We start from the raw sequence: 57,671 nt of genomic DNA on the forward strand, positions 1-57,671 counted from the left end.
TTTTAGAAGAAACCTTTAGATCACTTTTAAAACCAAATGTTTTCTTTGCTGGTCAAATGACAGGTGTTGAAGGGTATGTTGAATCAGCAGCAAGTGGTTTGGTTGCTGGTATTAATGCCGCTAAATTATTCAAGAATGAAGAAGCGGTTATTTTCCCTCAAACGACGGCTATTGGCAGTTTACCATACTATGTTACACATGCCGAGAGTAAACACTTCCAACCAATGAATGTTAATTTTGGGATTATTAAAGAACTAGATGGTCCTAGAATTAGAGATAAAAAAGAACGTTATGAAAAAATAGCTGAGAGAGCTCTCACAGATTTAGAAGCTTTTCTTACAGTATAAAACAAGGTCAATTGACCTTGTTTTTTTGTGCAAACACATTATTTGACAAGTAAAAAACAGAGTATTATTATATAAAATCATTAAGAAAATTTTTTTATAGAAAGAGGCATAGTTATGACAATGACAAATGGTTATGAACAATCAGACCGAGAAGAAAAACTTGCTATTTTAAATTTACCAAGTTTGGAAGAAAAAGCAAAAGAAATTATTCCAACTGGTGGCTTTGGTTATATTACTGAGGGTTCCGAATATGAGTGGACTTTAAAAGAAAATACAAAGGCATTTGATCATGTTCAAATTATTCCTCGTGTACTTACTTCTGTTGAAAATCCTTCAACAGAGACTCAATTACTTGATATTAATCTGTCAATGCCAATTATTGCAGCACCAGTTGCAGCACAAGGATTAGCTCATGCAAGAGGGGAATTAGCAACTGCGCAAGGCATGGCTAAAGCAGGTACAATCATGAGCCAAAGTACTTATGGAAATGCTACAATTGAAGAAATTGCTAAAGAAGGTAATGGCGCTCCTCAATTCTTCCAACTTTATATGAGTAAAGATTGGGAAATCAACAAAACATGGTTAGACGAAGCAGTTAATTCAGGTGTTAAAGCTATTGTAATGACTGTAGATTCAATGCTTGGTGGCTACCGTGAGGCTGATATTATTAACAATTTCCAATTCCCGATTCCTATGGGCAATCTTGAAAAACTTTCAGCTGGAGATAGTAAAGGTAAAGGAATCGCAGAAATTTATGCTGCAGCAGCACAAGTTATTTTACCTTCAGATGTGAAAAAAGTTGCAGAATACACAGGTTTACCAGTCTTCGTGAAAGGAATTCAAAGCCCAGAAGATGCAGAAATTGCGATTGAAGCTGGAGCAGCAGGTATTTGGGTGTCTAACCATGGTGGACGCCAATTAAATGGTGGACCAGCTTCATTTGACGTCTTAAAAGCTATCTCAGACAAAGTTAATAAACGTGTTCCAATCGTTTTTGATAGTGGTGTGCGTCGTGGTTCTCATGTCTTTAAAGCCTTGGCAAATGGTGCTGATATTGTTGCCATCGGACGTCCGATCTTATATGGATTGGCACTTGGTGGTGCTCAAGGGGCTCAAAGTGTTGTTGAACACTTAAATCATGAATTAAAAATTGTCATGCAACTTGCAGGCACACAAACTGTGGAAGATATTAAAAAAGCAAAACTTATTCGTCAAAACCCAATCAATGATTCTTTATCAGAGAATTAAAAACATTAAATAAATAACTAGAAAAACTAGGCACATAATGCCTAGTTTTTTGGTTTCTTGAGAATTGGATTTTTGAGTAAGCTCCTTTTCTTACAAAATTGTAAGGTTAATTGTTAAAAATGTAAGTTCATTGTTTTATTTGTGTATTATAATAATAGTACAAATAAAAAACTTATGATATATTATTATTAACCATCAGTTGTAATATATCCTATCAAATCAATAAAGGAGTCGCTTATGTTTTTAGAAATTAATCATTTAGAAAAGGTTTATCGTACACGCTTTTCTAAGGAAGAAACCAAGGCATTACAAGATGTTGATTTTAAAGTAGAAGAAGGTGAATTTATCGCCATTATGGGTGAAAGTGGTTCTGGGAAAACAACACTTTTGAACATTCTTGCAACACTTGATAAACCAACAAAAGGTAGTGTTATTATGGATAATAAAGATATTACTACAATAAAACCTAATCAATTGGCAGATTTTCGCTTACAGCACTTAGGGTTTGTTTTCCAAGAGTTTCATCTTTTAGACACACTCACCGTTAAAGACAATATCTTTTTACCCTTGGTCTTGAGTCGTGTTCATCATAGTGAAATGGAAAAACGCCTTTCTGTTATTGCTCCAAAGTTAAAAATTAACGGTCTTTTAAATAAACGTCCTTTTGAAATTTCTGGGGGGCAAAAACAAAGAGTTGCTATTGCGAGAAGTTTAATCACACAACCCAGACTAATCTTAGCTGATGAACCAACTGCAGCTCTAGATTATAAGAATTCTGAAGATCTACTAAATCTTTTTGAAGCCATCAATAATGATGGTCAAACGATTTTAATGGTTACTCATTCAGCCAATGCAGCTAGCCATGCCAAACGTGTCTTGTTTATCAAAGATGGTCGTATTTTTCATCAAATGTATCGTGCTAACAAACCGACTTCAGAATTTGCTAAGGAAATTTCACTCTCTATGGCTGCCTTATTAGGAGGTGAGTAGAATGTTTTATCTCAAATTAGCGGTTCAAAATATTAGAAAATCATTAAACAATTTTCTGCCTTTTATTCTTGCAAGTTTAGTCTTGTACATTTTAGTTTGTTCGAATTTTCTAATCATGTTGAGTCCAATGTCTGATACAATGAGATATGGCACAATGACTTTGTCGCTAGCGGCTATTGTTTTAACCATCTTTTCGGTCATTATGTCCGTTTATAGTTTTAACTTTTTGATGAAGCAACGTAGTCGAGAATTTGGTTTATATCATATACTAGGAATGAAAAAATCACAAATCAGCTTAATTGCTAGCATAGAATTAATCATTATTTATATCAGCTTGATTCTTTTGGGTAGTCTGTTAAGCATCGTTTTTGCTAATTTTCTCCACTTAGTCTTCATTAATTTAATCCACGTTGAATTAACCACTTTTAAAATAACTGTTTTACCATTTATTTTTACTAATCTTATCTTCTTAGGCATCTTTTTAATCCTTGAAGTGTTCAATTTATGGTTTATTAAGAAAACCTCACCGCTTGCTTTATTTACAAGTAGAGAAAAAGGAGAAAAAGAGCCAAAAGGAAATATTGTTTTGGCAATGTTAAGTATTGTTCTTTTAGGCATTGGCTATTATTTATCCCTAAGTTCATCAAAAATTGCCGCAATAGCTGTACTTCAGCGTTTCTTCATTGCTGTAATTTTGGTTATTATTGGCACTTATCTTTTCTATATCAGTTTCACGACTTGGTATCTTAAGAAAAAAAGAAATCAGAAAAGTTATTTTTACAAGCCTGAACATTTCATCACTGTGTCACAAATGATTTTCAGAATGAAACAAAATGCTATCGGATTAGCTAACATTACATTACTAGCTATTATGGCTTTTGTCACTATTGCAACAACTTTTTCTTTATACAGTGCAACACAAAAATTAACTGATGAAAGTTTTCCTAAAAATACAAGCTTGACGTTTTTTGGAGAAACAAAAGATGAAGCACGTTCATTATTCGAAGAATTAGTTGTCAAAAAACTAGACAGAGAAATAGAAGGGCCTAAGTTTTTCTCTAGTTTAATGGGATTCAACGTCTCTACTGGCAAAAACTTAACAATCAATGAGGAAGCTATTAAAAATCCTGACGCTTCAAGCTTAGCTTTTATTTATCTTGTAACACAAGATGATTTTCGTAGTTTAGGCAATGATTTACCCCAACTAAAAGATGATGAAACAGCCTTTTTCGTCCAAAAAGGGAACAGTCAATTTGAAACAATTACTTTTTTTGACTATCACTTTAAAAATATTAAAAACTTTAAGACTGTTAACTTTCCTCCAACTGTAAATACTTATAATTCAGGCATTCTAGTGGTAAGTAACGATGATATTTTTAATGATATTTCATCAAGATATCAAGAAGTATCAAATAAAGGTATTAATAATCCTTCTAATTACACGGTATATACAGATTTATCTGAACAAGAGGTAAAGATTGTAAAGGATATTAATGATGGCGATTATGTATATGATCTCAAAAATAATCTTACTATGGTTTTAAGTACTAAGAAAGATTCTCTCGAGGAAGCTTATATTACAACAGGTGGATTTCTCTTTACTGGCTTTTTACTCGGCTTTAGTTTCTTACTAGGTGCAGCACTTATCATTTATTACAAGCAATACACAGAAGGAAATGAAGATAAAAAATCCTATCAAATTTTACAAGAAGTGGGAATGAGTCAAAAAGCTGTTAAAAAAACAATTAACTCTCAAACCATCTTTGTCTTCTTTATGCCACTTATTATGGCAATCGTTCACTTTGTTGTCGCCCTAGTGATGTTAAAACAAATGCTAAACCTGTTTGGTGTGACTAGCGATCATTTGATCAACGGGGTCTCTTTTATTACCATATCAATCATTGTTATCATCTACTTCCTTATTTATAAGTTAACAAGTCGTACCTATTATAAAATTATTAAAAGATAGAAAAAGTAGCGTGTATGCGCTACTTTTTTGGTAAAATAAGATAAGTAGTTCTAGAAAGGAAGTGGTTATCATCCATTCCCTAAACATACAAATCAATGAAATCATTACTTATATAAAAGAACATTACAATACCATCAACTCTATTGATGAATTATCAAATCACTTCGGTTACAGTTGTTTTTACTTTTCACGTGTCTTCAAAAAAGAAACTGGTTTCTCGATAAAACAATTTATTTCTTCCTTAAAAATGGAAGCAAGCATTAATAACCTTGTTATAAAAAATAATAGTGTCTTAGCTTCACATTTGAAGGCAGGTTTTCTCAGTGCCACAACTTTTTCAAAAAATTTTGAAAAGCAAACAGGCGTGACACCCAAACAGTATCAAAAAAGTTTAAAACGTTTATATTCTTTTATGAAAGATTACGAGCAAATAGAAAAAATAAGTCATAGTCACTACGAAAACCCAGTAAAACAAGAGATAAACAGTAAGTGTGTTGTGACACTCGACTACCCTAGTTCTTACGAAAAGGGGGTAAGTTTTATTGGCCTTTTTAAACACCCTATTCCAAATCATCGACCAATTGTCGGGAAAGCAGTTGTAGGAAGTAAAATCTGTATTTTAGATAATATTCCTCCTGGAAACTATTATCTACTGGCTTGTTCTATCGAAAAAAACGGACGACTGTCTGACTATTTTGTTTTAAACAAGGCATTACGTTGTAAAATTGATAATGGGATTACATTTCCCAAACAACATATGGCTATTTTTAATCTTACTTTTAGAAAAGCTCTTCCAGAAGATCCTCCCATCAACATTAATCTTCCTAAATTGCTATTTGATGACTTAAAATAGCAAAATAGAAGAAGTTTTAGCCTCCATTATTTTGTAAACTAGTAAGTGTCATAAACTAGTCATTCAATAATAGGAGGTTATTATGAAACTAAATGTACAATTAAAATTTTCTGGTAATGCAGAAGAAGCATTCCTTTTTTACAAAGATATTTTTAAAACAGATTTATCACCAATTTATCGCTATAAAGACATGGCAGCAATGGGAATGGATAATATTCCTCAAAACATTGGAAATTATGTTGCAAACATCATGCTTTCAATTGGAGAAAGTAAAATAATAGGATATGATGCTATGGAACAAGATTTTAAAAGAAGTGTTAATCAAGATACTCTCATTCATATTACTCCTGATTCCAAAGAAGAAGCTAAAAGAATTTTTGATGCTCTTTCTGATAATGGAAAAGTAATCAATCCTATCAATCAAACGCCTTTTGGTTATTATGGTTCTTTGATCGACAAATATGGAGTCGGTTGGGAAGTATTGATAGAAATTGTATAGAAACAAAAAAGTAGCGTCTAATCGCTACTTTTTTGGTAAAATAGAGATATGAATAAGAAACATAAACTCTATATTGTTGAAGATGATGAAACTATAGTTGAATTGCTTTCTCATCATTTAAGCAAGACTTATCAAGTTTTTTCCTGTCAAAATTTTAGAGCTATTTTGCAAGAAGTAAAAGAATATCAGCCTGATTTGATTTTGATGGATATTTCGTTGCCTTATTTTAATGGCTTTTACTGGACAACTGAGATAAGAAAGACCCTAACAACACCAATTATCTTTATTTCCAGTGCCGATGATGATATGAGTGCTGTCATGGCCATGAACATGGGAGCAGATGACTTTATTTCAAAGCCATTTTCTTTAAGTATTCTAGAGGCTAAACTAACCGCACTTTTAAGACGTGCTTTTCAATTTAGTCAACAAGATTTCAGTTATAATGATTTTCATCTCACAACAGATGGTGACTTTTACAAAGATAGTCAACATGTGCAACTCTCAAGAACAGAAACAAAAATCATGATGACACTACTTAAGACTCCTAAAGAAGTCGTGACAAAAGAAGTTCTTTTAGAAAAACTTTGGGAAAATGAGGAGTTTATCGATCACAATACACTAAGTGTTAACATGACGAGAATGCGTAAAAAAGCAGCACAAATCGGTTTTGACCATATCCACACAGTAAGAGGAGTAGGGTATTTAATCCAATGATAAAAGATTTTCTTAAAGAATATTTTGCGTGGTACGCTCTTTATTTTCTACTAGTTATCACTTTTTTAATCACTTTTTTCCTTTATCATTTGCCGTTTAGCTACTTTATAACATCGCTACTATTTACCGGCACAATTACTATTCTTGTGAGTATTTGGCAATTTTACCTCTACTATCAAAAGCGGCAAGAACTAGCAGCAAACCTCCTCTTGGGAAAAGATAGTCTGCTTAATAGTCCTTTAGAAAAGGCTTTTTTGGCACATTATCATAATCTAGAAAAAGAACAATTGCAGGAATTATCGTACTACCTAGAGCGTGAAAAGAATCTTCAAAATCTTGTTAAAATGTGGTCACATCAAATGAAGGTTCCTCTATCGGCTATCTCTCTAATGACTCAGACTAACCAACTCAATCCCCAAGATATTGATAGACAACTGTTGAGCCTTGATAATTATGTTGATACCCTTATTACCTATTTAAAGTTTCACCATCATAAAACCGATTTTAGGTTTGAGAGAATTCATTTAAAAGAAGTAGTGGTTGAGATTGTTAAAAAATACCGTCTTTTATTCTTGCATAAAGGTATTGACATTGAGATTAGTGGTGATTGGGTGCTTAAAAGTGATCACAAATGGTTAAGTTTTGCTATTACTCAGTTAATTGACAATGCGCTTAAATACACTAAAAAAGGAGGTAAAATCACTATTAGGATGGCAAATTCCCTTGTTGTTGAAGATACCGGTATTGGTATTTTAAAAGAGGATATCCCAAGACTCTTTGAAGAAGGCTTTACCGGTTACAATGGCAGAGAATATCAAAAAGCAACTGGGTTGGGGCTTTATATGACTAAAAGAATCCTTGATGATTTGGGGCTTACTATTTCAATAACTAGCGACCTTGATCAAGGAACGACTGTTGTTATCAAAAATTAAGTTAGAGACTGATGTTTTACATAAATTTATTTATGTAAATAGTTAGGAGGCAATATGAAGAAAAATAAAAGAGGACTTATTTTATTTGGCGTCGTCGTGCTGTTTGCATTGTTCGTTTGGTTTGTTTGGGGACAATCACTTTCAAAAGATAAGCCAACGACTTCATCAGATAATAAAGTAGAAGTAACCAAAAAAGATAGCGAATCTACCAATAAAAAAGAAGAAAAGACGACAACAACTGAAACTAAAGAACAAAAAGAAAACAACGAGAAGCACCTATGGACAGTCGAAAAAGCACAAGCATTACAAACCTTTATCAGTGAGTGGCAGGTAGAAATGAACCAGTTTTATACCAGCTATACGCCTGATCATCCTTTAAATTATTATGGCTATTTAACGCCAACAACAAGTCCTGATGAGAGTGATACCATGACACCTGCTTTAAATGACTCTCCTATAAAAGTAGAATGGTCTGATACTGGTGATAATCCTGATGTTTATAATCTAGTTGCTGTTTACAGTGATTATGAAGCCAATACCCTTGATGTAAAGCATTTATACTATTTTGTCATTAAAGATGGTCAAGCAATGGTCTTACATACAAGTCAAAATCAAGGCAACGAGAATAATTGGCTATACTTTACGGAAACAGAAAACCTTGACTTGAAAAATGGTTTTAAGACAATTGTTGGTCAATAATTTAATTTTTTAATCTGATTCGCTTAGTTATTAAAGAAAAAAGCCTATTTATTAATTGCAAAACTAATAAATAGGCTTTTACTATTAACTTTTGATTTGATGCGCTTTTTATAACTTGTCTAATGCATTTTTTTGCTCATCATTAACAATATGAGTGTAGAGGTCAGTGACTTGAGTATTGGCATGGCCTAATTGGTGACTCACAAGAACTTGCGATTTTGTAGCGTCGTAGAGTCTTGTTGCCAAGGTATGTCTCAGTTTATGGGGAGTGACTCTTATTTTAAAATCTTCAGAGTACTTGGCAACCATTTTTTCAATACTTGATGCATCAATGCGATTGGGTACCCCTCGATAGAGACTCAAGAAGAAGGCTGTATCATTTTTTTCTGCTTGGTAACGTTGTTTTCGAATGCTGAGATAAGTTTCTAGGTATGGTTTAGCAAAATTCGCAACATTAACAGAGTCACGTTTGCCTCCTTTTCTTGTGACTTCAATAATCATCATCTTAAGATTAACATCTTTTAGATCAAGATTAACAGCTTCTGATAGACGAACACCTGAGGCAAGAAGTAGTGCCAAAATTGCCAAATCTCTTTCTTTATTTTTATTGAAAGAAGAAAGTGCACGATTAGAAAGCTGATTGGGGTACTCTTTTTCAACATAATCAAGAAAACCCATAGTTTCATCACCTAGAAATAGTTTTCCTTTAATGTTTTCAGCTCTAGCTGCCAGTGTCTCTTTTTTCTTTTTAGTTGAGACTTTTTTCATCACATTACGGTAAAAATAAGGCTCTCCTTGCTCATTTTCGACTTCCTCTGTCAAATACTTGTATAAACTAGACAAAGCAGAGAGCGTTCGATTGATGGTAGTCTGAGAGACACCATTTTGCGTTGTATTAGCATTAAGAAGAGGTCTTTCTCTGAGATAGCGGATAAAAGCCTCCATATCTTTCTTTGTTAGTGTTTCAAGTGTTTTTAGAGGAATATCAGCTATTTTAGAAGCCTTTGAGATATCAGTGTCAAGTAACCATTCAAAAAATCTACGATATTCCTTAAGGTATTCATAAAGTGTTGTAAAACTATATGGCACAGATAATTTTGATTGGTAATAATCTAAAACATACCAGGGCATGATTTTTTTTAGGGAATCAATTTTTTCAAGTAGTAGTTCACGTCTCATAAAGTCGGTTTCTTTCTAAGTTTTCTTTAGTCATAGTATAACACAATACCATATATGTTTCAAGAAAATTATAGTTTTTCGGAAAGATGATATAGGAGCAACTATCTCTATAAACAGATTATTATGATTATATAATGAATTAAGCTATAATAAAACAACAATTCAATTTAGAACTGAAGGTTTTCTTATGCTTCAAACGATAATTGCCAGTGCGATTCTTTATTGTGCAACAGCAACTGATTTAATCATTATTCTTTTAATTTTCTTTGGACGTGCAAAAACAAAAAAACAATACCGTGATATTTATTTAGGACAATACCTAGGATCATTTATTTTAATCATTGTCAGTCTCATTTTTGCTTATATTTTAGGATTTGTTCCTCAAAAATGGTTACTCGGGTTTCTAGGAGTTATTCCCATTTACTTCGGTGTTAAAACACTTGTTTCAAACGACTGTGCTGGTGAAGATAATGCCAAACAGCAATTAAAGGAAAAAGGTCTTAGTAAACTATTAAGTGTCGTTGCTTTAGTTGTTTTAGGTAGCTGTGGTGCTGATAATATTGGTTTATTTGTTCCTTATTTTGTCTCATTAAATTTTCAAGCACTGATTATTACTCTTTTAGTTTTTGTCTGTTTAATGTTTTTTCTCGCATTTATTGCACACAAACTGTCTGACATACCTGGTGTCGGAGAATTAATCGAAAAATATGGTGTTTGGATAATGGGTGTTGTCTATATAAGTTTAGGCGTTTTTATTATTTTTGAAAGTCAAACTATACAAACACTTTTTAATGCTATTATAGGTTAGCTTTAAAACACAAAATACCAGAGATTGATTATCTCCGGTATTTTTAATTAATCAATATTTTCGTTAACATATGCTTGAATCACTTCGCTAATGTATTTTGCAGTGCCTTCGCCAAATTGATCGATATTATTTCTAAATTCATCATCTTGAACATAGTTTAGACCAATTTTTCCAAAAATCTCTAATGAACAATCAAACCCATACTGATTAATAAGATGATAAAGTTCTTCGGCCAGTTTTTTATTTTCAAGTGAAGAAATTTCTTCACCTTTTTTCATTTGGCTTGAAAATTGCGTGAACACGTAATTAAAAGCGTCCGTCATTATCTTTTCGTTACCCTTTTGTCTTTGTTTACTGACTTCAACAACTTTTTCACCATATTTTTCTTTGCCCTGCTTTTCATATTCTTGATGGTCTTGATAAGTAAATCCTTTGAATTGTTCTTTGGCTGTCATTTGTAATTTTCCCTCCTCAGCTAAAATTGTTTTTTCTAATGTTTCAATAAGTGTTAGCAGTTTGAATTTTTCTTGATTCATTAACTCTAATTGATTCTTTAGTTTATTAAGTCGTTGGGAATCATCCTTTGTTAGCAAATCCTTGATTTGTTTTAAAGAAAAACCAAGGTACTTGTAAAACAAAATCGTTTGAAGAGTGGCCAAATCTTCTCTAGTATAGTACTGATAACCAATATCATTTTTTTGTGGTGATAACAGACCAATTTTATCATAGTGATGTAAGGTGCGCACTGATACACCACTTATTTCACTGACTTTTTTAACTAAATAGGTCATTTGGAAATCCTCCTAACACATTTAGTATAAACTATTACCTAAGGTCAGTGTCAACACTTTTTTTAAAAAATTAAAAAAGAACTGATTTCTCAGTTCTTATATATCAAAAGGGCTCATTTAGTTTGCTTCTTTTTCTTTGTTAGCAAAGTATTCTCTTACTTTTGGTGCTACTTCTTCTCCGAAAATTCTAATGGCTTTTAAGACATCTTCGTGTGGCATAGAACCAACTGGTAAGTGAAGCATGAAGCGATCAAGTTTTAAGTCTTCAATCATACGGATTAATTTATTTGCAACTGTTTCAGCATCACCGACAAACATAGCACCATTAGGTCCAATTTGTTGAAGGTAAGCGTCATAAGTCAATTCAGTCCAATGAGGTCTATCTTTACTAATGTTATCAACTAATTGTTTGGTTGGGTAGAAGTATTCTTTTTCTGCTTTTTCTTTATCATCTGATAACCAACCCCATGAGTGAGCTGCTACAGTCATTTTACTTAAATCATGACCATGTGCACGACCAATTTCACGATAAAGTCTAATCAATTGACCAAATCCACGTGGATTACCACCAATAATCGCATAAACAATTGGAAGACCCATTTCAGCAATACGTTGTGTTGAGTGGAAATTACCACCTGTTGCTACTTGAATTGGTAATTTATCTTGAACAGATCTAGGATAAACAGGTCTATTATTAACTGTTTGTGTGTGTTTACCCTTCCAATTCAAATTAGTATTTTCTCTAATTTGAAGAAGCATATCTAGTTTTTCGTTGAATAATTCTTCATAGTCATTTAAGTCATAACCAAATAATGGGAAGGATTCAATAAATGACCCACGACCAGCCATAATTTCTGCTCTTCCATTTGAGAGAGCATCAATAGTAGCATATTGTTGATATACTCTGACAGGATCAATAGAAGAAAGAATTGTTACCGCGCTTGACAAGCGAATATTTTTAGTTTTTGATGCTGCTGCAGCAAGTAAAATTTCTGGCGCTGATACTGAAAAATCTTCACGGTGATGCTCACCAATCGCATAGATGTCTAAGCCGACCTCGTCTGCAAGAACCATTTCTTCAACCATGTTACGAATACGTTCATCATGTGAAATAGCTTTCCCAGTTTTTTCAAGCGGTGTTGTTTCTCCAAAAGAAGAAATACCTAATTCAATCATGTTATTACCTCACTTATTTAGATTTCGAAATATTTTATGTTGTTATTTTACCACTTCTAAATAAATTGGTAAAGTATTTTGACTTATTAGCTAAAATAAAAAATCACTTCATTTAAAAGTGATTTTATTTTTTTAATAATTTGTCTATCACAGCTATTTTTCTCATTGTTGCAGTGATACCTAAATTTTTCTCCAAGAAGTTAGTGTTTAGCTTCTTTTTAGGAGCTCCTTTAGGAAGATAGAGATAAAAACAGTCAGATCCAACAACTAATTCTTCTTGACCAAAGTCAGTGCCTTCTATTTTTGCTTGTGCTTCTTCTTCCCAACTATCATTAGTAAAAACTAAGTGAACACGGGTACTATCGTAGCTATCATTAAAAGGATTATTTGAAATGGCATTTTGGCAGTCTTCTACCGTTTTAATAATGACAGATAAATCGGCACCAATTTTTGCTTTGATGGTTTGCTGAATTAAAGCGGCAGTTTCTTTCTGTGATCGACTTGTTTGAAAAATCAGATTGCCACTTTGGATGTGGGAGCGAACCTTTTGAAAACCGATCTCTTCAAGAATTGTTACCAAGTAGGACATTTTAGGTATCTTATTTTTTCCTGTTGGCATGACACCTCTAAGAAGTGCGATTAGTTCCATCAAAATTTCCTTTCAAATCACTTATACTGTCTCTTTTTAGGCATCTATCACATTATCATTATTTTGTTCGCGCCATTTTTGGTATTTTTTTAAATCAGACTGTGCCATTTTCCATCCTTTTGAAAGAATGAAAGCATCATCTAAGAAGCCAAGAAACGGAATAGTATCTGGTACAATATCAAAGGGTGTTAAAAAGTAAATGAGGGCACTGACAATGAGTACAATCACTCCAGTTGGAACATCGGTATATTTCTTTTTAGCGTAACTATTCACTAGTGATGCCATCACTGGTATTGTTGCTAAAGTATCCCCTGCAACTGGTACTTTATGTAGTTTTTTTTCAATGTCGCTTAAGAATTTTTCGATTTTATCATCGTCACTTAATATCTTTTTAGCTTCATCATATCTTTTTTCAATTTCAGCTACAGCTCTACTATTTTTTAAATTGGTAAAATCCATTTGATTCTCACTTTCTTTTTTACATTTAATGTCAAATTATTTTTTATAGAATCATCTTTTTGTAATGATTTTAATTATTATATCATTATTTTCATAACTAGTCTTAAAACAAGAGCTAAAACACTCAATTTTTCACCAGCCATAAATGATTAAATAAGAAATGATAACTGCAATAATACTAAATAATGATCCTATCAAATAATATTCTGCAAATGCTTGGCTTTTAGAGATTTTATCGTAGCGGGCAATCGATTTTGCGGTAAAGATTAAGCCAATAGCTGGAATTTGTCCCATAAGGAGAAATAAAGCTGTTGCTAAACGCTCAAGATTACCAATAACAGCTCCTGCTCCTTTAATACTCTTATCTTCTGTTTCTTTGACCTGGTATTTTTGGAAAACTATTTTAAAGACAATATTGATTGGCTTTGTTATTAAAGCTAAGAATAAAGCTAGTTGTAGCCATTGATAGTAGTGATAAAGATACTGAGGCGCGTGATTTGTCCTAAAGAAAAAGTAAAGTAAAACAATGCAGGCTAAATGACAGAATTGATCAACTAAAAAGGCAACAACAGTAGCATTTTTTCTTTTAATTAGTTTATCCAGTGAACATTTAACATAATCAATCACCACATGGCTAACCCAAATCATCGCATAATAGCCAAAGAAGTTTGGTGCTAAAATAATTAAAATAATCATTGGTAAGAATACGCCTAAATAGTGTTTATAGAGATAACGACCTTTAAACACTTTTTTATCAGCCATTTCTTGACTTTGGAAATGAAAATCAGCTAGTACATGTGCTAATAACATCAATGTCAGTACCGGTTGCTGAGATAAATAATCAGAAATTATGGTCATCCTAGTCTCCTTCTCCTTCTTCTTTAATAGCGCTTAGAATAGAAGTCATAGCTTGACGTTTGAGTCGTAAATATATCTTGAGTCCACTGGCTTTAAGCCTTTTATTAAAAGCACTTGGTGTTAAAGATAATAAGTGGGCGATTTTTTTATGCTCAAATTTTTCATCATAAATGCCTTGTTCTAAAAGAGAAAACATAATTTTTTCTTGTGTTTTTGTCCATTTAGATTTAATGAATTCTGCAGCAGAAACTAAACTGTTGACACTTCTTTTTAATGCATCATTTTCTAAATCAACAGCAATAGTATTTGTACCATAGTCATTATTATCATGAATGTAATCAATTGCTTTTCTTGCATGCCAATAAGCCGGACCATCAGATCCGATACTTTGCTTTTCATTAATATCTGTCAATATTTCTCCTACCCCAATGCCAAAACGAAGATGATAAGGTTGAAATTGTGCAGAAATGACTTCAATTATCTCAAAGACATCCTGATTCGGTAATAATAAAGCTTGAAATTCATCACCTGTTGTTATAGTAAATGGTGATTTTAAAACTTTCTCATATTTTTTATTGATATCCGCTATTAATGTCATAAGCCTTTTTTGAGCTTGAGAACGTTCTTTGATTGATTTTGAAGAGATAATATCTCCTATAATTGCAATATAAATCATTCTTATCTCCTTTATAATGTCCATTATAACAGACATTTTAAAAAATGTCCATTGTGACGGAAATCATTAAAAATGTCCATTATAACAGACATTTTCAGAAATTTCCGTTTTAAGACAAAAAAGTTTACATAAATTTAATTATGTAAACTTAATGATTTATTTTCTTTTTCTTTTTGCTTTTTTAAGTTTCTTGGCCATTTTTTTCATGGAGTGTTTCATAGCCATTTCACCAATTTTACCTTTAAAGCCACCTCCAAGTAGTTGGCTCATATCCATATCACCACCACCTAAAGCAGACATATCAGGCATTCCTGGCATCCCACCTTGACTTAAGGCACTCATATCCATGTTTTTAGGCATTTTGCTAGGGTCAATTCCCATTTGTTTCATCATCTTATTCATATCACCAGACATGGCACCTTGCATCATGGCTTTAGCTTGGTTGAAATCTTTAATAAACTTATTGACTTCGATAAAGGAATTACCAGAACCCCCTGCTATACGACGTCTGCGACTTGGAGATAACAAATCAGGATTTTCACGTTCTTCAGGCGTCATAGAAGAAACAATGGCACGTTTTCTAGCAATCTCTCTTTCATCTATTTTGAGGTTAGCTAGCGCTGGATTTCCAGCCATTCCAGGAATCATTTTAAGGATGTCTTCCATTGGACCCATATTTTGGACTTGGTCTAATTGTTCGATGAAATCATTAAAATCAAAGGTGTTTTCACGCATTTTTTCAGCGAGTTGCATTGATTTTTGTTCATCATACTCCTGACTAGCTTTTTCAATCAGGGTTAATAGGTCACCCATACCAAGAATACGGCTAGCCATACGATCTGGATGGAATGTCTCAATATCTGTAATCTTTTCACCGGTCCCGGTAAATTTAATCGGTTGACCAGTAATATGACGAACAGAAAGTGCCGCACCACCTCTTGTATCACCATCAATCTTGGTTAAAACAACACCAGTAATATCAAGTTGTTCATTAAATTCACGAGCAACATTTGCTGCTTCTTGACCAATCATGCTATCAACGACAAGCAAAATCTCGTTTGGATTAGCAAGCGCCTTGATATCACGAAGCTCTTTCATCAGAATCTCATCAATTTGAAGTCGGCCAGCTGTATCAATCAAGACATAGTCATTATGATTTTCACGAGCCTTGTTAAGCCCTTGAGTGACAATCTCAACCGCAGAATGCTCAACGCCCATATCAAAAACAGGGACACCGATTTGTTCACCAAGAGTTTTTAACTGATCAATTGCTGCAGGACGATAAATATCGGCTGCAATCATCAAAGGTCTTGCTTTTTCTTCTTTGATTAATTTATTGGCTAACTTACCAGCAAAGGTTGTTTTACCAGCCCCTTGAAGACCAACCATCATGATAATGGTAGGAATTTTAGGCGCTTTTTCAATGTGAGATGTTTCTGATCCCAAAACAGTTGTCAATTCATCATTAACAATTTTAACCATTTGTTGCGAAGGGTTTAAGGTATCAATAACCTCATGCCCAATAGCACGTGTCCGAACACGTTTAATAAACTCCTTAACAACAGGTAAGGCAACGTCGGCTTCAAGAAGGGCTAATCTAATTTCTTTAGTGACCTCTTGAACATCCTTTTCAGATAATTTCTTCTTACCCCTTAGATTCTTAAAAACACCCTGTAAGCGTTCTGTTAAACTCTCAAATGCCATTATTTTATCTCCTATTTTCTTACTTAATCGTTATTATCAATACTAGTTAAAAAAGTTAATTTTTCAATCAGATAAGAATCATCTGAGTATCTTGTCATTAAATCATCTAGAATTTCACTACGAACAATATAATCAGAATACATGTGAAGTTTTCGTTCATAGTCTTCAAGGATTTTTTCTGTTCTCTTAATATTGTCATAAACAGCTTGGCGACTAACTTGGTATTCATCAGCAATCTCAGCTAAACTATAATCATCAGCATAGTAAAGCTCAATATAATTCATCTGCTTATCCGTTAAAAGTGCTGCGTAAAATTCAAATAAAGCATTCATACGATTTGTTTTTTCAATTTCCATAAGGATATTATAGCAAAATTCTATCTTTTTTAATAGTCACGAAAAGAGCTTTTATGGAATATCTAAAAGACAAGAAAAACAAGAGTTTAAAAACTCTTGTTTTAGTTAGTTTATTTAGCCCATTTTTCAATAGTAGCTTTGTTTTCACTAACCCATTTTTGAGCAGCTTCTTTTTCACTAGCACCATTTTGAATATCAAGCATAACGGCTTCCATGTCCTCAGAAGTCCACTCAAAGTTATCAATAATTTGATAAGCTTCAGGATGATCTTCTTTTAGGCCAAGACGAGCCATTGTTTTAATACTTTCTGAGCCACCAAAGACACCTTCTGGGTCTTCAAGATATTTCAAATCATACTTGGCAAACATCCAGTGAGGAGACCAACCAGTAACAATAATTTCTTCTTTTGCTGAAATAGCTTTATCAAGAGCTGTTACCATGGCACCTGTTGAAGAAGATGAGACTTGCCAACCTGACAGATTAGAATAAGTTTCTAAAGCAGAATCAGCACCTGCCATAATTCCGGCCCCTGGTTCAATACCTGTAATGGTTTTTTTAGCTTCGTCTGAGAGTTCAGAAATACTATTAGCTGAAACATAACTTGGAACAACTAAGCCTAGTTTAACGCCCTCTAAGTTAGGTCCTAAATCTTCAAGACTATCCTTATAGGTATCATAAAGTTCAGCATGGGTAACTGGCAACCAAGCACTAACAGAAGCATCTGTTGTTCCTTCTGCTACCGATTTCCAAACAACTGAGTTATCTAGTGGTGTTAATTCAACATTATAGCCATATTCTCTTAGGACTTCGGCTAAAACATTGGTGGATGCAATTTCTGAATCCCATTGAACATAAGATAAACGAATCGTTTCTTTAGTCGTTTTATTAGTTGACATCACATTCTTAGCTATACCAACACCAATAACTGCTACAATAGCAATAACGGCAATGACTTTTTTAATCATAGGTGAAGCAGGTTTATAGGATGATTTGTAGTTTGCTAACTGACTAATTCTATCAATTAATATCGCTAAAATAACTAGGGCTAAACCATTAACAAATCCTGAACCAATATCAGCTTTTTGAAGGGCAGATAAGACACCACGACCAAGTCCTGGAGACCCGATCATTGATCCAGTAACAACCATTGATAAGGCAAGCATAATTGTTTGGCTAATCCCTGCAACAATTGTATCTTTCGCAATTGGCAATTCAACCTTGAATAATTTTTGACGTGGTGTACTACCAAATGAGTCTGCTGCTTCTGATAATTCAGCTGAGACTTCACGAATACCTAGATTGGTAAAACGTACAGTTGGTGGTAATGCAAAAATAACTGAGGCAAATACACCAGGAACCATACCAATACCAAAGAAGGCAACAGCAGGAATGAGATAAACAAAGGCTGGCATTGTTTGCATAAAGTCAAGTATCGGACTAATGATTTGACGGAAACGATCACTCTTTGCCATCCAAATACCGAGGGGAATCCCTAGTATAACTGAGATCACACTGGCAACCAATACTAAAGTAAAGGTATTGATTAAATCTCCCCATAAGCCTTGATTATAAATAAAAAGTAAACCAAGTAAGGTAAATAAGGCTAGACCAAAACTTTTCTTAGATTTTTTTCTAGAAAGAAAGTAGGCTAGAGCCGTTATTAGAGCGATTAAAACAAATGGATTAATAAATGTAAGGTAGGAAGTAATGTAATCCATAGCACTACTACCACCCGATTGGATAACATCAAACAAACCTGAGAATGTTTTTGTTGTCCATGTGGTTAAATTTTCTACCATCTCTGCGACGGGTAATTTAGTTTGTAAAAAAAACACAATTTTCTCCTTATTCTTCGGTATCTTTTGCTAATGATTCAATGACAGAACCCTTGATGACAACACCAAGCAAGTGATCGTTATCACCAACAACAGCTATGGGACTAGAAGAATCATAAATCAACGGTAAGATATCTGTTACCAGAGTATCCTCAGTTACTTTTCTAACATCAGTATCCAAAACCTCTTTTAAAGTAAGGTGCTTGCGATTAGCTTCAAGAGCTGCATCTGCTGTAATAACACCTTGTAATTGACGTTTTCTATTGATTGCCATCAACATACTAACTTGTTCTGTTTTCATTCTGTTTAAGGCCATTTTTGGACCATCACTATCAATATTAGCAATAACAGGTTTGATCATAATATTTTGAGCTGTCAAGACTTTTGAACGGTCAACATCTTCAACGAAGTCGCGCACAAAATCATTAGCTGGATTAGTTAGAATTTCTTCACCAGTACCAATTTGCATAATTTGGCCATCTTTCATAAGAGCAATTCTATCACCGATACGTAATGCCTCATTAAGATCATGTGTGATAAAGATAATCGTTTTTTGAACTTTTGCTTGGAGTTCTAGTAGTTCATCTTGCATATCTTTTCTAATCAACGGGTCTAAGGCAGAGAAGGCCTCATCCATGAGTAAAATCTCAGGATCGTTTGCAAGAGCACGTGCTAAACCGACACGTTGTTGCATCCCACCAGATAATTGATCAGGGTATTGATCTTTATATGGCAGTAAACCTGAATTGTCAAGAGCTTTCTCAGCTCTAACGATTCTTTCATCTTTTGGAACACCTCTTAACTCTAGACCAAACTCAGTATTTTCTAATATTGTTTTGTGAGGTAAAAGTGCAAAACTTTGGAAGACCATGTTTAGAGTATTACGGCGTACTTCTCTTAGTTCTTCCTTGTTCATTTTTGAGATATCAGAACCATTGATATAGATATCACCACTTGAAGGTTCTATAAGTCTGTTTAAAAGACGGATTAGGGTAGATTTACCACTTCCAGATAATCCCATGATGACAAAAATTTCACCTTCTTCAACTGAAAAGTTGGCATCATAAACACCAACCGTTGCTCCGGTTTTTTTAAAGATCTCATTTTTTGTCTTATTATCTTTAATCATGCTTAAAGCTAATTTTTGTTTTTTACCAAATATTTTTGTTAAGTTTTTAACTTCTAATTTGATCATTTATTGCCTCTTTCATTCTTTCTTTTCTAACTGACCATTCTATTTTATATCAATGTGGTCACTTTTGTCAAATAGAAAGCACCTATGAAAAATAGGTGCAAATAAGAATGACATCTAAAAGTGTCAAGTATTAATAAAATGTTGCATCCGTAAAAACGACATCTCATCACCGACAAAAAAGACAGAATCATCCTTATTTAACAAGGTATAAGGATCAGGCGATAAAATCAATTGACCTTGTTTTTTTATAGCAATGACTGTTGCTCCTGTATGTTGCCAAATATTTAGTTCTTGTAAAGATTTTCCGTGATTAGAAAAATCACCTACTGTTAGCTCATAAGGCTCAAAAGGAAACTCTTTTTTTAGAAGACTTGATTGTTCGAGAAGATTTTGAACGAGATTAGAAAGTCTGTCCATTTCCTTTTTTTGCTTCTTAAGGTTATTTTGGATATCATGTCCAAGTGATTTTAAAGAGTTGCTAATATTGAACTGCTTCATATAGGCAATCGCATTTTCTTTTGAAATAACAAAAGCACCGCTACCTTGTCTAACTTCTAAGATGTCTAAATCAACTAAAACATTGATGGCTTTTCTAGCTGTCTCAGGAGAGACATTAAAAGTACTTGCAATCGTTGAACGTGATTTTATTTTTTCACCAACACTAAATTTACCGTCTGCTATTCTTTGAGCAATTCCAATAGCTACTTTTTGGTAGCGAGAGTTAATCAATTCATTTTCTGTCATCTATTTTTCCTTATATGGTTTCAATTTTAATTATTTTCCAGATAAAACTCAAAACGATCTCCCACGTATTGACTTCTAACATATTCAAAAGGTGTGCCATCTGTAAAATAAGAAACCTGAGTGAGTCCTAAAATAGCATGTCCCTTATTAACGTCAAGAAATTTTGACACTTTTTCATTAGCCACTTTAGCATAAATCGTTTGTTCGCTCTTTCCAATCTGGTAGCCATTTTCAGTTAGTGTCTTAAAAAAATGCTCTGTAATTTCCGTACGGTTGAATGATGAAATTAAACGCTCAGGAATGCTAGCCACTTCAAAAACCAAGGGAAGCTTGTCTGCATAACGCACACGCTCCATTCTGATCACAGTTTCATCTGCTTTTAACTTAAGATAGCGTCTTTCAGTGTCACTAGCTAATTTTTTTTGAAAGGAAATCAACTGGCTGGATGGTGTTTTACCTTGAGAGGTGACAATTTCAGTAAAACTGGTTGTTCCTCGCATTTTTTCTTGCACTCTTTTGCTGGCAACATAGGTCCCACTACCAACTCTTCTTTCAAGAACACCTTCTTCAACTAAAAGAGAGATAGCCTGTCGAAGCGTCATACGACTGACACCAAAATCATCTGCCAAATCGCGTTCACTAGGCAAACGATCTCCGATTTTCCAGATGCCTTCTTCAATGTCTTTTTTGATATGATCATGAATTTTAATATATGCAGGTATCATAACAACTCCTCTTTTAAATAGTAAAATGTGTCAGTCATTGAAATCATTAATAATCTCTACTACACTTCCCAACAAGTAGCAATCAAACATCTACTATAATACTTTTATCAATAAGAAGCATTAAACAATTAATCGTTCAACATAAAATCAAGCACAATGGGATTATGGTCAGAATACTCAAAATCTTGTTGATAGGTTTCAACCTGATTAACTGACACGTTTGGGGTGGCAATAAACCCATCAATAATGTAGTAGGCCATATCTTTACTTGATGCATCATAAATCTTATGAAGTGAGCGACAAGATGGTGTTAGACTCTCATCTCTAAGAAGTTGGTAGCCTTCTGGTAGAATACTGTCATCTAAGACACCAGGTTTCCAAATGTCATCAGATAGTTCAAATGGAAGCTCTTCTAATGGAAACAGGGATTGATTGAAATCACCACCAGCAATCACATAGTTACCTTTTTCGTACTCTTCTTTCATTAGGTTAATCAGTTCACGTGTTTGTGTTTCACGCCCACCAGTGTCATCATAAGCTTCAAGATGAAGATTGACAAGGACTAATTCTTTGTCTGATCCTTCAATAGGTAAGCGAGTGGTCAATAGACATCTCTTTAAATTTGCTAGACGAACTGGCCATTTAAAGGGAACAGTCAAGGAAACACGATTGGCTTCTCCTACGTCATAACGACTATTGGTTAAAAGACCAGAATCCATTTTCCCAAGAGGTGGAAATGGTACTGGAACAAAAGCTACTTTGTAATTCTCTGCAAAAAGACTTTTTCCATCAAAAACGTTTTGATTAAGGTAATCTTGTTCATTAATACCATAACTACGTCTAGAGTCGATATCAACCTCTTGTAAAAGTGTAAAATCTGCATCAATTGTTTGAAGAATTTCTGAAATTCCTTCTAGATTTTTTTCCACCAAACCTTTATCTTTAGGAAAGACTTGTTTTCCACCATCCATGAAGAAATCTGATTCTTTACCCATACCAGCAAAACCCATATTGAAAGAAACAATACTTAATTCTTTATTTTTAGGAACTGTTTTTTCTACCGTCTTTTCAAGGGGGATTCTAGTAACTTCGTCGGGCTTAAATTCGGTCACTGTTAAAAATAAAATTAAACCGACAAAAGCAGAAATTGCTAGAGTAATGATGAATCCTAGGATTTTAAAGATGGTTTTAATCACATTTCTTTCTTTTTTCATTCTTGTCCTCCTCTTACTAGCTTTTATTATATCATAAAGAAAAGACCAATTTCATACTTATAAGTGAAATTTTTTTCAAAATTTTAATGTGTCAATTGCAATGAAAAAAATAAAGAGACAGCGAATCCTCACTGTCTTTTTTATGGTTTCCAATTCAATTAAATCTATCAAAAGATTTAAATCATGCAAGCTTCACATAATTCAGCATATGACTCACCAAGATTGTCAATTAACTCATCTTGATCGTAGAGCTCACTTCCTTCTAAGGTATCTTGTCTCACACGAACATAATAAATGGAAGCACATTTTTCCTTAAAGGCGTGAATATAGGCTCTATTCAAGTCACGTGTTGTCGCTTTATCAGTCATAAAGAGGGTTAAGGAAATGGCTTGATCAACATGTTTTTGTGCTGCAGCTACAATATTGATGATTGGTTCTGGTCCAACTTCATAAGCCCCTTGTTGATAATAAACATAGTTGTCATTATCAATCTTATAAGACGACACATAAACACGACCAATTTTACCTTCTTTTCTCACTTCTACTGGTGAAACGACAGGCTGTAAACTTGGTGTACAAGATGAAAGATAACTAATAGAACCTGTTGGTGCCACTGCCATCAAGTGAGCATTAGCAATACCAGTTTCTTTAATGTCAGCAACCAATTGTTGCCATTCTTTTTGGGTCGGCAAATGGAAATGATAACTATCAAAAAGGGCTTTTATTTTCTCACTTTGAGGCACGATTTCTTCACTAATGTATTTTTCAAAGTATGACCCATCAGCAAAAGAAGAGTCTTTAAAGCCATCAAAAGCACCGTGTGTTTGGGCAAGTTTTTGAGATGCTTTAAACGCATAGAAAGCCATAGCATAGAAGAACAAATCAGTAAATTCTACTGCTTCTTTTGAATCATAGTAGATGTGGTTAGTTGCTAGGAAACCATGAAGGTTCATGGCACCTAAACCAACGGCATGATTATTTTGATTGCCTTTTTTAATAGATGGCGCACTGTCTAAATCTGAAGAACGAGACACGCTATCAAGTGAGCGAATACTGTGTTCGATTAAAGATTCAAAGTGCTCTGCATCATCCATTGCTTTAGCAATATTGATAGAACCTAGATTACAACAGATATCCTCACCAATTTTAGTGAAACTCAAATCCTCACTAAATTCACTCATTGTACTAACTTGCGCGATTTCTGAGCAGAGGTTAGACATGACAATTCTCCCTTTTTTCTTGTGTGGATTTCTCTCATTGACAGTATCTTCAAACAAGATATAAGGATAGCCAGACTCAAAATGAAGTTCAGCAATCATTTGGAAAAGCTTACGGGCACTGATATAGGTTTTTGTAATGTCATCATTAGCCACCAAAGCATCGTATTCCTCAGTGATTGAAATGTCTGACATCGGCTTACCATAGACACGCTCAACATCATAAGGTGAAAAGAGCGCCATTTCTTTATTGTCTTTAGCTAGCTGGAAGGTGATGTCTGGAATAACAAGACCTAACGATAGTGATTTGATACGAATTTTTTCATCAGCATTTTCACGTTTGGTGTCTAAAAATTTTAAAACTTCTGGATGGTGTGCACTAAGATACACAGCCCCTGCTCCTTGTCTTTGCCCTAGTTGGTTGGCATAAGAAAAAGAATCTTCTAATAATTTCATCACAGGCACAATACCCGTAGATTGATTTTTAATACCTTTTATTGGAGCTCCAAATTCACGAAGATTAGTTAAACAAAGAGCAACTCCACCGCCACGCTTTGATAGTTGTAGACTGGTACTAATACCTCTTGAAATAGACTCCATGTTGTCTTCTACTCTTAGTAAGTAGCAAGAAATAAATTCACCACGTCTTTTTTTACCAGCATTCAAAAATGTTGGTGTCGCAGGTTGAAATTTATTGCTAATAATATCATCAAGTAATGAAAGAGCAAATGTTTCATCACCATTAGCTAAGAAAAGAGCATTCATAGCAACACGATCTTCAAAGTTTTCTAAAAAGTATTTAGCATCATCTGTTTTTAAGGCGTAAGCATTGTAAAACTTTAAAGCACCCATAAAATTTAAAAAAGTAAATTCTTTTTCGTAGGCTTTTTCAAATAATTGTAGAACAAATTCACGACGATATAGATTTAAAACAGCTTCATCATAATAATCATTAGCTATTAAGTAATCAATTTTTTCTGATAATGAGTTAAATGCCATAGTGTTTGGCTTGATGTATTCTTCTAAATAACTAGAAACAGCTTCCTTGTCTGCTGAAAAAAGATAATTGCCATTCTTATCTTTAAATCGTGTCATAGCATTTAAAGAAAGATATTTTTCCGAGTTTTTCATTGTTTTCCTCTCACTCATATGAATCTAAGATGTTTTGCACTTTTAAAACATCGCTTTGTGTCCCTAGTAACTCAAATTGATGTAAGAGTGGGACTTGTAGTTTTTGTGAAATAATTGGGCCTGCTATCGCAAACGTATCGCCAAAATTAGTATTTCCTGAAGAAATAACTGCTTGACAATGTTTTCTATTTTGTGGTGAATTTAAAAAATGAATGACCTGTTTTGGCACAGCTCCCCTTACTTCATTACCACCACCAGCATAGGTTGGTACAATCAAGATATAATCCTCAGAAACAGACAAATCAGTCTTTTTAACTGGGATGCGTAAATTCTTGCAGTTAAGCTTTTCAACGAAACGATGCGTATTATTGGATTTCGAAGAAAAATAAACAACTAACATGTTAAACTCCTTTAAAATTCCCAATCCTCATCAAGTGTTTCTTCGCTAACACCCATCACATAAGATGAGCCATTCCCTGAGAAGAAATCATGATTTTCATCAGCTCTTGCCGATAGTTGAGCAAACACTTCTGGTGAAATGCTAGTTTCTTCATCAGTAAAAGGCGAATCATAACCAAGATTTTGTAAAAACTTACCAGCATTGTAAACACTAAAACGAATGGCTTCTTCAGCGATATCAAATCCTTCATAGAGTTCATACAAGTAGGCTTTTTCAAGGTCGATTAACTGATAAAGCAAGTCAAAAACAAATTGTTTCATTTCTTCTTGCTTTTCTTTAGGTAATTTAGCCACTTTTTGTTGGTACTTATAACCACTATAATAGTTATGAATGACCTTATCACGTAAAATCAGACGGATAATATCAGACGTGTTAGGCAATTTTCCTCTAGCTGATAGATAAAACGGTAGATAAAAACCACCATAGAGTAAAAATCCTGGCATCATAGCAGCAGCTACTTTGGATTTTAGTGGGTCAGACCCAGTATAAAATGGAATAAGAATTCTTGCTCGAGCCTGTAGACTCTCAGTAGCAACAACCCATTCATGTGCTTCTTCTATTTGCTCACTCGTACATAAGGTTGAGAAAATAGTGCCGTAAGATCTTGCATGAATAGCTACCATAAAAGCAAAATTGGTATAAATCGCCTGTTCATGATCTGTTTGAGAATGTTGAATTTGAGCAATATCCCCTACTGTCGCTTGAATGGTGTCTAAAAGCGTCAAACCCGTAAAGGTTCTAGTGATTAGTTGTTGCCAGTCTTCTGAAAGACCATTCCATGAGTTTAAGTCGTTTGAAACGGGAATCTTTTCTGGTAACCAAAAATTTTGTGTGACTCTGTTCCAAACTTCAAGATCTTTATCATCTTGCAACTTGTTCCAATTGATAGAGCGCATTGGCATCTCTTGACGATTTATTGCCCAGTCGATTGGTGACTGTGATTCGGTAAAGTAGTTTTTACCCATACGATTTCTCCTGTTTTAACTATTTTGAGTTTTTGGGTACACAAAAAGCCCTTCAAATGAGTGCTCATTTGAAAAAATTTTGCAACTATTTTTGGTTCTAGCAAACTCGGACTAAATCCAACTGTTTTGTGAAGCTTTAACACTTCTTTTCACGAGTAATACAAGGTGGGCATAAAAACGCTCTCATGCCTCACTTTCTTTAAATGTATACTACCAAAAAAAAATAGAACTGACAAGCTATTTTTGCAATTTTTATAACCTTTGTAAAAGATTGATGTATAATTAAACGTATTTAAAGACTGTATTCTTATAATTATCTTTATCGATTTTTTCCAGAAAAAAATCTAATATTATTAAAAAGCTTTAAAAATCAAGAGAAATAACAATTTGAAAGGTTTGATCATTTAATTATTATTTTTAATAAAAATTTTTTTGCTAAAAACACAATATATAGACAAAAAATAATGAAACACCCCCACATTTTGTGAAAGTGTTGCAAATTTTAGCAGATTATCAAAGTCAATTTTTTAAAAAAGAGTATAGAATTTTGAAAAAAGACTTTTATTAGTATATGACTTTTTAAAACGATTGTTGGCTAAGCCAATCGATCATCATTTTTTCACGTTGATCACTATCATCCGTTGGAAGCTCATCAAGACGAATTTGATTAGTTATTTGACCATCTGCCAAAAAGATGACACGACTGGCTTGTGCAGCTACTTTGGGATCATGTGTGACAAGGACTAAGGTTGTTCCTTCTTGATTAATATCCTTAAGTATAGTCATCACTTCATTTGATGTTGCAGAATTAAGAGCTCCAGTAGGTTCATCCCCAAAAATAATTTTGGGGTGATTGATCAAAGCACGACAGATGGCTGCACGTTGTAATTGCCCACCAGATACCATGGTGATATCATGCTCAGCCACCTTTAAAATGCCTGTCTTTGCCATCAACTCTTCAGCATGAGCCACTACTTCTTTTCTCGGCAAGAGATTGGCCTTAAAACCTGGTAAGATGATATTGTCACGAATCGATAAGTTTTTTAGAAGGTGAGACTTTTGAAAAATAAAGCCCATTTTTTCCAATCGTAGTTGACTCAATGCCTTATCATCCAATTTGGTTAATTTCTTATTTTCAAATAATAGTTCACCACTTGTTGGCACATCCATTCCACTAATTTGATACAAAAGAGTCGACTTCCCAGAGCCTGATTGACCCATGATAACAAGAAATTCACCTTCTTCAACAGTCATCGTGATATCCTTTAAAACAAGTGTGTCAGAAAACTGTTTTCTGAGATTTTTAACCTCTAATAAACTAGCCATAAGCTTCTCCTATTCATTGATGAATGACAAAATGTGTTCTTTTTTTATTGTCCTAGTTCTTATCCAAACGACAATGCCAACAACAAAAAGTAGTAAAATCGGAAAGATTACATAGTAAATCCCAAAATGACCGATAAATGTTATCTTGGTTATCCCAACATTTAAAAGTGAAAAGAAAGCACTGACTATTTTCTCACCAAAAATCATAGCCAATAAAACACCAAAAAAACTCCCAAGAAATGTGACGATAATCATCTGATATAGGTATTGTTTTCGAATGGCAAAGCTTGTAAATCCAAGAGCCTTTAAGATGGCTATTTGAGACTTATCATGCGCTAAACGTAAGGACACAAACAAGATGAGTAAAAAACTCATAATCAATAAACCAATAAGAGTAAGCAGAACTGTTGCCACTTTTATTTGTTGGGTCACTGCTCCAAGAGTTTGATTAAGAAAGACCGAAACATCTTCAACATCAAGGTCACTTGGTAAGGCTTGACGCCACTCATTGACTTTAACTTCAGTTCTTTTTTCATCTTTTAGCCAAATAAGCCATTGATAACGTGAAGAGGTTAAATGGGAAAAATCCGAAATGGTTTTAGCCGTTAACCCACCATTAGTAATATCTTGATAGATACCAGAAATAAGATAACTAACGTCTTCATTGTTGACACGCAGTAAAATAGCATCTCCCACTCCTTTACCCAGTTCATTTGCATTTAACTGAGAAAGAGCTATTTCCTTATCAGTTTGTGGTGCTTGTCCTACAAGGTACTTGAGACCTTTGCCTGCACTTGGCCCACTATCGATTTTCAAGGTCTTCCAGTCGTTTTGGCTCGTTTTGGCTTCAAGGCGTACTTCTTTCAATATTTCAAAACGATAAAGGTCGATATCATTAGCCAAAAAATCTTTAATTTGTTGCGCATCATTCTCAGAAGCTTCATTAACTGTCATTGTCATCATAATATCTGAAACAGGAGCTCCAAGATAAGACATGAAATTCTTGTCAGTCATTGTGGTGACCAGTTGACTAGGTAGCAACATCATCAGGATTAAAAGAAAACTTGTTATCGCAATCAATTTAAAATGAGACAGGGCATCAAAAACAGTTTTAAATGCTAAGAGAAAATCAAGAGAAAGGTTTGGTAGTTTAGACAAGTTATCTCGACTTTTTTTACTCTTCTTAAAGCCTTTTTCCTCAACGAGTGCCTCAACTATGGTTAGTTTCTTAATAGCTTTCAAAAGCATTTTACAGTATGTCGTACTAATCAGATAGATAATGAGAAAAATAAAGACAGGAGTAAGATAAATCAAGGTATTCGTACCAGAACTGGTAAAGCGTTGATTAATCGACTGTAAAAATGTTGGTACGATTAAAAGACTAAGTACATAACCAAGACTCAAGCCGATAAGGATAATGACTCGGTACTTATGGTAATAAAAATACCTGATATCCTTGAAGGGAAAACCAATCGCTTTCATGATGCCAATATCATTAATACTTTCTTCTAAACTAGCCATGAGCGTGTATCTAATCGCTAACAAGGCTAGAAAAATCAGAGAAAAACTAACCAGCACAGTCATCGCAACAAGAATAATATCTTCCAGAGCACTAATCAGGAAAATTTGACTGTAGGTGATGGCTGGGCCATTACTTGGAAGGCCTGCATTTTCATAAGCGGTTTGATAAGCATTTGCTAGTGCTTGATTCTCCATATAAGCTTCAATAATGTACTCGATATTTTTTGTTTTTACAAACAAGTCATCAAAATCTTTATCATTAAGAAGAATCCTGGTTGACGAAACAAGCGAGGAATTCATTTGAGCATCGTGGACATAAGTGGCAACTTTAAACGACTTTTTAATCCCATCACAGGTCACTGTCACCGTATCACCCATTTTTATCGCATAGTGGTCTAAAAGAATGATTGGAATGCCTATCTCACCAGGCTTCAACTGGATAATCTGACGCTTGTCATCCAAAAGAAAATCAAAATCGCTATTTTGCTTCACTAAACCGATATCAATTCTTGACTCAGCAAGAGAAAAAGAATTATTTCCTTTGATAGTAAGATCTGAGCCATCAAGATTAATCATGGCAACTGTTTGTCCTTTGGAAAATCCTTCAAATTGAGCATTAAAGCGATTGATGACTTCTTGGTCTAAGTCACCCTTGTGCATTTGCAGAAAGTGTGGTGGCTTTGCCACATCATACATTGCTGTCATAGACGTCATCAAGTGCGTCACAATCATCGTTGACAGCATTAAAAGAACACTGGAAAAAGTGATAAATAACACCAAAGATAAATAACCAAGGGGATTTCTTTTGATATCATTTTTAATCATCTTTGTCTTCATAACTTTTCTCCACTTCTTGCTTCAAAGAAAAACTTTCTCTGATTTCAATCATTTATAGGCTTGTAGGCATTGACTGTTGAGGCATTTTTTCTAAACTTGTAATGGCTTTACCGCGACTTAAAAAAAGAGCAACTAGTAGCATTAAGACACCCATAACGATAATCATAAGTCCAAGACCACGTCCTTTACCAGTACCAATCACTTGCCCGAGTGAAGAGGCTAAAAGACCATTTTTTGCCATGAGTGGTTCAAATAATTTGTCTGCTAAAATGCCTGAAATCAAATAAGCAATGACATAGCCAATCTGGGTTAAAAAGCTAATCAACCCACAAATCCTCCCTTGCACTTCATTTGGCATCTGTATTCTGATGAGAAAGTCGGCACAGGTGTTGACAATAGGTAGTGTTGCAAAGAAAAGGAGTGTGACAGACAAGATGAAAATGATTGACGTTGATAAACCAATCAAACTCATAAAAAGACCACAAAACACCAAAGAAAGTATTAAGAGTCTAAAATAATGTTTTTTAACGCCGATGACACTAATAACAATACTTGATAGCAACATACCAAAAGCACTCAGTGTTTGGATTAAACCAGCGGTTTTAATACTATCAATAGCAAGTAACATGGGGGTTAGTGCGATTTGAATGAAACCGATGAAAAAACACATTAAAGCCATGAGTAAGACGAGTTGTCTAACGCCCTTATCTTTTAAAAGATAGGCTAGTCCTTCTTTTAATTCCTGCTTGAAAGACAGTTGCTCTTGTCTTGGTTTTGCGTTTGCAATCTGTTTTCTCACCATGCTAACGATACTAACAGTCACAACAATGGTTAGGATATCAAGGATTAAAATCAACTTGATGTCAAAGCTAGTCAGTAACAATCCTGCTAGAGCTGGCGAAATAAGGTATTTAACATTTCTTGCAATTTGCACAAGACCACTGGCCCTACTGTACTCCTCTTTTGTGAGTAAATCTGTAACCGTTGCTCCATAAGCAGGATCAAGTAAGGAAACAAAGACAGCATTGATGGTGACTCCGATAATGATGGGCCATAAGCCTGTATTTCCCACTTGCATGTTTATCAGAATAAAGAGCAAACCAAAGGCAGAAAACAAATCGCCACAAATCATAAGTAACCTTCTATCGTAACGGTCTGCCAAAACACCACCCAGTGGATTAAGAAGAATGGTGGGAAAATATGCTAAAAGCGTGACAAGAGACACAGAAGCCACACTACCAGTTAATTGATAAACGTAGACAGATAAGGCAAAGGCTGTCATACCACTACCAATGTTTGATATGAGTTGCCCTATCCAGATTTTCATAAAATGTTTCATGGCAAGCTCCTTGACAATTAACGAGAGATTTTATCAGCCAAAGAAAAACTCCCAGCAGGTAGGTCAAACATTTTTTCACCCAAACATAAGAGTGCCTGAGTCATTTCTTGCTTTTCAGTAGGGGTCATCATAATCACATCACCATCAAAAAGTGACAATGCTGACGTGAGAAAAATTTGGATGTATTGTTTGGGAAAATCAGCTTGAAAAATTCCTTGTTCAATCCCTTCACTGACAATCGTTTCAAGAATTGGTGTTAGTTTTTCAATAGCCTGCACCAGAGATTTTTGATAGAAAATACCGTGTTGCGAGTGGTGAACTGTCTCTTTCAAGCGACTATCCACTTCTTCTTCAACATTCATCACTAAAAAGACTTTGAGGAATTTATCAATAGCTGACAAGGACGCATCGCTAGCCACTTGTCTTGCTCGAGCAACAGCCATATCCGTAATCTCCTCGATAATCGCATCAAGCACCTCTTCTTTAGAGTTGAAATAATAATAAAATGTTCCTTTGGCGATACCAACACGATTTAAAATGGCATTAACACTGGTTTTTTCATACCCATTTTGAGCAAACAAGACCTGAGCTTCCCGAAGAATGTCATGCCGTTTAACAAAATAATCCTTACTAGAGTCCATAAGATAACCTTCTTTTCACATAAAGTTGTCGACCATCGGTCTACAATTACAGTATAATCCTCTTAAACACATTTGTCAAGAATTTTAGACCATCGGTCTACTATATTTTATAAGGGATTAGAGGACAAAAAAACCTCACTATCTGTGAGGTTTGACGATTATAGTTGACCACCAACACCTTTATATTTCTCAACAAAGGCTGATAGTTTTTGAAAGACTGATTGTTTTTTGATTTCCCAATAGTTCATTCAAATTTCTTTTTTAGTTTTTCAAGGAGAACATTAATATTTTTATTATTTCTAATAGCTACAAAAGTTTCGTCATTATAAAACAAATTAAAAACGGATTGTACAATCATTTTATCACTTCTATTTGATTTCTTACCTACGGTAATATTTTGATCAATCCACTCTTCAATACGATTAAAATAAGCATCTCCTTTTAATGCAAAGTCTTTTTCTTTCATCAAGATTAATTCATTTAAAGCGTCTTCTGCATATTTTGAGCCATTTTTAATGTCATGAGTTTCTAAATATTTTTTTGCAGCTAAGAGATAAAAATTAATAACAAGTCCTTTATTTAATTCCTTAATGTTAAATGTATCTATTAATTGTTCCATTCTCTGTGATGTTTCCTTCCAATTTGATAGATTCATTGTCATTTGCTGCATTAATAGATTATAGAGATTAAAAAGTTCTTTATATAAAAAGATTTGTGACTTCTCTTGTGCCAATTCTAAATCTTGTTTTTGAATATAAGCACTTACAACCAATGTTTCGGTTTCAATTAACCGTTCTGTCTCAGGTAGCAGTTCTAATACTTCATCAAACTTTCCTACTTGCAATAAACAAACAGACGCCATACTTGTTGCCAAGTTTTTTAGAGTAAGGTCTTTAGTTTCTACTCTCACTCTTTCAAATAAGTTTATAATATAGTCCATATGTTCTTTTAAAGTATTCTTATCTTCTAAAAACTCAATATGGTTGACTAAGAATAAACCAATTGAATAGATTAACGGAAAACAAGAATAGTATTTTTTAACAAGCTCTTTACTAGTTTCCAAAACAGCTTCAAAAGATTCAGAAGCTACTTTATCCATTAAATCATAGATAATTTTTCTAATTTGACTCTCAGATAAATTCGCCTCATATCCTATTAGTTCATCAATTGTTATATTAAAGTAGGAAGCAATTTTAGGTAATAATAAAATATCAGGGTGACTTTGTCCTGTCTCCCATTTAGAAACAGCAGCCTTTGTTACCATTAAAAATGAAGCTAAATCATCTTGTGTTATATTTTTTTCTTTTCTTTTTTTCAAAATGATATCTGCTATAGCAATTTTTGTCATAGTAAAATCCTCCTAAACTATTTGTCTTTTTTTAATTGCTATTAAAGAAGAAATAATCACGACAAAAGTTAAAATAATCGTAATTACAATTGGAAAGTGAAAAACAGTTGTGTTTGTATTTTTTAACACATCTAAAGAATTAGTGACCAAATAAATCGGGAAATACTTGTTCCAATCAGTTTTGATAGAAAGTATTAGCTGAACAAGCGTCACCACCCCAACAAATGATAGTGTACCAACAGTTGACCCTGTCGTAATGCCACCTAAAAGTTCTATAGAAAGTAGTAACACGCCAAACAAAAAAGGAAGACTTAAGGCAAATAAAAGTAATTCAATGCTAATGGTGTTTTCAAAAAAATACCCGGTATAAAGCCATGTTATAGTAAAAGCGATTAGACAGGAAGTCATCCAAATGATAAGACTCACAAAAAACTTGGCCATAACCACAGCATTTTTTGATAATCCTTTTGAAAATAAATTTACCAAAGTGCCTTTTTCTAGTTCGATACTCATTTGATTACTAAATACTAAAATAAGTGTCAACATTCCCATTTGACCAATGTTTTTAAAAAACTGCGCCCATGAATCAAGTTCTGTTGGCTCAGGCATTTGAATAATGACGCCATTAGTTGAAACTGACTCTAAAATTATTGGCGTCAATTTTGCTATTAAAGAACTTAATAAACCAAATAAGGCAAAAATAATAAGCATTAAAAACAACTTTTTATTCCTACTGTATTCTAATAATTCTTTTTTAATAAAGATTAAGCACATTTTCATTCTCTGGTTACCTCCAAAAAAATATCTTCAAGGCTTGCTTCCATCACTCTCATTTCTTCAGGGAAGATGCTTAAGTTATAGAATTCTCTCATAATGGCTTTACGTTGATTCTCATCTGTTCCTTCAATAACAATAGTATTATTTTCTTCAACGATACTTTCTTTTATTATTTTATCAGAATGTAAAAATTTCTGTTTATCTCCTAAATTAAAAAATTTGATTTCAATATTAGATTGTCTCTTTATTTCTTTTAATTTGGAAATTTCTCCACTTAAAACATTTTTTCCTTTGTTTAAGATTATCACATGATCACAAATCGCTTCAACATCAGACAAAATATGTGTCGAAAAAATGACGGTAGTTTGACCTCTAATTTTTTTGATAATCTCTAGAATTTCTTTTCTACCAGAAGGATCTAATGCTGATGTCGGTTCATCACAAATCAAAATTTTAGGCTGGTTTAATAAAGCTTGGGCAATTCCTAGACGTTGCTTCATTCCTCTAGAAAATCCCCTGATTTTTTTATTATACTTCTCTAATCCTACCAATTGGAGAAGATAATGACTTCTCTCTCTAATTTCACTTTTAGATAATCCTGTAATTTCACCACATAGTTGTAAATATTCCTTTGGCGTCATGTAGCCATAAAATTCAGGAACATCTGGTAGGTAACCAATGTACTTATTAGTAGAGGTTTCGCCATAGTGCACCTCTTCATTAAAAATCTTTATGCTACCACTATCAATTTTTAAGAAACCCAAAATCATATTCATCGTTGTGGTTTTACCAGCACCATTTCTTCCTAAAAGTCCTAAGATCGAATTTTTTGGAACATTAAAAGTTAAGCCATTAAGTACTTGGTTTTTTCCAAATGTTTTTGACAATGATTTTATTTCTAAAGCGTTTTTCATTTTTCTTCTCTTCCTGTCACAAAATAAAGAATAGGGCCAAGAATTTGAATGATAATAACGATCACTATCCAAAAAGCTTTATTTCCAAATTTAAACTTTTCTTGTTTTAGTACACTTTTTAAAGCAAAAATCATTAAAATAACTTCCAAGAAGATGATAGGTAGCAAAGCTGGTAAATAGTCTTTTAAAGAATTCATGATTATCCCTCCTAATATTATCTTTATAAGTATAATAACAGTTAACATAGTCAATAATCAAGCGACTTATTGTTGACTTTTTTCGTTGAAAGTCAACTACAAGGAAACATAATGATTTCATTATCAATGTAACCAAATCAAAATAGCATTTTAGTTAATCTCGATATTTAAAAATTAATTTTACATAATTAATAAAAAAGGAAACATACAAATCTTAGAATACAAACATTGCTAAGATTTATATTTCTTCATCAATTCTAATTTACTTGTCAATAATTTTTATGGTTCATTCCTTTTGTTTTCTATTACATTTTTTTGAAAGGAATTCGCTATATTTCCATTTGCATACTTTTTGAATCTAAATTTTTTAGAAGCTAGGTCATCTAAAATCAATTGTTTAAATCATCTAACGTAAAATAAAAGCAGAGTAGATGATATCAAATCAATCTACTCTATTAATTTAGTACTACTCTAGTCTTATCTAAATTTCTTTGTCAAAAATGCTTTCTATTATTTTTTTAATGATAAATTCTAAATTTATATAAGCATATAGGCTGCGCAAATCCCTGAAAAAATATTTGACAAAGAATGAATTATCCAGCTTGGGATAATTGAACCGTGAGCAATTTTCTCATTGACATAACCCATAGAATATGCAATTAATCCTGTAAAAATGACAATAAGTAAAGACTTAATTATTCCAACGAGAGGAATAAACATAACACCATGAAGTAATGCAAACAAAATTGCTTGGACACAATTTCCGTATGTGAATCCAAACTTATTTGATATTCTCTTTAATATAAAACCTCTAAAGATCAGTTCTTCTGGAAACGCAGTATTAAAAACCGCATAAACTAAAATTGCTGGAAGTGCCGATAATCCTAAACCTTTGAATACAGAAGTTGCCATTTTAATATTCTTTAGACTTAATAAAATTATCGCTCCTAATATCATAAATAAAATAGATAAAGTTATTATGGCAAGAATGATTCTTTTCTTGTTTCCAGTTATTTTCTTTAATCCTATCCAATGAGTAAATTTTTCTTGCTTTTTTCCAGAAAAATACCACCAAATAAAAGGTATTAGAGAAAATAATGTAATCTGAACTATACTAGCTAAAATTTTATCTAATAATAATGTCATTGTCCCTTACACCTCCCGATTTCTAATTTTATTTGATTAATATACTATTCTTAAATTTTTTAATTGTAAGATAGCCTCCTTTCATTCAAATAATAACTAATCAATTGCACTCATTTATATGATACCTACACCATTTTTTGTCTTTTCATACTCGATGGTTTTGTTACCAAATCAATTTCATTTTCTAATCAAATACCCATCAAAATAAGCTTTGATAATCTGATTTAATTCTTTCTTGGTCCCACGATATTCCAAGTCCAGAGACTTACAAATTTCTGCCAGTTCCTTACGATACCAATAATATTTTTCAAATTCGTCAAAAGATTTAATGCTTTTAAAATCAGGTCTATTTTCAATCACCAACAACTCTCCCCACTATTACTTATCATCCATAGAATCAATGACAGCATGATTTAACTGTGAAGGATGCGGTGCTTGCACCTGAGAACCGGCTAAAAAATCAGCAAAATGTCGTTTATCTTCTCGAAGAATCCCCATGGCAAACATATCCAACATAAGACCGATGCTTAGAATTTGTAAGACAAGGCTAATGGTATCAAAATCATGGTAAATGCCGTGAATGGTAGCTATATGCCCCAACTGCCAAGGTAAAAATTTAATCACATTTCTGATGAGAGCGAAGCGAAACTGCTTCTTCTTGAAATGAATTCTTAACCCTGTTTTCTTCTTACCAATACTACCACCACGCCAATCAAGGTAAGAAAATAGCAAAACAATTGGAACAACAGACGTCATTGTAGCTATTAGTTGTGACGTAACCTCTGAAAAAAGAGGTATGCCACCAAAGAACAGTTGATAAAATAAGGTCGCTATTAGAAATAACAAAGCGAGGTAGCCAACAATCACTAGCCAGTCAATAAATAATTCTTTTAACCTTGTTTTGAGTGGGATGTCATTATTTTTTATCATTTTAACTCCTTCTTAACCGTCTAATCACTGTTTTACAAGAGTGATAATCATTCACATAAGTGATGAAAAACACTAAAAAATTTTATTTCTCTTATGATTATTCTCAGCTTTATTATACCATACCTAAAAGTTTCGTTATGTAGAATTGGTAACCAAAAAGACTCTAGATTATACTAGAGTCCTTTTGGTTTCGATAGGAAGGTTAATTTCAACTTGTATAATCCTGTAATTGCTAGAATTATTGCATTAACGTACAAAACAAGCCACAAGTCTCTTGCAAATGACCATATTACCCATGAAGGTGTTTCTAAAAAAATAGGAATTCCAAATAAAACTAATGGGATAACAATATGTCTAACGGTATCGATAAAAGATAAAAACCATGTTTTTTGCTTTGTTTTCCATTTTGAAATTGTAATCAAAGAATAGAAAGAAATCATGCTTAATAATAAACAAAACAAATCAATTAATCCGTGAAAAACTAAGTAAGTATTTTCTTTAAAATCATCTCGAGTTTCTCCCAACAAGGGATTTATAATATTCTGAATCAAGTTATTTGTTACTAAATAATCATTCGTGTTAACTAATACTACAACTGCTTTATCTTCTTCTGGCAAAATAAACATACTAGAAGTATAGTTTTCGACTAAACCAGCATGCCAAATCATTTTCTCCTGAAACATTTTTTCTGAATACTGCCAACCCATTGCGTAAAAATAATCACCTTGATTGACTGAAACACCATCATAAAACATGCTTTCAATACTCGATTGGCTAATGATATCATTACCACCTTGCAAATACATCTGTAGATACTTACCCAAATCAGAAGCACTTGCTGATAAGTAACCAGCGGGCACATTGGTCCAAGTTCCTTTTGAAATCTCTTTAGGGTATTCTGCATGACTTTCAATAGGAATACCAAAATAATTTCTATAGCCTTTTATCAAGCCATTTTCATAGCTTTTTTCTAAACTAGCAGCTGAATTTTTCATGCCAAGTGGTAAAAAGATATTCTCATTAATATAGTCTTCATAAGTCATTCCACTAACATTTTCAATGATTAGACCTAATAAACCATAATTAGTATTTGCATAGACATGTTGACCATAGAAATTTGTTGATTTCAGTTCACCAAATCTCTGAAATTGAGTAATGCCACTCGTATGATTCAGTAAATCTCTGACAGTAATATTTTTAGAATTTTTGTCTTCAATAAACCATTCTGAGCAATCAATGTATTCAGAAATTGGACTATCTAAGTTGATTTTCCCAGCTTCAACAAGTTGCATAATCGCAAGAGCTGTGAAAGATTTACTCATAGATCCTATAATAAAGGGAGTCTCTATTGTTACATTATTTCCATATGTCTTTGAAAATAAAACCTGCTCTTTATCCACTACAACAATTGCCATAGCGGGAATATGATAATTTTTAACATCTTGACGGATTTGTAAATCTATCTTTTCATAGTCAATACTATCTGAATTAGCATAGGTGGTAGATTGAGTTAAGCCAAGAAAAATAATACTTAAAAATACGATAAAATATTTTATACGTACTAACATCCTAACTCACCTCCACTTTTGATTATAAGTTTTAGTCTTTTTTATTTTCACTACAATTGTACTTCATTTAGCTAATGAACTTAATGTAATACATGAGTTTAAAGTAGCAATCAAAATCTAGCATCACTTGACATTACGTGAACCATGTTTAATAACCCATTGACATTCTTTACTGATATCGCCCTTCTCCCAATCGTTAACGATATAATAAAACTTTTCTTCATCTTCCTTATATAAGTCATTGAGATTGTTAGCAACACTTTTTTGAATGTATTTGTCTTTATCATCTTTTAAATTCGTTAGGATTTTAAAATACTGGTCAAAGTTATCTAAAGCAGTATATAGCTTCTTTGCCCATGGCAGTCTGATGCGAAGACATTCACTGGAAAGTCTCCTAACCCTTTCGTTTTCATCAACACTCCACTCTTCCAACACTGTCATCGTTTCTTTCGTATATTTTTTTATTAGTGGTCTCATGCAATACTCTGACGTAAATCTTTTTGTCAGTTCTTTACTGAAGGTTAGACTAGCCTCTAAGTAATCATCACCATATCGTTCGACATATTTTCCAATAGGCCAAAGCCACCAGCCTTCAGAAAAGGCACCAGCATTTCCTTTTAATTCATCTCCCAGCATTTCATAAAAAATCAAAAGTGTCTCTTCATAGCCTAAATTGATAGACTCATAGAGGGCTTTCGCTATTAAGTCCTGTCTTTGATTAAATTCCAGTTGTTCAATGGTATTACTTGTGAGTTCAAGAAATTTTTCACTATTAAAATCGTTACTTATTGCTGCTATCTTATTTGACATCATTTTTAAGTAATCAATATCATAATAGTCTTTCACTTTTTTAGCCATTTTTTATTCCATATTCTTAAGATTTTTAATAATATTAATGATAACAAACCATAAATAAGCAATAAAGCCATTAAGTAAAACACCAAAAGTGTTGAATTCAGGTCTTAGATTACCATAAACTGATAATAAAGAAAAAACTAAAAAGACGATTGGAAGAACAGAGCTTGGTATCTCATTTTGAGCAAACTGTTTTTTTAATTTTCCAGTGTACCATAACGTAATAATCTGACCAATAATAGTAAATAAAAGGACTATAAATCCAAAAACAGCAAGAAAAATTCCTCCTGTAACAGCAATTTCAGGATTAACTTCTCCAGCATTCTCCAAACCTAAACCGGCAAGTAAACTACCACCAAGAATAACAGGAATGGCAATAATTAGAGTAATGATAATGGCTATGATAGCAAATATTCTTAATAGTTTAGCAACGACAAAACCTTTTTCTGAAAGTCCTTTTTTGTCGTTAGGGTCTACATTTTTAAACAACAAATTAAAATTATTCATAATAGTTTATCCTTTCTATAAACAATGATAAGATTAAAAATTTATAAATAAATTGTAATCAATGTACAATCTTAGATTCTATTAATATCCTCTCTAATTTCAGTTATTTCATTATCTATATTAGTTAGTTCAGAATTGATAGAATTAATTTCATTATAAATTTTGTGACAAAAGCTTTCTTTTATTTTTCTTATTATTTTAATTAAGTTAACTTCTTTTTTCTTTTCCTTTTCTATTGAATAAATTAGAGAAAGAATAAAAGGTATCGAACCAATAATATATAAATATTTTTCAATTTTATCCCAAGTAAAACAAACAATAATACTAAAGATTATAAAATAAATTATTAAAGATAATTTGATTAAGCTTTTAAAAAATTTACATTTTTTTTCCATCTTTTCATTAAGGATTATCTTTTGATTTACTAATTGTTTTTTTCGTGCTTCTTTTTCTTGTAGTAATTGACGCTTTGATTGTAAAAGTTTTTCTTTTATTTTCGAATTCTCTTCTTTTAATTTGTTTTCAACTTGAATTTTAACATTTATTTCATTCTGTAATTGTTTATTTTTCTCAACTTCTTTTTCGGTTTTTATTTTTTGATAATTAAACTCTTCTATAAATGAATCAAGACTATCTTCTTTTATTGTATTAAGTATATCTTGAGAATTACTTGCCTTTATTTCCTCGGCATTTAATACTTTTTCTCTAAGATTTGAAATTCTGGCTGCCGCTTGCTCTTTGGTTATATCACCTTTTTCAAAATGATATCTTAACTCTTCATATTTTTCTCCAACACTTTTATTTAAAACATTTGATAAAACTATTTGTGCTTTGCTAATTACATTAAAAGATTTTGGCAAGATCTCTTTCCCAAATCCTTTATTGAGTTTAAACCAAAATTTATTAGTCAAGAAGCTTAAATCAGTAGCAAGAGGAACATTGCCATTCTCTTTAAGCAAATCATCCCAAGCTACTTTAATTGTAATTGAATTTCCAGTTAGTAAAATATATTTTATATTTTCAAAATTTTCTTCCCTTAAATTTCCTCTAAGAATTGAAATATAGTTTAAGAACTGTAAGTAAGGATAAGGATCTTTTCCAATTTCTTTTTCAACTTTTTCAATTAATTCATCATTAATAACATTGTACTCGTAATTGTTTTTATCAAAATAGTTTTGATAAGAATCTTCTGTTATCCCAAATTTTTCTAGAAACATAAAAAAATCTGATCTTTTTGAAATTACATCACTAGCTGAATGACAACCATTTATAATTGAAACCATTGCAGTATTGTTTTGATCAGGTCTAGTATTTTCACTTATAAATTTTTCTGCTTTATAGAAAAATTTTTCAATTTCTTCTTTAACTTCCGTAAAATACTTTAACTTAATTATTCTCTTTTTAGCTTTCGTGTTTATTTCCTTTACTAAAGAATAAAAATCCATAGCTAAATTTTTAAATAGCTCACCATTATAACCAGCTAAATGAAATAATATTTCTGTGTCAACATATATAGTTAATTCATTTTTCCAAGAACCAATTTCGTTTACATTATTATTAAATTTTATTCCAGTGTAAATTATTACACCTTCTCTTATTAAATTAAGATGGCTTCTAAATTCATAATTATTTTCATTTTCTAATATAAAAGCAGATATATATTCAATATATTTTTCTCCATTACTTCTATCTAGTAAAAAACTATAAAAGGTTCTTGAAGCTTCTTCTATATCTTTATCAGTTAGTTTTCTTAAAGTTTTTTTCTCAATATATAAAATAAGATTTTTAAATATTTCTTCGTTTCTGATTTGATTAGTTTTTTGTGACTCATTAACTGAAGATTCTTTAATCACTGAAATATCAGAAATTGAATAAATACCATTATTTCTTCTAACAAAACTCATTTTTGATAGTGATGTTTTTACTACAGCAGTAGGTATTTCAAATTCATAAATAGAATTAAGCTTTTCTGTAATCTCTGTTAAACTAAATTCATAAATACGTTTGCTTTTAATAATTTCACTCAAAAAAGCTGATATAACTCCATAGACATCTTTTTCGGAATCATAAAGTTCTCTAAATAGTGCTAAAGAAGCTAATAATCTACTATCTTCACCTATTTTTTTCATTGAATCTCCAAATCTAAAATAAAAATTTAATTTTTAGAATATATTATTTAATAGAATCTATCCTTAATAGACAAATAATATTATTCTATAAAAATTTCATTTTTAATTATAATATTATTTGTTATAAAAATCAATATGTTAATATTTTTAAAACCATAACTTAAAAGTTATGGTTTTAAAAATTAAGTTTATACAACAAAGTTCTCCTACTCCCACTCTACTGTTGCTGGTGGTTTACTTGTAATATCATAGACAATACGGTTAACGTGGTCTACTTCATTAACGATACGTACTGAGATTTTTTGAAGGACATCCCAAGGAATCTTAGCAAAGTCTGCTGTCATCCCATCAACTGATGTGATGGCTCTAATTGCAATGGTATAGTCGTAGGTACGACCATCTCCCATAACTCCAACTGAGCGTACACCGGTATTAACGGTGAAGTATTGCCAGATGTCACGGTCAAGTCCTGCTGCTGCTATTTCTTCACGCAAGATAGCATCTGATTCACGAACGGTTTTCAAGCGCTCTTCTGTGATTTCACCAATGACACGAATGGCTAATCCTGGTCCTGGGAATGGTTGGCGCCAAACAATCTCATCAGGCATACCAAGTGCTGTTCCAAGTGCACGTACTTCATCTTTAAAGAGTGTGTTTAACGGTTCAATGAGTTCAAATTGCATGTCTTCAGGCAGTCCACCAACATTGTGGTGTGACTTGATGGTTTGCGCTGTCTCTGTGCCTGACTCAATGATATCAGTATAAAGAGTTCCTTGCGCAAGGAAGCTCACGTCTTTAAGTTTACTTGCCTCATCATCAAAAACATAGACAAACTCGTTGCCAATGATTTTACGTTTCTTCTCAGGATCATCAACGCCAGCTAATTTATCAAGGAAACGTTTTTGCGCATCCACTTTAATGATGTTAAGGCCAAACTTACCGCCAAGCATCTCCATGACTTGCTCAGCTTCACCTTTACGAAGCAAACCATGGTCAACAAAGATAGATGTCAATTGGTCACCAATTGCTTTTTGAAGAAGAACACCGACAACTGACGAGTCCACTCCACCAGAAAGACCAAGAAGGACTTTTTTATCACCAACTTTTTCACGGATTTTTTGGATTTCAAGGTCGATGAAATTATCCATAGACCAGCTACGTGAGGCACCGCAGATGGTGACAGCAAAGTTTTTAAGAATGTCATTGCCGTATACAGAATGACGCACTTCTGGATGGAATTGAATACCGTAAAGGTGTTTATCAGTATTTTCAATAGCTGCAAAAGGACAGTCTAGTGATTCCCCAGTCTTAACAAAGCCTTGAGGGATTTCTGTGACCGCATCACCATGACTCATAAGAACAATTTGTTCTTCTGGCGTATTCTCAAATAATTGAGAAGTTTGTGTCAAGTTTAATTGTGATTGACCATATTCACGATTTCCTGCCGTTCCAGCTGGTACCACTTTACCACCCAAAGTATGAGTGATTAACTGCATCCCATAACAAATCCCAAGAACTGGAATTCCCAACTCTAAAATTTCTGGGTCAATTTTAAAACTATCTTCTTCATAAACTGAATTAGGTCCTCCAGATAGGATAATACCAATCGGGTTAATAGCGCGAACTTCTTCTGCAGAAATCTTATGGCTCATCAACTCAGAAAAAATGCCTAACTCACGGATACGACGTGTAATCAACTGATTATACTGACTACCGTAATCTAGGACAATAATTTTTTCAACATCATTTAACATACTAGCAACTGTGCTCATGGGTTCCCTTTCTCTTGTTGTTAAAAACAACCTTTTTTGATATTTTACCATATTTTTAAGCATTACACACTGTAAAATATCATCTTTTTTATATTTGACACTTCTTTAATAAGATATTAAATTTAACTTTTTACAATAAAAAGAGTCAGCTAAAAGCCGACTCCTTTTTAGTCTGTAATTTTGATGAAAGGAACTCCCACACCTTGAACATCTTCTGGTGCATGACTACGTTCAGCAAACAACCTTGCTGTTGGATACCAACCTGTATTTTGACGACTCCAAGGATCTGTGACGTAAGTCATACCATTTTGATAGCCTTTTAAAACAAGTTCATGTGAACCGTTACTGACAAATTTATTATTTTGAACGGCAGCAAGAACATAGTGACCTGTTTTAAGATTGTCCTCTAATTGTTTTTGTGAGCCTAGAACTTCTGATTTAAAGCCGTAAGCCTTATTAGCTTGCAAAATACCAAGAGCAGACGTTCCAGCAAATTTGCGGTTAAATTCTTGTGTTTGGTTGTATAAATAGTCCGCGACATTATACGGTTTAATATCCTTACCACTTAAAGCAGAATAAACCATGCTTAAAGCTGTTGGGACACAGCCTGTTACACCAAGGCTTTGGCCACCATAGTTTTTACCACTCCATCTAGAATCCCATTGAAGATAATAAGGCATATTGTTATAGTCTGTTCTTTTAACCGTTTGTGTGGTAGCTGTGACAAAATACATCTTGCCATTTTGTTTTTGGTAAACGTGGATGTGATAAGTACCAGTATCAGAGTGATTAACAACATTAAACATACCATTTGCTTGAAGATATTTTTTAGAGGCATTGTACCACTTCAAATCATTTTGACCATTTTTTTCCGACCAAACAGCATAGACAACATCACCATCTGAATAGAGATTATCAATTTTTACTTGATGAACACCAGTACCAAGATAATCTACTTTTACTGTGCTTGGATTAGTGCCTTTATCAAAATGATATTTTCCTAAATCATAGCCGATTTGTTTACCATTACTTAATTGTAAATAAGTATGAACAGTATAATCACCAACAACATTCTGATGATATTTACCACTCACAGGAATAGTAACTTGTTTTGATCCAGTTGGTCTCAAAACATACCAGTGAATGTTTTCTTGTTTCTTTTCAGACCAAGCAGCTACTTTAAATGTAGTCACATCATAAGAATTGTCTGGTATAGTAATCACAACGTCAAGTGATGCCTGATTAGGCTTATGATTTTTGACGACTACAGTTGGATTTGTAAGGGTAATGACTCCAGTATCAAATCCTTTACTATCAGAAATACCAATTAAACGATTTTGTTCAAGTTGACTTTTACCGTAGATATGAACATTATAGTGACCAGAATCAAAATGATGGTCTTTTATTTGAAAGGTCATTCTGTATTGGGTGTCTGAAAATTTTGTTGTTTCATACCATTTCAAATCGTCCTGACCTTTATTTGTTGACCAAACTGGAACAATAATTTGACTGATATAATAAGGAACATTACTTACAAAAACGGTATAGTTAACATCATCATTTTTAATAATTTCTGTTGTTACAGAAGGTTTTTCAATGGTAAATTGTCTTCCTGTTAAACCTTTATATCGACCATTGTTATAATAAGTATGAATATGATAAGTACCATACCCTTTATGATTAGTATAAGACGCTACTGCTTCTCCAGCTTTATTAGCTTGATACCATTTTAAATCATCTTGACCATTAACATCCGACCATACTGCAAACATGACTTTATCCATTTCAGAAATAAGATTAGAATCAAGCGATAATGCTAAACCTTTAGTGGTCATTTCTACTGACACATTGTTTTTAATCTTTGAGGTATCAATTTGAAATTTACCTAAGTTAACACCAAATGTTTTATTGTCAGTATATGTTGTATACACATGGACGTTATAGTTATCACTGGTATTACTATGATTAAGAATAGAAATTTTAGTCTTAGTTTTCCCCTCTATTATCTTTGGTTGATACCATTTTAAATCATCTTGGCCTTTATTATCAGACCACACAGCAATACTAACATGTTTAACTTTTTGAAGAGACTGACTACCGTCTACAATAACATCAAAAGTAGGATTATATTTATCATAATTTTCAACCCTTGATTTGACATTATAAACCTGATTTTCTTTAACTTGAAATCCCGGTGTGGCAGTTAATCCAACTAAGGATTTTGTTACTCGACTATTACCATAGATATGAACACTATAGTGACCAATATCATAGTGATGATTAGAAAGATTGACAACAAGAGAATACTTTGTTGCTGATTCTTTGTTAGCTTTATACCATTTTAAATCATCCTGACCCTTAATATTAGACCAAACTGGGATAACAATCTCAGATAAAGTTTGAGGAACATTGTCTACACTCACTTTATATTGATGATTATTAAGTGACTCTATAACGGCATCAACCTTTGGCACATCAAGAGTGATCGTTCTGGCATTTAAACCTTTTATGATTCCGTTTGTATTGGAATATGTGTGGATATGATAAAGTCCATAAGAACGGTGATTTGAGAAATTAACATAGGCAACTCCTCCAGATTCAGCGGTATACCACACCAAATCATCTTGTCCCTTATTATCTGACCATACAGCAAATTTTATCAAAGTCCCATTAGGAATTTGAGGATGATATTGAATTCTTAGTCCTGTTTCACCAATAGTAACATCAGTAATTTGATTAGCGTCAATGGGTTGTTTGCTTGTTCTAAATGAGACGCTATTTTCAACTGTTTCTTCTATTTTTTCCTGACTAACTTGAGGACTTGACTCATCGACTGTTTTGTCCATATCTTTATGATCAGACTCTAAAGTATCCTGAGATGAGCTATTGGTAAAACCACTTTCTTCCATAGTACTCAAGGATTCCCTTGTTTCTTCCTTGTAGCTATCTAGAATTACTTCTTTTTCATCATCAATATCTGTTTCTTCATCTACATTATTTGAAAAAACATTCTGGGAATCACTGACTGTATTATCGATTAATTCCACCGGCATATTAGCATCAATAGTGTTTACATTCATGCTATCATCAGCCATAATCGTTGATGAAAATAAGATAGTAGAAGCTACTAGGGAAATGTATAAATAGGATTTCAACCTCTTATACTGCATAATAATACCTCCCAAATTTCTTCTAAAATTATTATACTACTGTTGAAAATAATTAGCAAATAAATATAAAAAAGAGGTGATTAACACCTCCTTTAATAGTTTATAACGAAATTTGATTGTATTGTTTTTCAAATGCTTTTAAAATGGATTGGTCAGCATCGTCAAAAGCTAATTCACCTGTTAATTCACCATAAACAATGGTGCGGTAAGTTGCTTCTGCATCCGTACAGGTGACAAGAGTAATCTGATTTTTGCCTTCCACATCATAGACCACATCAACCCTATCAGGAGTGACTTGTTCAACCATATTGATAGTGTAGACATAGATTTTTTCTTTATCAGTTAGATAAATCTTCATTCCTTCTTTGGCATTATCCAAAGGAGAAAAGAGCATTTGCGAAGAACCTGTAAGGCCAAACACATGGTGACTAGCAAGAGCATAGTTGCCTTGACCCATCACTTGATCTTCTTTCATGGTTCCAGCTCCATAACTCAATGCAACATTGTCTAATCCTTTAAAGATTGGAAGGTTAAGTTCCAAGTCTGGAATCGCAATACCGCCAATAACTGGTAAGTCTTGAGCACTCATTTGTGCAGCAAGGACTGCCTCAACATTTAATGACTCAACATCTTCAAACTTGAAGGTTGATTTGGCTTTCTTGTTTTTATCAATATCTTTTTTATCAACTTTAGTCACCTGATATTTATTGGTATTCCAAGCGATAAGTGTGTTTCTAATCGGCTTATTAAAAATAAGTGCTAAACCAACTAGAAAAAGGAGAAAAACAAGAGTATTGAGTAGAATGCTTTTTAGCTTAGAACGTTTTTTCCTTCTATTCATTCGTTACTGTCTCATTCCCTTCTTCTAAAGTTTCATCAGTTTCTTCAGAATCAACTAGAGCAAATGTCATGATTTTAGCGTTATCATCTAAACGCATCACTTTAACACCTTGAGTGGCACGACCGGTTTGGGAGATACTATCGATACTTGTTCGGATGATAACACCAGTATCAGTAATGATGACGATATCCTCATTACCGTTAACTGTTGTTAGACCAGCCAAGATACCATTTTTCTCAGTGATATTAGCGGTCTTCATTCCTTTACCACCACGACGCTTCGTAGGATATTCAGTAGCGCTGGTTCGTTTTCCGTAACCTTTTTCAGTAATGATGAGAACCTCTTGTTCATCATGTATTGAAGAGGCACCAACGACAAGGTCATCATCTCTTAGATTGATCCCTTTAACTCCTGTTGCACTTCTTCCCATACTTCTAGAGTCGGTTTCCTTGAAGCGAACGGAATAACCTTTTTGTGTTCCCATGATGATATCATTGTCACCATCGGTTAGTAACACATTGATTAGTTGGTCATTTTCTTTAAGATTTAAAGCGATAAGACCATTTTTTCTAATATTTTTAAAGGCTGATACACTGACACGCTTAATCATACCATATCGAGTAGCGAAGAACAAATATTTGTTCTCAAAGTCGTCTGTCTTAACATTGATGATTGTTTGAATTCTTTCGTTTTCATCTAGTTTTAACAGATTAACAACCGGAAGTCCTTTGGCTGTTCGTCCATACTCAGGAACTTCATAACCTTTTAAGCGATAAACTCTACCCAGATTAGTGAAAAAGAGCATGGTATCATGAGTACTTGTTGAAATTAATTCTTTGACAAAGTCGTCATCATTAACACCGGTTCCTTGAACACCTCTTCCGCCACGGCGTTGTGATCGGAATTCATCTTGAGACAAACGTTTGATATAACCTTTATTTGAAAGAGTGATTAAAACATCAGCTTCTTCAATCAAGTCTTCGTCTTCTAAACTTAGAATCTCACCAACCATCAATTCCGTACGACGTTTGTCATCATACTTGCGTTTAACCTCATCTAGCTCTTCTTTAATAATTGTTTGAACACGATGTTGGTTATTAAGAATGTCTGTCAAATCAGCAATTAAGGCAATAAGATCATCAAATTCTTTTTGAATTTTATCACGTTCCAAGCCTGTTAAGCGACGTAGACGCATGTCTAAAATAGAAACACTTTGACGATCAGATAGATTGAAACGACTGATCAACTCAGCCTTAGCAATTGCATCAGTCTCACTATTTCTAATCACTTTAATGACCTCATCAATGTGATCAAGTGCAATTAGTAGACCTTCCAAAATATGAGCCTTTGATTCAGCCTTATCCTTATCAAACTGTGTTCTTCTAACCACTACTTCTTTTTGGTGCTCAATATAATTATCAAGAATTCGGCGTAATGACAATATTTTAGGAACACCTTTTTCAATGGCTAGCATATTGAAACTAAAGTTAGTTTGAAGACTCGTTAATTTGAAAAGATTGTTCAAAATCACGTTAGCACTTGTGTCACGCCTTACTTCAATAACAAAGCGCACACCTTCTCGGTTTGATTCGTCTCGAACAGCAGTGATGCCCTCGATACGTTTCTCTTGAGCTAGCTTAACAATATGCTCATGAATTTTAGTCTTGTTGACCATATAAGGAAATTCAGTGATAATAATTCTTTCACGGCCTGATTTAAGGGTTTCAATTTCAGTTTTAGCACGTAGAACAATGGAACCACGTCCGGTTTCATAGGCACGATGGATACCACTACGTCCCATAACGAGTGCTCCAGTTGGAAAGTCTGGTCCAGGAAGCACTTCCATTAGCTCTTTAGTGGTGACATCTGGATTATCCATCACTAATTTTACAGCTTCAATTGTCTCACCTAAATTGTGTGGTGGAATATTTGTTGCCATACCAACTGCAATCCCAGTCGCACCATTCACAAGAAGATTAGGAAAGCGAGCAGGTAAAACAACTGGTTCTCTTTCACTTCCATCATAGTTATCAATAAAATCAACTGTATTCTTATTGATATCACGAAGCATTTCTAGTGCTATTTTGCTCATCCGAGCTTCAGTATAACGTTGTGCCGCAGCACCATCACCATCCATGGAACCAAAGTTCCCATGACCATCTACTAAAAGATGACGATAACTCCACCACTGTGCCATTCTAACCATTGCTTCATAAATAGAAGAATCTCCGTGAGGATGGTATTTACCCATAACATCACCAGTGATACGAGCAGATTTCTTATGAGGTTTATCTGGTGTAACACCTAACTCATTCATCCCATACAAAATACGACGGTGAACTGGTTTCAAACCGTCACGAACATCTGGTAAAGCCCTGGCTACGATAACACTCATTGCATAGTCAATGAAGCTGTTTTTCATTTCACTGGTTAAATTAACATTGATTAGATTTCTGTCTTGCATTAAAAATGCCTCTTTCCTTTGTTAAAAGTCTTTATTATTATACCATAAAAAGGCTATTTTATCATCTTTGGAACCGCTTTCTGAAAATAATTTACATAAATTTACCCAAAATTCATGACAAAAGACTTACAAAGTGCTAAAATATAGCATGTATTGACATAGTTAAAAATATTAAGGAGATTTTATAATGATTTCAACAAAGCAACGTAAAAAAGTAATTCTGATTGGTGATGGTGCCGTCGGATCATCTTATGCCTTCGCTCTTGTCAACCAAGGTATTGCACAAGAACTTGGTATTATTGATATTTTCCAAGAAAAAACACAAGGAGATGCCGAAGATTTAAGTCATGCTCTCGCCTTTACGTCACCTAAAAAGATTTACTCTGCTACATATGAAGATGCGCACGATGCAGATTTAGTTGTTCTTACTGCTGGTGCTCCTCAAAAGCCAGGTGAAACACGTCTTGACTTAGTTGAAAAAAATCTTCGTATTAATAAAGAAGTGGTTACAAAAATTGTTGACTCTGGCTTTAAAGGTATTTTCCTAGTCGCTGCCAATCCTGTTGATATTTTAACTTATTCAACTTGGAAGTTCTCTGGCTTCCCTAAAGAACGTGTTATCGGTTCAGGAACTTCGCTTGATTCTGCTAGATTCCGTCAAGCACTTTCTGACAAAATAGGTGTAGATGCAAGATCTGTTCATGCCTATATCATGGGTGAACATGGTGATTCAGAATTTGCAGTTTGGTCACATGCCAATGTTGCTGGGGTGAAACTTGAACAATGGTTACAAGATAATCGTGATGTTGACGAACAAGGTTTAGTTGATCTCTTTATATCTGTTAGAGATGCCGCTTATTCTATTATCAACAAAAAAGGAGCAACATTCTATGGTATAGCAGTTGCTTTAGCGCGTATTACAAGAGCTATTTTAGACGATGAAAATGCTGTGCTACCTCTTTCAGTTTTCCAACAAGGTCAATATGAAGGTGTTGAAGATGTCTTTATCGGACAACCTGCAATTATTGGTGCTGATGGCGTTGTAAGACCTGTCAATATTCCTTTAAATGATAGAGAATTACAACAAATGCAAGCCTCAGCTAAACAATTAAAAGATATTATTGAAGAAGCCTTCGAAAAAGAAGAATTTGCTAGTGCTGCTAAAAATTAACAAAAACCTCCATTTTTGGAGGTTTTTAATTAAAAAAACTTAGGTCATCACAACCTAAGTTTTTTTATTATTTCGCTGTTAAAGCAGCCATTGTAATATAATTGTATGGTTGGTTAAAGTGAGGCAAGAAGAAAATATCTAGAAGCGCTAAGCGTTCAATCGTTACTTTTTCTTGGATAGCTAGAGAGAACATATGAATAGCCATAGACATATCTTCTTCAGAAGCCATTTGTGCTCCTAAAACAACACGAGTGTCTTTATCATAAACAATTTTCAAGGTAACTTTATAGTTATCATGCTCAATAAATGCAGGCTTTTGAAGATCACTGAATTCAGTCATTGTTGCATTATAGCCAGCACGTTTCGCTTTTTCTAATGTTAGACCAGTAGAAACCATTTTTAATCCGTAGATAGAAATTCCGTTTGAGCCTTGAACACCAACTGATTCAATTTCATGACCACAAGCATTGTGTGCTGCCACAAGACCTGAACGAACAGCATTTGAAGCTAGGGCAATGTAGTTAACATCATTTAATGAGTTATCATAAACTGTTGCACAGTCACCGATTGCGTAAACTCCTGGAATGCTAGTTTCTTGTTTTTTGTCAACAAGGAAAGCACCGTTTCTGAATAATTCTAGCTTACCATTTCCAAGACCTGTGTTTGGACGGAAACCAACAGCCATGATGACCATATCAACATCAAAGCTTGCTTTATCAGTGATAACACGTTCTACCTTACCATTACCTTCAACAGCAGTTACAGTTTGACCAAAGGCCAACTCGATGCCATGATCTGCCAAGTTTTTACTCATCATTTCAGTTAAGTCACGATCATAGTAACCACCTAAACAAGTATCAGCAACATCAATAAGAACAACTTCCTTACCAAGACGTTCAAAAGCTTCAACTAATTCAACACCGATATAACCAGCACCTACAACGGCAACACGTTTTATATCTTCGCCTTTAAGTTTTTCAATGACTTCTTGAGAGTTTTGATATAACTTAACAAATTGAACATTTTCAAGAGTTGCTTTAAACTCTAACGATCCTTCTTGTAATTCTACTCCTTTGATTGGAGGAATGATTGGTTCTGATCCTGTTGCTAAAATTAATTTTTCATAAGATTCAACATGTTTTGTTTGGCCATCAAGAAGAACATGGACTTCTTTTTTATCGTAGTCGATAAACTCAACTGGAGAGTTCATGTAAACCTTAGCACCAGCTTCTTCTAATTGCTCTTTATTTGAATAGAAAAGTCCTTCTGGTCCAGCAATTTGTTTACCAATCCATAATGCCATACCACACCCTAAAAATGAGATGTTTGAATTTTGGTCAAAAACCACAATTTCATTTTCATCACCATAATTACTTAACATCGCTTTAATAGCAGACGTACCTGCATGGTTAGCTCCAACTACAACTATTTTACTCATATAGTTACCTCTTTATAATTATTAATCATAATATGTTATGACTTGTCTTTCCAGTATAACATAAGTTTAATGCGCTTTCAAATGATTTCACAACGAAATTGTAAAAAAGTGGTATTAGAACAACTAATACCACTTGAAATTATTGACAATATTTTTTATTTAGACTTAATGTAGTTAACACCATTTGCTTTAGGTCCAACTGCTTTACCAAAGAAAATAGCAAGGACTACTACAGTTAAAACGTAAGGTGCAATTTGAAGATAGACTGTAGGAATTTTTGAAAGAAATTCTAATTGGCTTCCAATAACTGCTAGACTTTGTGAAAGGCCAAAGAAAAGACTTGAAAGCATGGCACCAATTGGATTCCATTTCCCAAATATCATTGCCGCAAGAGCAATAAAGCCTGGTCCTAAAATGGTTGTTGATGAGAAGTTAACTGAAATAGATTGCGCATAAATGGCACCACCCATTCCTCCAAGAAAACCTGAAATCATCACACCGAAGTATTTCATTTTATAAACATTAACACCTAATGTGTCAGCTGCTTGAGGATGTTCACCTACAGAACGCAGGCGTAAACCAAATCTTGTTTTATAAAGAACATACCAAGCAACAAATGAAAAGATAATAGCTAAATAAGCCACTAGCGAGGTATTTCTAAAGAAAATTTGTCCGATTACTGGTATTTCAGACAAAACTGGGAAGTTAAATTTACCAAATGATTCACTAATGTTATCAGTTTGTCCTTTACCATAGAAAACTTTTACTAGAAAAATAGCTAGTGATGGTGCTAAAAGATTTAAGACAGTACCACTAACAATATGGTCAGCTCTAAAATTGATGGTTGCTAAAGCATGTAGAAGTGAAAAAATCATACCAACAATACCACCAACAAGAACACCCAACCAAGGGGTAGCATCGCCAAATGTTTCTGCAAATTCTAGGTTGAAAATAACACCTGAAAAAGCCCCCATGACCATAATACCTTCTAAGCCGACATTAACAACACCCGAACGCTCAGAAAAAGTACCACCAATACTGGTTAAAATTAAAGGTGTGGCATAAATCAACATGGAAGAAATTAATAAACCTAGTGTTGTGACCAAATTCATACTACTTTCCCCCTTTCGCTAATTTTTTACTAACTTTTTTTGTTTTAATAAAACGATCAATGATATAGTGAGCGCCAACAAAGAAAATAATTGAGGCTGTCACAACTTTAATTACTTCAGGTGGAATACCTGCCGCATTCATACCAGGTGCTCCTACATTTAAGACACCAAATAAGAATGAAGCAAAGAAAATACCAATCGGTGAGTTAGCTGCAAGAAGGCTGACCGCCATCCCATCAAAACCAACTGATAATGAGCTTCCCTGAACAAAGACGTTTTCAAAGGTTCCAAGACCTTCAACAACACCTCCAAGACCAGCTAATGCACCTGAGATGATCATTGATAAAACAATAGTTCTTTTAGAAGCCATACCTGCGTATTCACTAGCAAATGGATTAAGTCCTACTGATCTAATTTCAAAACCAAGAGTTGTTTTATTAAGTAAGAACCAAATGACAACAATAGCAATAATGGCAAAGAAAATACCAATATTGATACGTGAATTACTCGTTAAAGAAGAAAGAAATTCTGAACGGTAAGAGGCATTACTTCCAACTTGTAAACTAGAGTCAATACTTCTTTTAATACTATCGTCAAAAACATTTTGAACAAGTGAATTACCAATATATAGAATAATATAATTCATCATAATAGTAACAATAACTTCACTCGTCCCTAGATAAGCTCTTAAAATACCAGGAACAGCCCCAACGAGACCTCCAACTACTAGACCAATCACAACCGTCATTAAAATCATTAAAGGTCTAGGCATATTAGGATTCATTAAAGCGAACCATCCTGATGCAAACCAGCCTGCCATTGCTTGTCCAGATAATCCAATATTGAAGAATCCAGCACGGCTAGCAACTGTAAAACCTAGGGCTATTAAAATGAGTGGTGCCATCGAACGTAAGATTTCCCCAATATTACGCACGCTACCAAAAGCCGTTTGGAAAAGACCCTCATAACCCCAAACAGGATCATAACCAAATATAAGCATAGCAATCGCACCTAAAAGTAATCCGAATAAAACGGATAGTAAAGGGACGGCTATTTGCTGTGTCCTTTTAGACATGAGTTCCCTCCTTTTCAATTGTTCCACCAGCCATTAAAATACCAAGTTCTTGTTTATTGGTCTCATCGGGAAGAACAACACCTTGGATTTTACCATCATGGATAACCGCGATTCTATCTGAAAGGTTTAAAATTTCATCAAGTTCAAAACTAACCACTAAAACGGCTTTTCCCTTGTCACGTTCTTGAATAAGACGACTATGAATATATTCTATCGCACCAACATCAAGTCCTCGAGTCGGTTGGCTAACAATTAATAGATCAGGGTTTCTATCAACTTCTCTTGCAATAATAGCTTTTTGCTGATTACCTCCAGAAAATCCTTTTGCAGGAACAAGCTCACTTGCACCACGAACATCAAATTCTTCCATCAGATGACGGGCATAGCTATTAATTTCGTTATAGTTTAAGACACCATTTTTGCTTAAAGGTTCCTTATAATAAGTTTGTAAAGCAGTGTTTTCTGCTAAAGTCATTTCAAGAATTAGCCCATCACGATGTCTATCCTCTGGAACATGACCAACACTTAATTCAGTGATTTTACGAGAATGAAATCTAGTAACATCAGTATCTTTAATGGTAATTGTTCCTGATTTAGCTTTTCTAAGACCAGTAATGGCTTGGACTAATTCACTTTGACCATTACCATCTATACCAGCAATCCCTACAATCTCACCACGTCTAACGTCAAGTGATAACCCTTTAACAGCAGGAACGCCTCTGTTTTCATTTACTACAAGATCTTTAATGGATAAAATAACATCAGTAGGCTGTGCAGGTACTTTTTCAGTTTTGAAAGAGACAGATCTTCCAACCATCATCTCAGCTAAATCTTTTGAAGAAGCCCCAGCAACATCAACTGTTTGAATGCTCTTACCACGTCTAATAACTGTAACACGATCAGCAACCGCTCTAATTTCATCCAACTTATGAGTAATCAAAATAATAGATTTACCTTCTTTTGTGAGGTTTCTCATAATTTCCATCAGTTCTTGAATTTCTGATGGTGTTAATACAGCAGTTGGTTCATCAAAAATTAGGATATCAGCACCACGATACAAAGTTTTTAAAATTTCCACACGTTGTTGGGCACCAACTGAAATATCAGATATTTTTGCAGTAGGGTCAATGGAAAGACCATATTTTTGTGATAAGGCTTGGATTTCTGCGATGGCTTTTTTCATATCAAGTGAGCCATTCTTAACTATTTCGTTACCCAAAATAATATTTTCAGCAACAGTAAAAGCATCAACCAACATAAAATGTTGATGGACCATTCCAATTCCTAGGCGTGATGATGCTGTTGGAGAATCAATGTTAACGACTTGACCATTTAGTAAAATCTCACCGCTTGTTGGGATCAACAATCCAGCTAACATATTCATCAAAGTCGACTTACCTGCACCATTTTCCCCAAGAAGAGCATGAATCTCAGCCTTTTTTACATTGAGATTGATATGGTCATTTGCCACAAAATCACCAAAAACTTTGGTAATTTCTCTCATTTCAATGACATTTTCTGTCATGGCGACTATTATCCTTTCTTCATTGGCTTTATATTTCAGAAAAGCTTGTCAAAACTGACAAGCTTTACTGAGATATAAACTATCTCAGAGTTAGAAAAAGCGACCGATTAAGATCGCTCTTTCAGACGTTTATTATTTTTCTGGGACAACGATATCGCCAGAGATAATTTTTTCTTTAGCGTCTTTAATGTCTTTTACAGCTTCTTCAGAAAGGTTTGTTGTAGCAAGATCTACACCACCATCTTTAAGACCATAAACAGTTAATTTACCACCTGGGAAGTTACCTTTTTGAGTATCGGTAGAAATTAATTGAAGAGCATTACCAACTTGTTTAAGAGTTGATGCTAAAACAAAGTTTGATTCTTTACCATCTTTAGAAGTGTAGTTACCTTCTTCTTCTTGGTCACGGTCTACACCAATAACCCAAACTTTTTCACTTTCATCACGTGTTTCGTTGATTGCTTTAGCTTCATTGAAGACACCAGCTCCAGTACCACCTGCTGCTTGGTAGATGACATCTGCGCCACCTGCATATTGAGCAGCCGCAATTGTTTTACCTTTAGCAGCGTCAGCAAATGAACCTGCATAGTTAACAGTGATTTTGATTGTTGGGTCTACAGATTTAACACCTGCTTCAAATCCTTTTTCAAAGCGAGTGATAACTGTACCTTCCAT

At 33.7% G+C, this 57,671-nt stretch carries 51 protein-coding genes and 1 pseudogene (2 of these 52 only partly in view); 11 read left to right on the forward strand and 41 right to left on the reverse strand.

Annotation, left to right across the window (positions count from 1 at the left end; genetic code table 11):
- The 9 genes from trmFO to JHK62_RS02410 form a co-directional block, all read left to right on the forward strand.
- Positions 1-347, forward strand: partial view of a methylenetetrahydrofolate--tRNA-(uracil(54)-C(5))-methyltransferase (FADH(2)-oxidizing) TrmFO gene (trmFO, locus tag JHK62_RS02370; protein WP_199575074.1) — the final stretch only. The gene continues 988 nt to the left of window position 1, outside the view; only the last 347 of its 1,335 coding nucleotides appear in the window; the start codon falls outside the window, past its left edge; its stop codon occupies positions 345-347.
- A gap of 114 nt (positions 348-461) precedes the next feature.
- The gene (locus JHK62_RS02375; RefSeq protein WP_199575075.1) at positions 462-1,595 is read left to right on the forward strand and encodes a lactate oxidase; all 1,134 of its coding nucleotides are present in this window, start codon (positions 462-464) and stop codon (positions 1,593-1,595) included.
- A 237-nt stretch (positions 1,596-1,832) separates the two neighbouring features.
- On the forward strand, positions 1,833-2,585 hold the full coding sequence (locus JHK62_RS02380; protein WP_199575076.1) for an ABC transporter ATP-binding protein: 753 nt from the start codon (positions 1,833-1,835) through the stop codon (positions 2,583-2,585).
- Between the two features lies 1 nt (position 2,586).
- Positions 2,587-4,554 (forward strand): FtsX-like permease family protein, encoded by a 1,968-nt coding sequence (locus JHK62_RS02385; protein WP_199575077.1) that lies wholly within the window; start codon positions 2,587-2,589, stop codon positions 4,552-4,554.
- A 61-nt stretch (positions 4,555-4,615) separates the two neighbouring features.
- Positions 4,616-5,407 (forward strand): AraC family transcriptional regulator, encoded by a 792-nt coding sequence (locus JHK62_RS02390; protein ID WP_199575078.1) that lies wholly within the window; start codon positions 4,616-4,618, stop codon positions 5,405-5,407.
- 82 nt (positions 5,408-5,489) lie between these two features.
- A complete protein-coding gene (locus JHK62_RS02395) occupies positions 5,490-5,906 on the forward strand; it encodes a VOC family protein (protein ID WP_199575079.1) in 417 nt (138 codons plus the stop codon).
- Between the two features lie 48 nt (positions 5,907-5,954).
- Positions 5,955-6,620: a response regulator transcription factor gene (locus tag JHK62_RS02400; RefSeq protein WP_199575080.1), complete on the forward strand. Its 666-nt coding sequence runs from the start codon at positions 5,955-5,957 to the stop codon at positions 6,618-6,620.
- A complete protein-coding gene (locus JHK62_RS02405; protein WP_199575081.1) occupies positions 6,617-7,552 on the forward strand; it encodes a sensor histidine kinase in 936 nt (311 codons plus the stop codon). Before JHK62_RS02400 ends, JHK62_RS02405 begins: the two co-directional genes overlap by 4 nt.
- A 54-nt stretch (positions 7,553-7,606) precedes the next feature.
- Positions 7,607-8,251, forward strand: a complete 645-nt coding sequence (locus tag JHK62_RS02410) for a DUF4767 domain-containing protein (RefSeq protein ID WP_199575082.1) — start codon at positions 7,607-7,609, stop codon at positions 8,249-8,251.
- A 108-nt stretch (positions 8,252-8,359) separates the two neighbouring features.
- On the opposite strand, the gene xerS is transcribed toward JHK62_RS02410, so the two are convergent.
- A complete protein-coding gene (gene xerS, locus JHK62_RS02415) occupies positions 8,360-9,430 on the reverse strand; it encodes a tyrosine recombinase XerS (protein ID WP_199575083.1) in 1,071 nt (356 codons plus the stop codon).
- A gap of 187 nt (positions 9,431-9,617) precedes the next feature.
- Here xerS and JHK62_RS02420 point away from each other — a divergent pair, with 187 nt between their 5' ends.
- The gene (locus tag JHK62_RS02420; RefSeq protein ID WP_199575084.1) at positions 9,618-10,238 is read left to right on the forward strand and encodes a CadD family cadmium resistance transporter; all 621 of its coding nucleotides are present in this window, start codon (positions 9,618-9,620) and stop codon (positions 10,236-10,238) included.
- Between the two features lie 47 nt (positions 10,239-10,285).
- Here the strand turns inward: JHK62_RS02420 and JHK62_RS02425 are convergent, their stop codons facing one another.
- The 35 genes and pseudogenes from JHK62_RS02425 to gyrA all read right to left on the reverse strand — a co-directional run bounded on the left by JHK62_RS02425 (position 10,286) and on the right by gyrA (position 50,675).
- Positions 10,286-11,029: a MerR family transcriptional regulator gene (locus tag JHK62_RS02425; RefSeq protein WP_199575085.1), complete on the reverse strand. Its 744-nt coding sequence runs from the start codon at positions 11,027-11,029 to the stop codon at positions 10,286-10,288.
- Between the two features lie 117 nt (positions 11,030-11,146).
- Positions 11,147-12,205: an LLM class flavin-dependent oxidoreductase gene (locus JHK62_RS02430; RefSeq protein WP_199575086.1), complete on the reverse strand. Its 1,059-nt coding sequence runs from the start codon at positions 12,203-12,205 to the stop codon at positions 11,147-11,149.
- 124 nt (positions 12,206-12,329) lie between these two features.
- Complete coding sequence (locus JHK62_RS02435; RefSeq protein WP_199575087.1) at positions 12,330-12,854, reverse strand: DUF1697 domain-containing protein; 525 nt, start codon at positions 12,852-12,854, stop codon at positions 12,330-12,332.
- A 36-nt stretch (positions 12,855-12,890) separates the two neighbouring features.
- Positions 12,891-13,313 carry a YkvA family protein gene (locus JHK62_RS02440; RefSeq protein ID WP_199575088.1) on the reverse strand — a complete coding sequence of 141 codons (423 nt, stop codon included), beginning with the start codon at positions 13,311-13,313 and terminating at the stop codon, positions 12,891-12,893.
- Between the two features lie 132 nt (positions 13,314-13,445).
- Positions 13,446-14,171 carry a DUF3307 domain-containing protein gene (locus tag JHK62_RS02445; protein WP_199575089.1) on the reverse strand — a complete coding sequence of 242 codons (726 nt, stop codon included), beginning with the start codon at positions 14,169-14,171 and terminating at the stop codon, positions 13,446-13,448.
- 1 nt (position 14,172) lies between these two features.
- The gene (locus JHK62_RS02450; RefSeq protein ID WP_199575090.1) at positions 14,173-14,847 is read right to left on the reverse strand and encodes a SatD family protein; all 675 of its coding nucleotides are present in this window, start codon (positions 14,845-14,847) and stop codon (positions 14,173-14,175) included.
- Positions 14,848-15,003: 156 nt separating this feature from the next.
- Positions 15,004-16,551 carry a signal recognition particle protein gene (gene ffh, locus JHK62_RS02455; protein ID WP_199575091.1) on the reverse strand — a complete coding sequence of 516 codons (1,548 nt, stop codon included), beginning with the start codon at positions 16,549-16,551 and terminating at the stop codon, positions 15,004-15,006.
- Positions 16,552-16,574: 23 nt separating this feature from the next.
- Positions 16,575-16,907 carry a putative DNA-binding protein gene (locus tag JHK62_RS02460; RefSeq protein ID WP_199575092.1) on the reverse strand — a complete coding sequence of 111 codons (333 nt, stop codon included), beginning with the start codon at positions 16,905-16,907 and terminating at the stop codon, positions 16,575-16,577.
- A 110-nt stretch (positions 16,908-17,017) separates the two neighbouring features.
- Positions 17,018-18,706: an ABC transporter permease/substrate binding protein gene (locus tag JHK62_RS02465; RefSeq protein WP_199575244.1), complete on the reverse strand. Its 1,689-nt coding sequence runs from the start codon at positions 18,704-18,706 to the stop codon at positions 17,018-17,020.
- Positions 18,707-18,752: 46 nt separating this feature from the next.
- A complete protein-coding gene (locus JHK62_RS02470) occupies positions 18,753-19,937 on the reverse strand; it encodes a quaternary amine ABC transporter ATP-binding protein (RefSeq protein ID WP_199575093.1) in 1,185 nt (394 codons plus the stop codon).
- A gap of 123 nt (positions 19,938-20,060) precedes the next feature.
- Entirely contained in the window at positions 20,061-20,681 is a 621-nt protein-coding gene (locus tag JHK62_RS02475; protein ID WP_199575094.1) for a GntR family transcriptional regulator, read from the reverse strand.
- A 26-nt stretch (positions 20,682-20,707) separates the two neighbouring features.
- Positions 20,708-21,406, reverse strand: coding sequence for a GntR family transcriptional regulator (locus tag JHK62_RS02480; protein ID WP_199575095.1), 699 nt, complete (start codon positions 21,404-21,406; stop codon positions 20,708-20,710).
- A 128-nt stretch (positions 21,407-21,534) separates the two neighbouring features.
- Positions 21,535-22,620: an endonuclease/exonuclease/phosphatase family protein gene (locus tag JHK62_RS02485; protein ID WP_199575096.1), complete on the reverse strand. Its 1,086-nt coding sequence runs from the start codon at positions 22,618-22,620 to the stop codon at positions 21,535-21,537.
- A 176-nt stretch (positions 22,621-22,796) separates the two neighbouring features.
- The gene (gene nrdE / locus JHK62_RS02490; RefSeq protein ID WP_199575097.1) at positions 22,797-24,968 is read right to left on the reverse strand and encodes a class 1b ribonucleoside-diphosphate reductase subunit alpha; all 2,172 of its coding nucleotides are present in this window, start codon (positions 24,966-24,968) and stop codon (positions 22,797-22,799) included.
- A gap of 10 nt (positions 24,969-24,978) precedes the next feature.
- Positions 24,979-25,368: a class Ib ribonucleoside-diphosphate reductase assembly flavoprotein NrdI gene (gene nrdI / locus JHK62_RS02495; RefSeq protein WP_199575098.1), complete on the reverse strand. Its 390-nt coding sequence runs from the start codon at positions 25,366-25,368 to the stop codon at positions 24,979-24,981.
- Between the two features lie 11 nt (positions 25,369-25,379).
- The gene (gene nrdF / locus JHK62_RS02500; protein ID WP_199567403.1) at positions 25,380-26,393 is read right to left on the reverse strand and encodes a class 1b ribonucleoside-diphosphate reductase subunit beta; all 1,014 of its coding nucleotides are present in this window, start codon (positions 26,391-26,393) and stop codon (positions 25,380-25,382) included.
- 579 nt (positions 26,394-26,972) lie between these two features.
- On the reverse strand, positions 26,973-27,719 hold the full coding sequence (locus tag JHK62_RS02505) for an ABC transporter ATP-binding protein (RefSeq protein WP_199575099.1): 747 nt from the start codon (positions 27,717-27,719) through the stop codon (positions 26,973-26,975).
- A 9-nt stretch (positions 27,720-27,728) separates the two neighbouring features.
- Positions 27,729-30,077: an ABC transporter permease gene (locus JHK62_RS02510; RefSeq protein WP_199575100.1), complete on the reverse strand. Its 2,349-nt coding sequence runs from the start codon at positions 30,075-30,077 to the stop codon at positions 27,729-27,731.
- Positions 30,078-30,129: 52 nt separating this feature from the next.
- Entirely contained in the window at positions 30,130-31,416 is a 1,287-nt protein-coding gene (locus JHK62_RS02515; protein ID WP_199575101.1) for an MFS transporter, read from the reverse strand.
- Positions 31,417-31,433: 17 nt separating this feature from the next.
- Positions 31,434-32,057, reverse strand: coding sequence for a TetR/AcrR family transcriptional regulator (locus JHK62_RS02520; RefSeq protein WP_199575102.1), 624 nt, complete (start codon positions 32,055-32,057; stop codon positions 31,434-31,436).
- A 244-nt stretch (positions 32,058-32,301) separates the two neighbouring features.
- On the reverse strand, positions 32,302-33,405 hold the full coding sequence (locus JHK62_RS02525; protein WP_199575103.1) for a helix-turn-helix domain-containing protein: 1,104 nt from the start codon (positions 33,403-33,405) through the stop codon (positions 32,302-32,304).
- A gap of 12 nt (positions 33,406-33,417) precedes the next feature.
- Positions 33,418-34,185, reverse strand: coding sequence for an FUSC family protein (locus tag JHK62_RS02530; protein ID WP_199575104.1), 768 nt, complete (start codon positions 34,183-34,185; stop codon positions 33,418-33,420).
- Positions 34,182-35,096 carry an ABC transporter ATP-binding protein gene (locus tag JHK62_RS02535; protein ID WP_199575105.1) on the reverse strand — a complete coding sequence of 305 codons (915 nt, stop codon included), beginning with the start codon at positions 35,094-35,096 and terminating at the stop codon, positions 34,182-34,184. Before JHK62_RS02535 ends, JHK62_RS02530 begins: the two co-directional genes overlap by 4 nt.
- A complete protein-coding gene (locus JHK62_RS02540) occupies positions 35,093-35,293 on the reverse strand; it encodes a PLDc N-terminal domain-containing protein (RefSeq protein ID WP_199575106.1) in 201 nt (66 codons plus the stop codon). Before JHK62_RS02540 ends, JHK62_RS02535 begins: the two co-directional genes overlap by 4 nt.
- Before the next feature lie 537 nt (positions 35,294-35,830).
- On the reverse strand, positions 35,831-36,439 hold the full coding sequence (locus JHK62_RS02545) for a CPBP family intramembrane glutamic endopeptidase (protein WP_199575107.1): 609 nt from the start codon (positions 36,437-36,439) through the stop codon (positions 35,831-35,833).
- Positions 36,440-36,619: 180 nt separating this feature from the next.
- Positions 36,620-36,799: pseudogene (locus JHK62_RS02550) on the reverse strand (SAP domain-containing protein); the annotation flags it as partial.
- Between the two features lie 18 nt (positions 36,800-36,817).
- Positions 36,818-37,369, reverse strand: coding sequence for an RDD family protein (locus tag JHK62_RS02555; RefSeq protein ID WP_199575108.1), 552 nt, complete (start codon positions 37,367-37,369; stop codon positions 36,818-36,820).
- A 173-nt stretch (positions 37,370-37,542) separates the two neighbouring features.
- On the reverse strand, positions 37,543-38,937 hold the full coding sequence (locus tag JHK62_RS02560; RefSeq protein ID WP_199575109.1) for a serine hydrolase domain-containing protein: 1,395 nt from the start codon (positions 38,935-38,937) through the stop codon (positions 37,543-37,545).
- A gap of 123 nt (positions 38,938-39,060) precedes the next feature.
- A complete protein-coding gene (locus JHK62_RS02565) occupies positions 39,061-39,795 on the reverse strand; it encodes a DNA alkylation repair protein (protein WP_199575110.1) in 735 nt (244 codons plus the stop codon).
- A gap of 3 nt (positions 39,796-39,798) precedes the next feature.
- The gene (locus tag JHK62_RS02570; RefSeq protein WP_199575111.1) at positions 39,799-40,299 is read right to left on the reverse strand and encodes a hypothetical protein; all 501 of its coding nucleotides are present in this window, start codon (positions 40,297-40,299) and stop codon (positions 39,799-39,801) included.
- Between the two features lie 71 nt (positions 40,300-40,370).
- Positions 40,371-42,428, reverse strand: a complete 2,058-nt coding sequence (locus JHK62_RS02575; protein ID WP_199575112.1) for a ligand-binding sensor domain-containing protein — start codon at positions 42,426-42,428, stop codon at positions 40,371-40,373.
- A 206-nt stretch (positions 42,429-42,634) separates the two neighbouring features.
- Complete coding sequence (gene guaA, locus JHK62_RS02580; protein ID WP_199575113.1) at positions 42,635-44,200, reverse strand: glutamine-hydrolyzing GMP synthase; 1,566 nt, start codon at positions 44,198-44,200, stop codon at positions 42,635-42,637.
- 167 nt (positions 44,201-44,367) lie between these two features.
- Positions 44,368-47,370, reverse strand: coding sequence for a GBS Bsp-like repeat-containing protein (locus JHK62_RS02585; protein WP_199575114.1), 3,003 nt, complete (start codon positions 47,368-47,370; stop codon positions 44,368-44,370).
- A 100-nt stretch (positions 47,371-47,470) separates the two neighbouring features.
- Positions 47,471-48,211 (reverse strand): class A sortase, encoded by a 741-nt coding sequence (locus tag JHK62_RS02590; protein ID WP_199575115.1) that lies wholly within the window; start codon positions 48,209-48,211, stop codon positions 47,471-47,473.
- Entirely contained in the window at positions 48,204-50,675 is a 2,472-nt protein-coding gene (gyrA, locus tag JHK62_RS02595; RefSeq protein ID WP_199575116.1) for a DNA gyrase subunit A, read from the reverse strand. The genes JHK62_RS02590 and gyrA overlap by 8 nt, the downstream gene beginning before the upstream one ends.
- 187 nt (positions 50,676-50,862) lie before the next feature.
- Between gyrA and JHK62_RS02600 the strand changes: the two genes are divergently transcribed.
- Positions 50,863-51,846 (forward strand): L-lactate dehydrogenase, encoded by a 984-nt coding sequence (locus JHK62_RS02600; RefSeq protein ID WP_199575117.1) that lies wholly within the window; start codon positions 50,863-50,865, stop codon positions 51,844-51,846.
- A 67-nt stretch (positions 51,847-51,913) separates the two neighbouring features.
- Here JHK62_RS02600 and nox read toward each other — a convergent pair whose 3' ends face one another.
- The 5 genes from nox to JHK62_RS02625 form a co-directional block, all read right to left on the reverse strand.
- Entirely contained in the window at positions 51,914-53,284 is a 1,371-nt protein-coding gene (gene nox / locus JHK62_RS02605; RefSeq protein ID WP_199575118.1) for a H2O-forming NADH oxidase, read from the reverse strand.
- Between the two features lie 155 nt (positions 53,285-53,439).
- The gene (locus tag JHK62_RS02610; RefSeq protein ID WP_199575119.1) at positions 53,440-54,396 is read right to left on the reverse strand and encodes an ABC transporter permease; all 957 of its coding nucleotides are present in this window, start codon (positions 54,394-54,396) and stop codon (positions 53,440-53,442) included.
- Between the two features lies 1 nt (position 54,397).
- On the reverse strand, positions 54,398-55,471 hold the full coding sequence (locus JHK62_RS02615) for an ABC transporter permease (RefSeq protein ID WP_199575120.1): 1,074 nt from the start codon (positions 55,469-55,471) through the stop codon (positions 54,398-54,400).
- Positions 55,464-56,996: an ABC transporter ATP-binding protein gene (locus tag JHK62_RS02620; RefSeq protein WP_199575121.1), complete on the reverse strand. Its 1,533-nt coding sequence runs from the start codon at positions 56,994-56,996 to the stop codon at positions 55,464-55,466. Before JHK62_RS02620 ends, JHK62_RS02615 begins: the two co-directional genes overlap by 8 nt.
- A gap of 132 nt (positions 56,997-57,128) precedes the next feature.
- Positions 57,129-57,671, reverse strand: partial view of a BMP family lipoprotein gene (locus JHK62_RS02625; protein WP_199575122.1) — the 3' portion only. Its footprint extends 519 nt past the window's final position; only the last 543 of its 1,062 coding nucleotides appear in the window; its start codon lies beyond the right edge, outside the window; its stop codon occupies positions 57,129-57,131.

The organism is Streptococcus pacificus (genome assembly GCF_016481305.1).
In the GTDB taxonomy this organism is placed as follows: Bacteria; Bacillota; Bacilli; order Lactobacillales; family Streptococcaceae; genus Streptococcus; species Streptococcus pacificus.

Bases quoted from the DNA above. Each gene is read 5' to 3' on its own strand.
- JHK62_RS02445 (WP_199575089.1), bottom strand. From the start codon at position 14,171: ATGACCATAATTTCTGATTATTTATCTCAGCAACCGGTACTGACATTG.
- JHK62_RS02510 (WP_199575100.1), bottom strand. From the start codon at position 30,077: ATGAAGACAAAGATGATTAAAAATGATATCAAAAGAAATCCCCTTGGT.
- JHK62_RS02525 (WP_199575103.1), bottom strand. From the start codon at position 33,405: ATGACAAAAATTGCTATAGCAGATATCATTTTGAAAAAAAGAAAAGAA.
- nrdE (WP_199575097.1), bottom strand. From the start codon at position 24,968: ATGAAAAACTCGGAAAAATATCTTTCTTTAAATGCTATGACACGATTT.
- JHK62_RS02505 (WP_199575099.1), bottom strand. From the start codon at position 27,719: ATGGCTAGTTTATTAGAGGTTAAAAATCTCAGAAAACAGTTTTCTGAC.
- JHK62_RS02405 (WP_199575081.1), top strand. From the start codon at position 6,617: ATGATAAAAGATTTTCTTAAAGAATATTTTGCGTGGTACGCTCTTTAT.
- JHK62_RS02540 (WP_199575106.1), bottom strand. From the start codon at position 35,293: ATGAATTCTTTAAAAGACTATTTACCAGCTTTGCTACCTATCATCTTC.
- JHK62_RS02620 (WP_199575121.1), bottom strand. From the start codon at position 56,996: ATGACAGAAAATGTCATTGAAATGAGAGAAATTACCAAAGTTTTTGGT.
- JHK62_RS02475 (WP_199575094.1), bottom strand. From the start codon at position 20,681: ATGACAGAAAATGAATTGATTAACTCTCGCTACCAAAAAGTAGCTATT.
- JHK62_RS02385 (WP_199575077.1), top strand. From the start codon at position 2,587: ATGTTTTATCTCAAATTAGCGGTTCAAAATATTAGAAAATCATTAAAC.
- JHK62_RS02615 (WP_199575120.1), bottom strand. From the start codon at position 55,471: ATGTCTAAAAGGACACAGCAAATAGCCGTCCCTTTACTATCCGTTTTA.
- JHK62_RS02400 (WP_199575080.1), top strand. From the start codon at position 5,955: ATGAATAAGAAACATAAACTCTATATTGTTGAAGATGATGAAACTATA.
- JHK62_RS02435 (WP_199575087.1), bottom strand. From the start codon at position 12,854: ATGGAACTAATCGCACTTCTTAGAGGTGTCATGCCAACAGGAAAAAAT.
- JHK62_RS02515 (WP_199575101.1), bottom strand. From the start codon at position 31,416: ATGAAACATTTTATGAAAATCTGGATAGGGCAACTCATATCAAACATT.
- nrdF (WP_199567403.1), bottom strand. From the start codon at position 26,393: ATGGGTAAAAACTACTTTACCGAATCACAGTCACCAATCGACTGGGCA.
- JHK62_RS02480 (WP_199575095.1), bottom strand. From the start codon at position 21,406: ATGATACCTGCATATATTAAAATTCATGATCATATCAAAAAAGACATT.
- JHK62_RS02410 (WP_199575082.1), top strand. From the start codon at position 7,607: ATGAAGAAAAATAAAAGAGGACTTATTTTATTTGGCGTCGTCGTGCTG.
- JHK62_RS02430 (WP_199575086.1), bottom strand. From the start codon at position 12,205: ATGATTGAATTAGGTATTTCTTCTTTTGGAGAAACAACACCGCTTGAA.
- JHK62_RS02560 (WP_199575109.1), bottom strand. From the start codon at position 38,937: ATGTTAGTACGTATAAAATATTTTATCGTATTTTTAAGTATTATTTTT.
- JHK62_RS02460 (WP_199575092.1), bottom strand. From the start codon at position 16,907: ATGGAAATTGAAAAAACAAATCGTATGAATGCTTTATTTGAATTTTAC.
- JHK62_RS02585 (WP_199575114.1), bottom strand. From the start codon at position 47,370: ATGCAGTATAAGAGGTTGAAATCCTATTTATACATTTCCCTAGTAGCT.
- JHK62_RS02590 (WP_199575115.1), bottom strand. From the start codon at position 48,211: ATGAATAGAAGGAAAAAACGTTCTAAGCTAAAAAGCATTCTACTCAAT.
- JHK62_RS02380 (WP_199575076.1), top strand. From the start codon at position 1,833: ATGTTTTTAGAAATTAATCATTTAGAAAAGGTTTATCGTACACGCTTT.
- xerS (WP_199575083.1), bottom strand. From the start codon at position 9,430: ATGAGACGTGAACTACTACTTGAAAAAATTGATTCCCTAAAAAAAATC.
- nrdI (WP_199575098.1), bottom strand. From the start codon at position 25,368: ATGTTAGTTGTTTATTTTTCTTCGAAATCCAATAATACGCATCGTTTC.
- JHK62_RS02425 (WP_199575085.1), bottom strand. From the start codon at position 11,029: ATGACCTATTTAGTTAAAAAAGTCAGTGAAATAAGTGGTGTATCAGTG.
- JHK62_RS02450 (WP_199575090.1), bottom strand. From the start codon at position 14,847: ATGATTTATATTGCAATTATAGGAGATATTATCTCTTCAAAATCAATC.
- nox (WP_199575118.1), bottom strand. From the start codon at position 53,284: ATGAGTAAAATAGTTGTAGTTGGAGCTAACCATGCAGGTACGTCTGCT.
- guaA (WP_199575113.1), bottom strand. From the start codon at position 44,200: ATGAGCACAGTTGCTAGTATGTTAAATGATGTTGAAAAAATTATTGTC.
- JHK62_RS02565 (WP_199575110.1), bottom strand. From the start codon at position 39,795: ATGGCTAAAAAAGTGAAAGACTATTATGATATTGATTACTTAAAAATG.
- JHK62_RS02575 (WP_199575112.1), bottom strand. From the start codon at position 42,428: ATGAAAAAAATAGGTGAAGATAGTAGATTATTAGCTTCTTTAGCACTA.
- JHK62_RS02375 (WP_199575075.1), top strand. From the start codon at position 462: ATGACAATGACAAATGGTTATGAACAATCAGACCGAGAAGAAAAACTT.
- ffh (WP_199575091.1), bottom strand. From the start codon at position 16,551: ATGGCATTTGAGAGTTTAACAGAACGCTTACAGGGTGTTTTTAAGAAT.
- JHK62_RS02530 (WP_199575104.1), bottom strand. From the start codon at position 34,185: ATGAAAATGTGCTTAATCTTTATTAAAAAAGAATTATTAGAATACAGT.
- JHK62_RS02485 (WP_199575096.1), bottom strand. From the start codon at position 22,620: ATGAAAAAAGAAAGAAATGTGATTAAAACCATCTTTAAAATCCTAGGA.
- JHK62_RS02395 (WP_199575079.1), top strand. From the start codon at position 5,490: ATGAAACTAAATGTACAATTAAAATTTTCTGGTAATGCAGAAGAAGCA.
- JHK62_RS02600 (WP_199575117.1), top strand. From the start codon at position 50,863: ATGATTTCAACAAAGCAACGTAAAAAAGTAATTCTGATTGGTGATGGT.
- JHK62_RS02610 (WP_199575119.1), bottom strand. From the start codon at position 54,396: ATGAATTTGGTCACAACACTAGGTTTATTAATTTCTTCCATGTTGATT.
- gyrA (WP_199575116.1), bottom strand. From the start codon at position 50,675: ATGCAAGACAGAAATCTAATCAATGTTAATTTAACCAGTGAAATGAAA.
- JHK62_RS02570 (WP_199575111.1), bottom strand. From the start codon at position 40,299: ATGAATAATTTTAATTTGTTGTTTAAAAATGTAGACCCTAACGACAAA.
- JHK62_RS02440 (WP_199575088.1), bottom strand. From the start codon at position 13,313: ATGGATTTTACCAATTTAAAAAATAGTAGAGCTGTAGCTGAAATTGAA.
- JHK62_RS02555 (WP_199575108.1), bottom strand. From the start codon at position 37,369: ATGATAAAAAATAATGACATCCCACTCAAAACAAGGTTAAAAGAATTA.
- JHK62_RS02535 (WP_199575105.1), bottom strand. From the start codon at position 35,096: ATGAAAAACGCTTTAGAAATAAAATCATTGTCAAAAACATTTGGAAAA.
- JHK62_RS02465 (WP_199575244.1), bottom strand. From the start codon at position 18,706: ATGGTAGAAAATTTAACCACATGGACAACAAAAACATTCTCAGGTTTG.
- JHK62_RS02470 (WP_199575093.1), bottom strand. From the start codon at position 19,937: ATGATCAAATTAGAAGTTAAAAACTTAACAAAAATATTTGGTAAAAAA.
- JHK62_RS02520 (WP_199575102.1), bottom strand. From the start codon at position 32,057: ATGGACTCTAGTAAGGATTATTTTGTTAAACGGCATGACATTCTTCGG.
- JHK62_RS02545 (WP_199575107.1), bottom strand. From the start codon at position 36,439: ATGACATTATTATTAGATAAAATTTTAGCTAGTATAGTTCAGATTACA.
- JHK62_RS02420 (WP_199575084.1), top strand. From the start codon at position 9,618: ATGCTTCAAACGATAATTGCCAGTGCGATTCTTTATTGTGCAACAGCA.